This is a genomic window from Bradyrhizobium sp. USDA 4461 (assembly GCF_054055655.1).
The window spans coordinates 7423703-7481373 of record NZ_JBSRXM010000001.1 but is presented as its reverse complement, the minus strand read 5'-3'; the positions used below and the strand labels follow the sequence as shown (position 1 = coordinate 7481373).

Sequence of the window (57671 nt, the reverse complement as noted above, 5' to 3'; positions counted from 1 at the left end):
TGGGCGCCGAACCCGACATGGTGATCCCGGATCTCGGCAAGGGCATGACCCAGGCCGTCAACCTCGGTGTTCCCGCGCTCAAGCACGTGTCCAAGCTGCGGCGTCACCTCGCCCCGATCGTGCGGGAGATCACCGGCGTCGGCGGCACGAAAAGAGCCGGCTGGAAGAGGTGGCTCGGGCTATGAAAAAGTTCGGACGGCGCGCAGACGAAATGCCAATGCGGATGCCCGCGGCTGTGCCGGATGCGCCGGCCGCGGCGCCGACCGTGCGGCCGGCGCCGCCGCCCTTGCCGCCGGCGGAAACCAGCGTGGCATCATCGGCGCCGAGCCTGTTTGCACCGCCACCGAGGCGTGACGAGCCTGCGACCCACCATCCGGTGATGTCAGCCTCGCTGCGCGAGCGGGTCATCGAACAGATCGAGCCGTCGGTGGCGACGACCGTCCCGCGCGACGTGCTGCGGCGGCAGATCGAGGAGATCATCCACGGCATCGCTAATCAGGACCGGCTGGAGCTATCGGGCCGCGAGCAGCTCTTCCTGGCTGAAGAGATCGCCGACGATATGACCGGCTACGGGCCGCTTCGCCCGCTGCTGCTCGATGAGACGATCAACGACATCATGATCAACGGGCCGAGTAACGTCTATGTCGAGCGGGCCGGCAAGCTCGAGCGAATCGCGGTGCGGTTTCGTGACAACGACCATATCGCTTCCGTCGCCCAGAAGATCGCATCGCAGGTCGGACGGCGTGTCGACGAATCCAGCCCGATGGTGGACTGCCGCCTGCCTGACGGCAGCCGTGTCAACATCATCCTGCCGCCGCTGGCGATCCACAGCCCTTGTATCTCGATCCGAAAGTTTCCCAGCCGGCGCTACAACATTGCTGCGATGGTCGAAAACGGTACGATGAATGCTGCCATCGGGCAGCTGCTGGAAATCGCTTCCCGTTGCCGGCTTAACGTTCTGGTCTCGGGCGGAACCGGTTCGGGCAAGACGACGCTGCTCAATGCCCTCAGCCAGTTCATCGACCACAGCGAGCGCATCGTCACGATCGAGGACGCTGCGGAATTGCAGCTCCAGCAGCCGCATGTGATCAGCCTGGAGACGCGGCCTCCGAGCCTCGAAGGCACGGGGCAGGTGACGCAGCGTGATCTGCTGTGGAACGCGCTGCGTATGCGTCCGGACCGCATCGTCGTGGGCGAGGTGCGCGGCGCCGAGGCATTCGACATGCTGCAGGCCATGAACACCGGCCATGACGGGTCGATCTCGACGGTGCACGCCAACAGCGCGCGCGATGCGCTGACGCGCGTGGAAAACATGGTGCAGATGGGACAGGTCAATCTGCCGTCGCGCGCGATCCGCGCCCAGATCGTCGCGGCCCTCGACATCATCGTGCAGGTCGAGCGCATGCGCGACGGGCAACGCCGCATCGTGCAGGTCAGCGAGGTGATCGGCCTGGAGGGCGAGGTAATCACCACCAACGACATCGCGCTGTTCGAGTACAAGGAAGAGGATGTGCACGGACGGATAACGGGCACCTACCGGTCCACCAACGCAGTCCCCAAGTTCAAGAGCCGCCTCGTCTATTACGGGCTCGAGCGGGCTTGGGCCGATGCGATGAGGCATATCTAATGTCGACGCCGCTGATCATCGTTTTGCTGCTGCTGCTATGTGCGACGGCCAATACGCTATGGCTCGATGCGCGACAGCGGCGGATCGACCGCCATCTCGAGATCGCTTTGCCGGCGTCGGACGTTGCGAGCTTGCCCTCCATCCGTCGTGCCGCCAAAGTCTCGCGCTGGGATCTGCTCTATCGGATTGTGAATTACCGCGCAGAAATCGTCTACGCCTGGCATCCGGCCTACGTATTGCTCGCCGGCGTGGTTGCCGCTTGTCTCGTCATCTATGCCAATCGACTGCTGGGGCTTTCAGCGCCGACGCTATCGATCGCCGCAGCTGTCGCCGCTATCCTGGTGGTGCGTGGCATGTTCGGGTGGCAGCGCAGTCGCTTCATCAACCAGCTTTTCCGCCAGCTTCCTGACGCGATCCAGTTGGTAACCAGTACGGTCCGATCCGGCCTGCCGGTCAACGAGGCATTCCGGACGATTGCACGCGAGATGCCGCAACCAACATCCGGTCAGTTTGCGATGGTCTGCAGCGAGCTGAATCTAGGGAGGCCTCCAGAAGAAGCTGTCGAAGGTATCTATCGACGGACGCTCGTTCCTGAATACGCGATGTTTGCCGTAACGCTCGCGGTTCAACTGAGATCGGGAGGCAGCCTTGCGGAAACGCTGCAAACGCTGGCCGAGACAGTGAGCCAGCGGGTTGCACTGGCCGCGCGCGCGAAGGCTCTGGCCGGTGAGGTCATCTTCTCTTCGCGCGCATTGTCGCTTTCACCGCTCATCGTGGGGGGACTGCTCTACGCGATCAATCCCCAATCGATCGACCTGCTGTTCTACGATCCGACAGGAAACATGCTGCTGGGCTATGCGATCCTTTCGGTTATCACGGGGCATTTCGTTATACGCTGGATGATCAAAAGGGAGACGGCGCTGTGACTGCAGGTCTCGGTTTGGCGGCGCTTGCAACGGCAGCTGCGGCCGCAGTGTTGGTTCTGATCATTCGCGAGGTCCATCTTCGCGCGCTGGATGCACGTGTAACGAACGCTGTGTTGGGCATTCCGGATCGCTCAAGCTCGTCGCAGGACCTGATGGGCTGGCTCTCCTCGATAGGCGCGCGCTACAGGCGCTTCTACGCAGAAGAGAATCTCGAGCAACTCCGAACCATTATCCTAGCGGCGGGTTTCAACCCTTACCGGGCCTTGCCGATCTGGATCGGTGTCAAAGCCGTCAGCATGTTCTTGTTTCCGCTCGCGGCCTTTTCTGTAGCGCAGGCTCTGGGCAGGCCGCTCTCAGACGTGATGATCTTTACGCTGGTCGGAGTGGTGGTCGGAATCATGGGGCCGCGCCTCATTCTCATGTTTCTGAAGCGGCGCTTTGATGCAGCCATCCGGCTCGGAACCCCGGATACCATCGATCTGCTCGTCGTATGCAGCGAAGCGGGAATGGGCCTCGAGGGCGGTCTTGAGCGTGTGGCAGACGAGATGAAGGAAACCAATCCGCAAATGGCTGAGGTGTTGCGCGGACTGCTGGATGACCTACGCATATTGCCGAACCGCAGCGAAGCATTCGAGAAGCTGGGCGCCAAGTCTGACGGTTTGCGTCGCTTTGGAACGGTCATCAGCCAGAGCCTGCAATACGGAACGCCGCTAGGGCAGGCGTTGCGCGGGATCGCGGTCGACCTCCGCCGGGAGCGCATTACCAAACTGGAGGAGCGCGCGCACAAGCTAGGCGCCAAGCTGACTATTCCGATGGTGCTGTTCATGCTGCCCGCCATGTTCGTCATTCTGGGCGGTAGCCCGTTTTTGCATCTCGCTCGCGCTTTCAAGTAGGTTTCCGATGAGCACCGTCACTCTCACGAGCAAGTCGCCTTATGAACGGACCATGCAGTTGCTTGGCGGCATGTGGTTCATGCTGTTGGCTCTCCTTGTCGCGATCAGAGTCGGATCGTTTGCCGATCCATGGCCTTCGCTGTTGTCGAGCTTTTGCCTCGCGAGCTTCTACGTGCTGCTCGGGTTGCTGATCATCACCCGGCCGCCGGCGAAGGCCCAGGCGGATGGTTTGCTGCCGAGGATGGCAGCATTCGTTGGCACCTATATGCCGTGGACGATCGGTTTTTTTGGCGAAACTGACAAGGCGCTGCCAAACCTTGCGTCCACCGTTTGCGTTTTGACCGGGATGGCCATGATGCTCGTCACGATCAGACATCTCGGTCGCTCGTTCAGTCTGGTACCGCAAGCGCGGACAGTGGTGCAGACCGGCCCGTATCGATGGATCAAGCATCCGCTCTATTTGGCGGAAGAAATCGTCATATTCGGCGTGGTGCTCAAGAGCATCTCGCCGCTGACGTTGGGCCTCTTTGTGCTGCACATCGGCGTCCAGGTTTGTCGGATTCACTACGAGGAAGATCTGCTGCGCCGCAACTGTCCGGAGTACGCGAGTTACGAAGCGGCGCGCTGGAGGTTGATACCCTATGTGTGGTGAGGAGGAGCGTCCGCGAGATTATTCGCGGACAGTGCAAGACGACGAATTGCATCGGTTTGCTGTAGCTTGAAGGTGCCGACGTGCTGCGTTCTTTGCTCTGTCGAAACGGCCTCGTGAAAGGCAAACGCGGTCTGATCGCGGACCAGCGCGGTGCCGTCGCGTGGGAGATGCCGTTCGTCTACGCCTTTCTGATGTTAAGCTTGCTGCTGCCGCTGGTCGACATGGCGCTCGCGGGATTCAAATGGATCTCTGCGTGGGAGTCGTTGCGCGCCTTCGGACAATCGATCCAGTACGATCCGCCACCTGATGTGACGAATGCCTCGAGCTGGACATCTGCCGCGCTTGCCAAGGCTGACAGCAATTATCCCATTTCGAACTTTCAGCTCAATTGCGGAAGTGCGGTCTGTTCTTCGACCAACACGGCGATACCCAAGTATTATTCATATTCGACGAGTGTGACTTTGACGCCGATGGTATTGCGCTCGGTGCTGTGCAGCAGCTCCTGTACCTACACGATGTATTACTCGGAGCGGTTCCAATGAGGTATTCCGTCCGTAACATGCTTCGTTGCCGTCGAGGATCAGCCGCGTTCGCAACCGTGGTCGCCCTGGTGCCGTTGATCGGAGCGGTTGCGCTCGGGGCCGAGGCGGGTTCGTGGTACGTCACCCGGAATCACGCACAGAACGCCGCTGACGCCGGAGCCTATTCGGGGGCCCTGAAGTTGGCATGCGATATCGCCGCTACGTCAGGCGTGGCGTGCAACGACACGACAGGCACGGTAGATAGCCGCGGCAAGCAGTTCGCGGCACAGAACGCCTTCTGCAACACAAACGACACGTCCTATACGGGATCGCGATGTGCGACCACGATGCCGAGTGGAGTCTCCCAGACCGTCACGATCAGCCAGCTGACGTCGTGGAACGGAGTCAGTGGGAATTTCGTTCAGGCAGTCGTCACGCAGCAACAGCCGGCATACCTGGCGGCATTGCTCGGCCTGTCCACCGTCACGGTCGGTGCGGTGGGCACAGCTCAGGTGGTCGACCTTGGGACCCCGTGTGTATTGACATTGTCGGATCCTCTCGCCTTTCAAGGCAATCCGACCGTGAAATCCCCGAATTGTGGGTTGGCTTCGAACAATCCTAATGCCGACTCGATCAATTTTACGGGCAACAGCGCCGACGTAAGCAATGTCAAGTCGATGTCCGCGCAGGGAAGTTGCACTCAAACCAGTGGCAGCCGATGTTCGAACGTCGTGACCTATGCGCCGCCGGCGCCCAATCCGTTGAGCGGGCTGGACACGGCGATCGCTGCGCTGACGAAGGCCAGCTTCTCGGGCGGCTCATGCGGCTCGTCGCTGAAATCGTACAGTGCGACAAACAGCAGCACCACCGGACCTTGCTACAACACATCTTGGCCATCGGGGAGCGCGACGCTGAGTGGCGTCTATTTCCTGACGGGCAACATCAGGATCAACGGTAGCGTCACGATAAGTGGTACGACTACCTTGATATTGATGCCTCCGAAGTTCCTGAACAACGGCGATCAGGGCGCGTCGCTGACGATCTCGGGCAATCCGACGATCCAGCTCAATGCACTTTCGAGCGTTTCTACTTCGCAAGTGCCCCCCGCACTTTCGTCGGTCGTTGGATTGATGGCCGGCCTGCTCATCTACGACCCGGAGTCGAGCACCAACGTCAACATAACGGGCAGCAGCACCACCTACTTCAATGGCATTACTTATCTGCCCAATGCTGACGTTACCTATCAGGGAAACACCTCCCAGACCGCCAGTTGCGTCGAGGTGATAGCAAAGGGCATCACGCTTTCGGGTAGCGCCAACTTCGACAACTCGGGGTGTCCGGCAAGCGTAACGGCGCGAAGCAAGTACGTCCGAATGGTGCAATGATGAGAAAGCTCGATCAGCGCGGGGTCGCGGCGTTTGAGTTTTGTATCATCGCCACTTTCCTGTTTGCATCAATGTTCGTCATATTTGATTTCGCAAATTATGCGATCACCATGCAGTCGTTGCGGGCGCTGGCGAGTGCCAGTGCACGGGCAACGACGATCGCGGACTGCTATGTCAACGCCGAATTGGCGAAGACGACGCCGAGCTGTCCCAGTGATCCGCTGACCACTACGCAGAAGCAGACGATCGCTCCCTTCCTGTATAACAATGGCCTCGTGCCCACGGTGAGCTCGGCGACGGGGGCTTCGGTTATCACGGTGACGGCGTCTCAATCGTCGTTCAAGATGATCATGCCGATCTGGGGTACGTCCCTGAATGCCCCCAGCGTCTCCACGAAGATTCCGTTCTGAGAAGGCCCGAATCGAGGAGCGCCTTGTGTTGGGTTACTGGGAGCCGACAGCCTGCACGGTCTCCTCAGTCCGTCGGGCAGGCCGGGACTAGCCCAAGCGGGCTATGGAAGTGGTGCGCACTGGCAACATCGCTGAGTTTTCTCTGGGCTTGCCGCGGTGCCGAGGGGCTCTTTCCTTGCAATCGGGGCGGGTGGCGGGGGATGATCTCCGGGCCGCCATTTGCGGCCTGGCGTGTGGGGTAGCCGGGGCGAGCTCGTTTTGCTTTCGCTCGGCGCGCCGGGAAATGGGAATTCGTGAAGTAACTATTTGTAGTCGGACGAACTGTAAGCTCTACGGCGTGGTGCACGAACGGGAGTGATTGGGCCGAGGCCGTAGATTTACGGGGGGTCGTCGCGGAGACGCGGCGAAGGGGATTGGCATGATGGGAAGTCGCGTTTCGGTCGATGCGGGACTTGGGCTGGTCGCCTTCAGCGCGATGGCGTTCGGTGCTGCGCTCGCCCTGTTTCATTGCATCGATCCGGCCGCCGCCGCAGACCGGCGGGCGCCATCATCCTCATCCTCCTCGGGCGTCTTCGTCAGCGAGATGAGCGACGTCCAGCGCGTCAGGGTGACGGTGAACAAGTCGCGCACCTTCCGGGTCGACACGGCGTTTTCCTCGATCGTCGCCGGCTCGCCTGACATCGCCGACGTGAAGTCGCTGAGCGACCACCTGATATACGTCCAGGGCAAGAAGACCGGCACCACCAACGTCATCCTGTTCGACAGCGGGATGAAGCAGATCGGCATCCTGGACGTCGAGGTGACCGTGGATATCGGCAATCTGCAACAGAACATCCAGGCCGGCACCGGGACGCGCGGCATTCGCGTGTCGGCGTCCGAAGGCCAGGTTGTGCTGAGCGGCGTGGCCGCCGATGCGGTCTCCGCCGAGCGGGCAATGACGATTGCCCAGGGCAGCGTGCCGAAGGACGGCATCGTGGTCAATGCGATGAGCGTTGCGGCACCGCAGCAGGTGATGCTCGAGGTGCGCTTCCTCGAGGTCAACCGGCAGGCGGGACGTGACCTCGGTGTGAACCTCTATGCGGCGAACGCCAATGGCACCAACGTTGGCAACACGGGGCTTGGCGGCGTGACGAGCGCGGGGCGCGTGCCGATCGGAGGAAATACAATAAACAGTAATGGAAGTGTGACGGTTAATGGGAGCACGACGACCACGAGCACAACCAGCAGCAATAATGTCGGTGCCTACCCGACCGGCAGCCTTCCTGTGCTCGGAACACTCGGAACGCTCGCCACCACCGCCGGTGGCGTGGCTGCGCCTCCGTTCGGAAGCCTGCTGACCAGCATCCTGAGGACCAGCAACGGCAGTTCGGTGGACCTTTTAATTACCGCATTGGAAACCAAGGGACTGGCCCGCCGGCTGGCGGAGCCGAATTTGACCACGCTGTCGGGCGATGCAGCGCGCTTCCTGGCCGGCGGCGAATTCCCGGTGCCTGTCGCCTCGACGCAGACCGCCGGCTCGTTGCCGACCGTGACCATTGACTACAAGAAGTTCGGTGTCGAATTGGCCTTCGTGCCGACCGTGCTGTCGCGCGGGGTGATCAACCTCCGCGTCGAACCCTCGGTCAGCGAGCTCGATTTCTCCAACGCGGTGACCATCGCCGGCACCACGATCCCGGCGCTGACCCGCCGCGACGCGCGCACAACAGTGGAGCTGCGCGACGGCCAGAGCTTTGCCATCGCCGGCCTGTTGCAGACAAGGAATCAGCAGGACGTCTCGCAACTGCCGTGGATCGGCTCGGTGCCGGTGCTTGGAAGCCTGTTCAGCAGCAAGTCCTATCAGCAGCAGGAAACCGATCTCGTCATCATCGTGACGCCGCGCCTGGTCGCGCCGGCGGCGCCCGGCCAGCAGCTGGCATCACCGCTCGACTCGCGCCTGCCGGCCAACGACGTCGATTTCTTCCTCAACGGTCAGATGGAAGTGCGCAAGCGCTATGACGACTACGTCAATTCCGGCGGCGAGGTGAAGGGACCCTATGGCCATATCATCGCGCCCAATGCGGTCGTGCGCCCGCCGCCGGCGGTGGTCGTCGACCAGCCGGTCGTGAAGACGCTGAACTAGGGGAGGCGGGAGATGACCATCCGAAATCTGGCACTGCTCGCCCCGTTCCTGCTCGGCGGCTGCTACGGCGTGTACGGGCATGACGAGATGGATCGCTACATCCAGCGTTCCGACACCATCACGATGAGTGCCGGCAATGCCAAGGAGGTCAACGCGGTCACCCACACGATCCACCCGTGGCCGGCCTATGTCGGTGACCGCCGGATCGCGTATGACGCGCGGCGGACGGGTACTGCGATCACCCGCTATGGCAATCAGCAGCGCCCGCTGGATCAGCTTCCCGATATGGGCGATCCGACCAAGGCGATGGGCCAGCCGCCGCCCGTCACGACGATTCAGAACGTCAACACGACCGGACTGGGAGCAGGGACCGGAGGATCGGTGGCCGTCGGGGTGGGAGGACCTGCCCGGTAATCGGCTGAAGGCTCTCTGCCACCTGGGCATTGCCCGTTGGGATCTCGATTTTTCCGATCCTGGAGGGTGGGACGGATGCCGCAGCTGGAGCTTGGAAGGGAAGTGGCGAGGTGCTGGTACTGACTCCGGTGTTTCGGTCGTGCCGTCTGTTTTTCGTAGGTAGTTTCGCGATGATGTTTCGAATGGGGCAAGAGATGCGCTGGACTTGGGGAACGGGACGAGGATTGCGTCGTCTCGCGCCGGCGTTGATCTGTTGCGGCCTGGCGACCGGCCTTGGTGCCTGTGACTACACGACCCGCGAGGCCGCGATTGTCGCTCCGGTGGATCCGCCCGGTGGGGACCCCGTGCAGGAGCCGACCGACGTCAAATATTATCCCTCCGACGAGCCGGTGCGGCTGGGGCTCGAGCACTACAACCGCGGCAATTACGGTATCGCCCAGCGCTATTTCAAGGATGCGGTCGAGAAGGCGCCGAAGGACGTCACGGCCTGGGTCGGGCTCGCCGCGAGCTACGACAAGATCCGCCGCTTCGATCTTGCCGATCAGGCCTATGCGCAGGCGATCCGGATCGGCGGCGAGACCGTCCAGATCCTCAACGATCAGGGCTATTCCCTCATGCTGCGCGGCAATCTCAGCGGCGCGCGGCGCAAGTTCGAGAAGGCGTACTCGCTCGATCCGGGCAACCCGGTGATCGCCAACAACCTCGAACTCCTCAACGGCAGCCGCAAGTTCATCGAGCGGCCGCCGAACAATCAGCCGTAGCGGTGCAATATTACCTTTGGTGGGGCCGCCGACTCCTTTGCATGGGGTTGTTTTCGCTATTTTGGTAGCTCGCCCCTGCGACCCGACCTCGCCGCGATCTAGTTCGTCAGCACGGCATCGACGCGGCGGCTGTTTCTTGTGCTGATGATGATGGCGCCGTTGCGGATGGCAAATCTCGCACCGACGAGTCGCGGAATCTTTTCGGTCAGCGGCGACGGCAGCGGAATCATTCCGCCGCTCGCGGGATCGCCGACGTTGATCGGCGGCCCGCCCGCGCCGGCCGAAGGCGCTGCCTTGATGTACTCCCTGATCAATTGAGTCTCTTCCCGCGAGAGACTGAGTGCGGTCTGCTCGCTGATCGCCGCTCGCTTTTCTGTCTCGGCTTTCTGCTGCGCTTCTTCCTGTTGCGCGGCTTCGCGCCTGGCTGCGTCCTGCTCGAGCTTGGCGACGCGCTCCCGCAGCGGCACGAGCTCCCGCCGCAGCATGACGATCTCGGATTTCAGCGAAGAGTTCTGGCCGAGCGCGATCGCTGCGGCAACGCAGGCAACGACCGAAATCAGACTGAGACATGCAACGGCAAGTCCCGTCACCCCGATGCGATTGGCCGTTGTCCGATCCTCTACGCCGCCCGCCGAACGCCGGCGCCGTGCCCGAGCAAATCGCGGTATACTGCTGCCGAGCAATGTCAGGAGTTGCGAGAGCCGGGAATCGTTCGGGCCCGCAGCGTGGATCGAGCCGAAGGCCGGTTCGAGCACGATCGGGCCTTGCGCGGAGAGATCGAGCGATGCGGCCGAGCCGCCGGCGTTCGAGGTCGTGCGCTCGGCCTGGCCGTCATCTCTGGCGTGCACGAGCCGGCGATCGATGTCGTCGGGCTGGTCGACACCAGCATCGCTGATCGCATCGGGCGTGTCGGCAGCAACGGCCTCAAGGCGCTCGCTCTGCCATTCGCCGAGCTCCTGTTTACCGAGTTCTTGCGCGTTAAGCTCCTGCTCGGCGCGGGACGCTGCAAGCGAGCTCCATAGCGCAAGCCCGGCCTCCGTGATCTGCAGCCCCGCCTCATTGATCGAAGCCCATCCGGACTGGAACACGTCGGCGTCGCCGAGCTCGGACGATCGCTTCAACTTCGTGGCCGCATCGCCCGCCGCGATCATGCGCTTGACCTCGCGACTGACCTCCTCGAGCGGAATCCGCTGTTCCGGTCTTGCAGCCAGCACACTCAAGATCGCCAGATTGAATCTCATGTGGCGCCTCTCGATGCCCCATCAGCCGATCGCGCAGCCGGCGGTCTCCCATGCCGGTGTCGGTCAGTCAGAGAGTCAAGCGAAGTGTAACGGCTCCCCGAGGGGCAAACAATCCGGTCCCAGGCGCACGACCGATGGATAAGTCTGCCCGCCAACGCGACGCGTCGCGATCGCCGTAGCGCAAGCTGTTCAGAGAAACTCGCGAAGCCTGGAGAGCTCGATCACGTGCTCGGGTGACAGCACATCGGGGACGAGCGGAGGTTGCGCCTTGGTCCGGATCTCGTAGAGATGCCGCGTCTTGTCGGGCTTGCTCATGAAATCGCGAATGCATTGGTCGAGCGTTGCGTTGGCGACCATATAGGGTGCGCGATCCTCTCGCCTGGCGTTGTTGAGAGAGGGCCATTTGTAAAGGGTGGCCGCAGCCTGGAAGTCCACCTGATGAGAGTGGTCGGTCATTCCAGGATATCTACCTGAAAAAGCCTGCCCGTCAACGCACGCCGGCAAGTGAGCGAATTGCTGCGGCAGTCGGCGCATTGTGTGTCGTCGCGATTGGTCGAACGACTGCCGCCGCGGCTCGCGTGATTCGCTTCGATTGCCGCGCAGCGGTCTCGATCTCCAGCGAGCCGAGATCGGCGTCGACGGAGGGAAGCCTGCCGAAGGACAGGCCGGCCGATTGCTTCGCGCGGCGAGCGCACGCGAAGGGAGGACAAATTCCACGTTGACTGGATTTCGATTTGTTCTTAGTTTGTTCTTTTGGTCGGGCGAGCACAAGCAGGTCGAGATGGCAGCGGCAGCCACCATTCTGCACGCGGACCTCGATGCATTTTACGCGTCGGTGGAGCAGCTGCTTGATCCGTCGCTGCGCGGCAAGCCGATCGCCGTCGGGGGCGGGGTGGTGCTTGCGGCCTCCTATGAGGCCAAGGCCTTCGGCGTCCGCGGCGGCATGTCGGGACGGGACGCGCGCGAGCTGTGCCCGCAGCTGATTTTTGTCGGCGGTCATTTCAGGGATTACCAGCGGCTGGGCGACGCGGCCATCGAGGTGCTCGGCGATTTCACGCCGCTGGTCGAGCGCATTTCGATCGACGAAGCGTTCGCCGACGTTGCCGGCTGCACGCATCTGTTCGGAGCGCCGGCGGACATCGCAGCGGCGATCCGGCGGCGGGTGCGCGCCGAACTCGGTCTTCCGATCTCGGTGGGCGTCGCGCGCACCAAACATCTGGCGAAGATCGCTTCCCAGGTCGCAAAGCCCGACGGCCTTGTCGTCGTCGATCCCGACGCGGAGCTCAGCTTCCTTCACGAATTGCCGGTCGAGTTGATGTGGGGCGTCGGGCCGGTGACCCGGGCACGGCTGGAGGCGATCGGCGTTGCGACGATCGGTCAACTCGCGACATTGTCGGAACGCTCGCTGACGCGGTTGCTCGGTCCGGCGGCAGGCGAGAAGCTCGCCGCGCTGGCCTGCAATCGCGATCCGCGACAACTCAAGCCGCATCGGCGCGCGCGATCGGCGGGAGCACAATCGGCGCTCGGCCGCAAGCCCGCGACCATGCAGGTCATCAGGCCGACGCTGATGCATCTCGCCGACCGCGTCGCCACACGGCTGCGGGCGAAATCGCGGCCCGGACGAACCGTGACGGTGCGGGTGCGCTTCGCAGACATGAAATCGGTGACCCGCGCGATCACGCTCGACGCGCCGGTGTGCACGACGGTGATCCTGGCGCGGCTCGCCGAGAACCTGGTGCGTGCAACGCTTGCCGATCATCCCCGTGAGGGGATCATTTCGCTGTTGGCGATCTCGGTCTCGCATCTCGAGGAGCATTGGGACCTTGCGCTGGAGCTTCCGCTCGGATTGGCCGATGACGCGCTCCGCCCCGGAAGTCCAGCAGGCATCGCGCGCTGGGCGGCGGACTGCGCGATCGACAAGATCCGCGACCGCTTCGGCTGGGAGGCAATCGGATACGGCTCAGTCGCTCTGGAGGCGGTTCGGTCGGTGCCTGATGCGTTTCGCGCACTTGCCGAGAAGGAGCTATAACCTGCTACCGATTCACGATCGGGTCATCGCATTAAGAAAAGGCAATCCGGAATCGCGCCGTTGTGAGTGGTGGCCTCGCGCATGCGGTCTATTCTGACGCTGCGGAGGATAGCCATGAAGTACAGCTCCGAACTGATCCAGACGATGCGGGATGCGTTGGATACGGTCATGGCAAGCGTGCCGGCCGATCAATCCGTGTTCGGTCTGAAGGCCCACGTTGCCGAATCCATCTTGCGAGCCGCGGCCCACGGTCAGACGTCGTTCGACGGGCTCGTGACGGCCGCATCCGATCAGCTTCAATCCATCATATCGATGTTGACCTAAGCGTGATCCAGAAAAGTGCGAAGCGGTTTTCCGAGGAGATTCGACAACAGGCTAACGCGCGATGACGCCGCCTTAGGCAGCCGCAGGGCGTATGAATGACGGCCTGCCGAAGAAGACGGTGTCTTGCTCCTGGCGCAGCGCGTCGCAGATTCGGCCTGCCGGAATCTCGACGTCGTCATACGCGAGCACGTGGTCTCGCGCAATGTTCCGCCGAAGACGGCAACCTTCGGCTAGGCCGATCGGAAGAAGGTGCTCGGCGTGAGCGACCTGCGCATTCTCGCACAAGCCGTAGGTCATGTAGTGGCCAAGCCCGTCGAGGACTTCGCCAGCCCTGAGATCCCTCTTTGCGGCTGCGACCACATCGACACACGGCGCGCCGAGCGGAGTGATGGCTGCATCCTTGAAGATCGCCGCGCGTGCAACCGTGAACGGGACCTCAAAGTGACAAAGATGATAGGGCCAGTAGAAGCAGTAGAGGGGGCCTGCTCCCATCTTGTAGAGCGACAAATAGTGCTTCTCGACCGCATCGTTCGTCGTCCCAAGCACGAATATGCCCGGGTTTGGCATCGCTCCCACGCAATAATCCACGATGCCGGGACCGTCGAGAAGCTCATCGACCGGGTACCAGTTGACCGCTTCCTGGATCGGGGTGCCGGCCTCGACGACCGGACCGTGCATTCCGCGCCGCGCGACCCGCATGCCCGTTGCATTGGCAACGATCGCGTTCTCGAAGGATATCTTGGTGCCGTCAGCGAAAGACGTAACCATCGGGGCCTTCATCCCCCATTTTCTGGCAAACCCTTCCTGGGTCGTGGGATTGCGGTAGGGATCGTGCAGACCCTTGATGTTCCCGCACAGCACAGGCCTGATACCCAGTCCCTTCACCCACCGGTACAGATTCATGATGACGCCTGGCTGGTCACCTTCCGTGTTGGTGATGACGACCCCGGCGCGGTCGGCATACGTCTTCAGGATCGGGCCGAGAGTGCCGTCCAGTTCGGCATTCATCATGACGACATGCTTGGTTCGGGCGATCGCCTGCATCACCACGCCGGCCGCGAATTCGATCGTGCCGGTGACCTCCAGAATCACATCGATCCCGTCAGCGTTGCAAAGAAGCATTGGGTCGTCGGTGATCGCGCGCCGGCTCCGGGTGATGCAGTCGTCGAGTTCATCCACGCGGCGCACTTGCGTGACGTTGCTCTCACCGGATTCCGCGTAGGCCTTGCGGGCCTCATCGAGGTGACGGTTACAGATCGCAGCGAGTTCGATGCCCTTGGTGTACTGCAGCATCTGACGCGCGATACCCTTGGCCATGAACCCGGCGCCCACCATTCCCACCCTGATCGGGGTGCCGGTGCGTTGCAGCCGCTCGAGCTCGCGGTCGACGATGAACATGCTATCTACCCCTCATCGGCAGTCGCGACGAGCCGGTGCTCGTCCACGAAATCAGGCCAGCTGCAGTCCTTTTCCGAGATGACGGCGGGCTCGGCGGGCCACTTGATGCGAAACGCTGGATCGTTCCAGCGCACGCCGCGCTCGGCGGTCGGCGTGTAGAATTCGGATACGAGATACGTGACCTCGGTCTCGTCCGCGAGCGTCAGAAAGGCGTTCGCGCATCCCTTCGGGACGAGGAGCATGCGGTAGTTTTCGGCACTGAGCTCAACCGTGATGTGATGCATGAACGTCGGCGAGTCAGGCCTCAGATCGATCAGCACGTCATGGACGGCGCCGCGCACGCAGCGCAGGAGCTTGTCCTCCTGATAGGGCGCGACCTGGTAATGGAAGCCGCGCAACGTATGCTTTTGGCGGTTGAAGGAGATGTTCATCTGGGCGATCCGGTTGGGCAGGCCGTGATCGTCGAACTCCTGGCTGCACCAGCCGCGGGCAAAAAACCCGCGGCTGTCGGCTCGCTTTTCCAGCTCTACCGTGCAAGCGCCCTTAATTTCGGTGGTCTTGAAAATCATCGAATTCTCCAAGGCCAGGGTCACCCGGCCGGGCAAAGCACGCGCGAGCCGTGTACCTCGTAGCCAAGCGACACCAAAGGGAGCTCCGAGAGCGCCTGACGCACCCGCTCGCGTTTCTCCGGCTTCACGATGAACATGAGGAAGCCGCCGCCGCCGGCACCGCACAGCTTGCCACCTTCGGCGCCCGCCTCGAGGGCCCGCGTATAATAGTCATCGATCTCCGAGGTGGTGATCTTGGAGGCGAGACCCCGCTTCAGCGTCCAGCCGCGGTGAAGAGCTTCGCCCACCTGCTCGAGCGCGATCTGTTGACCGGAGCAGATGGAACGAAACTCGAAGGCGTCGTTGCGCATGCGCCGCAGAACGTCCAGGTTTCGTGACGTGTTGCTTCGCTGCTCGGTGAGTACCGAGGCGGCAGGGCGCTGATGGCCGGTCCAGAACATCATGATGTTGCTGAACAGGTAGGCGACAGAACCGCTTCGGGCCGGCTGCGGCTCGACCGTGACGCGGCCGCCGCGTCCGAACCGGAGCAGATTGAGGCCCCCGAACGCGGCGGCGTATTGGTCCTGCTTGCCGATCGGCTCCTTGAGCACTTCCATCTCGATGTGGCAGGCCTCCTCGGCCAGTTGGCCGGCGGTGACGCGCTCGCCGCGGAAGGCATGGAGCGCGTGGAGCAATCCAACTGCGAAGGCGCTCGATCCGCCCATGCCGGTGGACGCCGGCATGTCGGCGACGGTGCTGATGAAGATCGGAGGCTCGATGTTGAGAAACTTGAGGCACTCACGCGCAATGTTGTTGTCGATCTCCTCGATCGTATTGACCTGCTCGGTGCGTGAGTAGTTGAGCCGGATCGGCTCGTTGAAGAGGTCGCTGTGGCGCTTCACGGTCACGTAGACGTATTTGTCGACGGCCGCGCTCAGGACGGCGCCTTCCTCAACCTCGTAGAATTCCGGCAAATCTGTGCCGCCGCCTGCGAAGCTGATGCGCAGCGGGGTCCGTGTCATGACGATATCGGTCGGACGCCAGCTGGCGTAAGCCGGTCTGAGCCACTCCGTGTTCGGGACAACGGATGCACGCTCGAGTTCCCGCGTCGATAGAGTTTCCACTGCGCTCGGCCTCCTGACCTGTCGACACTTAGGCTCGAATTCGGCTCACATTGGCACGGATCTCCGTCCACCTGAGCGACTCGTCGATCGTTCCGCTGTCGAGCAGATGCCGCAACCAGCTCAGACGCGTAAAACGCTTGTCCTTGAATGCACCATGCTTCAGGCCGATGCTCTGGAATGCGGTATAGAGCTCCCTCGCTCCGTCCGTCGCCGTCCATCGGAAGCTGAATTCCGGAAAGGTTCGCTTGAACTTGGCAAAATCCGCCTTGTAGGTGCGTTGATCAGCTCCGGGCTGCGGCACGCTCGCGAGTTCGCAACCGGGAACGCTTTGTGCCGCAATCTGCCCGAGATCGCGGATCTGGTGGTTGAGTTGGTCAGCACCGACGTTGAAGGCCTGGTTATGCACGCTCTCCAACGGTGCCTCGAGCACCGCCTGAAACGCACGCGCAACGTCCTGGACATGGACGACCGGCCGCCAGGGCGTACCGTCGCTCTGGATCACAATGCGGCCTGTCGTGAAGGCATTGCCCATGAAATCGTTGAGGACGGTGTCGAACCGCATCCGCGGTGACAGGCCGTAGACGGTCCCGTTGCGGCAATAGGTCGGAGAGAAGCGATCGTCGGCGAGGGCGCGCAGCGCCATCTCCGCTTCGACCTTGGAGCGGGCGTATTCGGTGCGCGGCGCGAGCGGCGCAGTTTCGTCGACGACGGCCGCTTCGGAGGTCCCGTACATGATGCAGGAGGATGAAAAAATGAAACGCCGGACGCCCGCCTGCTTCGCCAGCTTCGCGAGCCGGATCGTTCCCTGCGAGTTGATCTCCCGCGTCCAGGCTTCGTTCAAATTTCCGATCGGATCGTTGCTGAGCGCCGCCAGGTGAATCACCGCGTCGAAACCGGCGAGTTCGTTGGCGGTAACCTCGCGCAGGTCCTGACGGATCGTCGGGACCTCGCCGAGGTCGGGGACGAGTGTGCAGGCAGAGAAATATCCGGTGTCGAGACCGACCACATCGTAGCCCTGGCGCTGGAGCCAGGGCGCCATGACCGATCCGATATAACCATCGTTGCCCGTGATCAGGATGCGCTTGTTGTCAGGCATATTCCGGGGTTCCATTCAGCATTTGCCGGGTGAGGTCGAGGAGCGAACAGGCATCGGTCACGCGCTGGAAGAGACAGTCGGCCGCTGCCGCTGCGTCGGCGTCGCGCTCGTCGTCGCCGACGAACAGCGTGCGCGTGAGATCGAGGTGGAAGTCGCGCTGGGCCTGGTAAAGCAGACCGGGTTTCGGCTTGCGACACTCGCAGCCGTCTTCCCAACCATGCGGACAGTAGTATATCGCGTCGATCCGGCCTCCCGCCTGCGCGACGTCTCGCTTCATGCGGTCGTGTACGGCTTCGAGATCGGCCTCACTCATGACGCCGCGGCCAATGCCGGGCTGGTTCGAGGCGATGATCGTGCGGTAGCCGCGGTCGTGCAGTAGCCGGAGTGCTTCGAGAGAGCCCGGGCACCATGCCCACTCATTCCAGTTCCGCACGTATTGCGCTTGCGGCGGCTTGCGGTTGAGCACCCCGTCACGATCGAGGATCACGGTCGGCTTGCGCCGCATAAAGGCTTCCGTCGTGGGCAGCCGGTCCAGCGAGCCGACGCTGTAATAGCGGTGATCGCTCGCATAGGCCGTGAGCCGCCCTTGTCGAGCGAGCGGTGTATAGATCGCCTCCTCGAGCAGCATATCCTGCTCCGGCAGCAACGCGAGGGCGAGGTCGGTCAGGATCGCGTAACTTATTTCGACCTGCTGGAGTCCGGGGGTCGTGCGCAAACGATCGAACACGCTGACATGACCGTCGCGATCGAGCAGGGCGCTGCCCCGGGAGTAACGATCCTTGTTGTTATAGACGGTGATCAAAGCGGGCTTCCCGGCCTCGCTGAACCGCGCCCACAGCCGCTCCATCTGCATCGGCCAGTAGTTGTCGCAGTACAGCAGCAGGAAGCAGGGATCGATCATGTGCCGAGCAGTCGCCACTCGGCTGCTGGTCAGTTGATCGGGCTCCGTGACCGAGTACTCGATGTGCACACCCCAGTCACGTCCATCGCCGAAATGGTTCTGTACGACCTCGGGCAAATATCCGAGGAGGATCAGGACACGTTCAAAACCCTGGTCGCGCAATTGCTCGATCTGGTACTCGAGGAAGGGGCGCCCAAGAACCGGCACCATCGGCTTGGGCCGATCGTTCGTGATCGGCTGCATTCGCGTGCCGCGGCCACCGGCCAGGATGACCGCCTGCGTCGGCCGGTCGTAGATCCGGCCTTCGATGCGAGCCTGGCGAGAAGTGCCGTCGAGGGCGGCCATTAGTTCAAACCTGGTCTGTCGGCAACGAGACACCTTGTGACCGCATGACAGATCGCCGAATGGACGTCCTCGACGAGTTCGTATTTGCCTTTCTCGGTCTCGACGCACATGGGCTCATCCACCAGACCCCGCAGCACGCCGCCGTCAAATCCGAGCAGCGCCACGGTAGTGAGCTTCTGCCTTCGCGCCAGTTCGACCGCGCGAACCAGGTTCGCGGAGTTGCCGCTCGCGGAAATGCAGGTCAGCACATCGCCCGGCGTCGCGAAGTTCTCGAGCTGGCCCGAGAAGGCCCGCTCGTAACCTTCATCGTTCGACAGAGCCGAGAACCACGACATGTTGTCGGACAGGCACATGACCTTCAGCGGTCGGCAACCCGAGCGTTTGGTGGCCTTGCCAAGGTCATTGACCCAGTGAGAGGCGGTTGACGCACTGCCGCCATTTCCGGCGATGTAAATGAACGCTCCCCGGTCGCGGGCCTCACGGAAAATATCGACCAGTCTCTGGACCGCGTGCACCTGAACTTCCGCCAGCACACGCCGCACATTCTCGAAATGCGTCGAGATGACGTCTGACGTCTCCGGTGGTGTCGTGATCACCGGCGGCACAAGTGGTGATTCAGACCGAATTGTGCGCATACGCCCGGTTCTCCAAGGTGAACAACGGCTCAAACCTCTGAGTGTATTAGACGCCAGTTCTTGCCGCGCGACATTCACTCTTTGGGGGTAGGCCGGATGGCGGCCGCAAATGTCACAGTCGCGAGCAGGATATTTCCGCGCTTTCATGACGACCGGCAGAACGGGCATCTCGGGCTGTGCGTCATGCCGGCAATGGCGACATGGCGGCGGCTGCGACTTCGCTGAGCCGGGACTTGCGATCGTGGAGCTGCGGCAACGGCTCCACTCCGATTGCAGACAGGATGTGCTCCCAGCGGTAGACCCAGTCGTGCCGCTGCAGGCTGCGTACGGCGTTCGTTCGGCGCACGCGCGCTATCCGCTCCGGCTGCGCATCCAGGTCCTCGATCACGGCGGCGATGTCGTCTATCTGCGGAGAGACCTCGATCACCGCATCCGGCCAATCGAAATACTCCTTAAACTCGGCGCACTGCGGCGCGTTTCCAAGGATGACGGCGCCCCCGGCGGCGCCCTCGAACAGGCGCGACGGCAGGACCTGTTCGCCGGCGACCTTGCGCGAGTTTGCGCCCGCGACTGCCGCGGGATTGAAGCCCATGAAGTAACGGGTGCGCTTGATGGTGTTGGCAAGAAGCAGTCGGTGCTCCCGCCAATCCTTGACCTGGGAATTGCCGCTCGAGAGCGAGTCATAGAGGTAGAAGAAGTTGCGGCGTTCTGCCAGCGCCACCAATTGCCGATGTGGTCCCACCGCGCGATTGCCCATCGAATAGACATCGATGACCCGTTCGGGGGGCGACGGATACGGCGTGGCAGTCAGGCAATCGACGGCGGGCGCCAGGAAGGAACAGGGAGCATCCGTATACGCGGAGAGGCGCGGTATGCTTGCGCTGTGCAGCAGAAACACGTGGTCGAACTGGTCCAATAGTCTCAGGTAATGGCGGTCCTCCTCGAGCGTGCTGGACCAGAGCTCGATCAGATACGCCACGGCGATCTTGCAGCGACCGCGCCAATTTCGGATGCGCGAGAGCTCAACGAAACTTTGCGGGCTCCAGGCCACGAAAAAGAAGACGTCGTAGTTCTGCTCCAGCTCGACCCGCTCGATCGTCGGCGCGTTCTTCAGTCCGAGCCCCTTGCGGACACCGTTGACCAGCCTGTTGAAGTCGCTCTGGACGCTCTGGCTGTCGTGAGAGGGCAGGATGCCGCCGAGATTTTTCGTCAGGTAGTTGTCGATGCCCGGCGCGACGAGGTCGGCATGATCGCACTCGGTGACGATACGGCAGAACTCGTAGGACGATGCGAAATGGGCTCGATCTTTCGCGTTGAAGTCGGAAGCAACGAGGATTCGTCTCTTCAAGGACCGGTCCTCCATTTACCTTTTACCAGCTTGGCCTCTGGATTCGGATCTACGCCGTCAAGGCGCGCTGAGGACGCTGGACTCGGTCGGAAGGATCAGAATGCATTGCAGGCAAGGGATGAAGTCCAAGTATCATGTCTGCGGCTTTCTCTGCGATCATGAAGACGGCCGCGGATGTGTTGGCCGAGGGCACGGCGGGCATAATCGAAGCATCGGCTATCCGCAGGCTCTCCAAACCGTGGACACGCAATTGATCATCGACGACAGACGCCGGATTGTCCTGCGGGCCCATTTGGCATGTCCCGCACGGATGGTATGATGTCAGTCCGGCTTCCCGCGCAAACTCCAGGCACTCGGAGTCGCTCAAGACCGAAGGACCGGGCAATTCCTCTCCGTAGTAGTAAGGCTGAAGCTCGGGGGCGGCGAGCAACCGCCGCATCATCCGGATGCCGTCGACGGCAACGCGCTGGTCCCTCTCGTCCACGAGAAAGTTGGGCTGAATGATCGGGGCCCGGAACGGATCTGGCGAGCTCGCGCGGACGAACCCGGTGCTGTACGGCCGCAGCTGATAGAAACCGGGCTTGAGGACGGGAAACCGCTCCCGGAGATTGGAGTAATTCCCGATGGCAACGTCGATTTGAACGTCCGGAGTAGAACAGAGATCGCGCGAATTGGCGAAGCCGTACACGAGAGACGGGCTGAGGGCGAGAATGCTCGGACGGCCGAGGACCCATTTGGTGCCTTCCCGAAGCAGACTCAAGCCGTGCCCGCTGACCGTCTTGCCCTTCACCCGGACGATGAAATGGATCATGTAGTGGTCTTGCAGGTTCTGGCCGACGCCAGACAGCTCATGCAGGAGCGGAACCCCGAGGTCGGCGAGCAATGCCGGTGAACCGACGCCTGAAACCTGCAGCAGCTTCGGTGTGTTCGCGGCGCCCGCGGTGAGGATCACCTCGCGGCGTGCTTTCACTTCACGGGTGGGACGGCCAGGTCCTTGCGCGTACCGGACGCCGACCGCTCGCTTTCCCTCGAACAGCACCGCGGTTGCCTGGGCTCGGGTCCGAATCTCCAGGTTCTTCTTCCTGGCAACGGGTCGCAGAAACGCCCGCGCTGCGCTGACGCGCCAGCCGTTCTCGATGTAGCGCTGGTAGTATCCGAAACCTGCCTGCCGTGCGCCGTTGTAGTCGGAATTGTGCGGGAGTCCGAGGTTGTGCGCAGCCTCAATGAATGAATCGCAGAGCGGGTGTTTCCAATCGCAGTCGGTGATGGGCAGCGCTCCCTCGATACCTCGGTATGTGGTGTCGCATGTCCCGATTCTTCGTTCAGTCTTCTTGAAGTACGGCAGCACGTCGGCGTAGCCCCATCCCCGGTTGCCGCGTCGGGCCCAACCATCGAAATCGTCGGAATGGCCCCGGTTGTAGTTCATTCCGTTGATGGCGGTCGAGCCACCGAGCGTTTTGCCCTGCGGGATCGGAATGGCGCGGTTTGCCGTTGCCGGGTTCGGCTCCGTTTCGTACTGCCATGCGTATTTCGGAATGGATGCGGCCTTGTAGACCCCGGCGGGGACACGCAGGAACACGCTGTAGTCCGGCGGGCCCGCCTCGAGCAGACAGACAGTGCAGGCTTCGGTGGCCGCGAGCCGATTGGCCACGACGCATCCCGCGGCCCCGGCACCGACGATGACATAGTCGAAAACCTCTGCGTCCGCCGACATTGCTTCTACCCCACGGGTGCCACTGCATGGCGGATGTTAGCGGACAGGTCTTTGCGCCACTTGGTTCATCGGTGTTACCCCTTCGGGGAGTTTTTGAGATCGTCATCCGCAGGCATGCTTCAGAGCAGACGCGGCTCACTATGATAGGGCCCCTCTCAGGCAGGCGGCGACGCTTCGCGTGCACTGGCCGGCAGGGGCGAGCCGGTTGCCGGTGCTTCGCGTTCATCCGAACCCTGAAGGTAGCGATAGATCATCGTCGTGCCGATGCCGAAGCCGATCAGGCACCAGAACCAGATCCCCTGCATCGGAGCCTCGAGTGCGACGTCGAACGAAGCGTTGATGATGCAGGATGAGGCGTAACAGGCGATGAACAGCATCAGCGCGGCCCATTCGGCGTGCCCGCGCCTGTAGGCCGGCGCCATGGCGCGAAGCAGCGTGCCATACCAAACGGCGAGAAAAGCTGCCCACAGCACAAGCCCCGGCACCCCCGCGCGCGCCAGGATCGTCATATGGGCGCTGTGCGGGCTGCGCAGGGGCCGCTCGCTGTTGGCCCTCGCGAGCCCGTCCTCGACAGCCAGGTTCACCCCAAATCCGCGGCCGGTCCAGAAATACGGTCCATGCACCGTTTTCTCAACGATGGTCCGCCACCAATTTGCGCGCCACTGCGTGGTGTCCTCGGTCTGGGCGCCTCCCTGGCCGACGATGCTGGCCATATTCTCGACGATCTGCGCAACGCTGACCCGCCGTTCGGTCGAGACGCGGGCTTCCTGGTAGCCGGAGACGCTGATCTCGATCGCGTAGGAAGTGGCGAGGAGCATTGTGCCGGCCGCGACGACGATCAGGACGGGACGCAGCTTGCCGAGCACCAGCGCCGCCAGAACGACAGGCACGGCAAATGCAAGAACGGCAGCACGGCTAACGGCGCTGACCATCACCACGGCCATGATGAGACAGGCCGTCCAGATCGGAGTTGGCTTGCGCAAGCCTGCGAGGACAAACACGGTGGCGCCTGCAAGGTGTGTCGCGACCTCGCCGGCGCCGAGCCAGATCAGGCCGACACTGGTGCCGGGTATGGTCGGTATCTCGTCTGCAAAATAGAAGCTGAGCGGAAACAGGATGGGGACGAGGGGAACGTAGATATCCAGGAATCTCTGGTAGTAACCAATGATCGTGTCGATGCGTCGATAGTCTTCGATCAGAAGAGCGGCAACGACGAAGGCGAAGCCCCCATACACGAGGATTACGCTGTCGCGCAACGCGTCGACACCATAGGTGTTGAGATAAGGAAAGGTGCGCACCAGGACCCAGCCCATGGCCACCGCGAGAGGGAGGCTCGGTCCGGATGCGAATACGGCCACCAGGCAACCCGATCGCAACAGCACAAGGAGCCCGACCAGGAAGGCGATCTCGCCGACGAAAAACGGCCGGTAGCCCCAATAGGCGAAACCCTTTCCCATCAGCGCATATCCTGCCAGGGCGCAGCAGAGCGCGAGGGTGTAGCGGTCACCCAGGCCTGCAGAACGTGAAACTGGGAGCGGGGTGGTCATGATCAGTCAGGCATTCATCCCTCGCTTACGGCCGGTAGGCGACCATACGCAGACCTCCGTCGATAGCCAGCTTTTGCATGCCGACGTGAAGAAGCGCACGTAACGGGGAAGCCTCGGGATACCGGACATGCCAGCGCTGGCGCTGGACGCGGTTGAACCCATTCTTCTTCAGGAGCCTGGCGAGCGCTGCGGGAGTGAAGAAGACGATATGACCCGGCCTTGCAGCTTCGCGCCAACGCTGACCCATCAGCCGTGCCGGGAAACCAGCTGCATTCGGAGTGGTGATCAGGAGCCAGCCGCCCGGTGACAAGCGCTCGTACAAGCCCGCCAGCACGCGGCCTGGGTCACGAAGGTGCTCAATGACCTCGAGGGACACAATCCCGTCGAAGCTGGATCCTTCCGGGAGGTCTGCAAGATCCCGATAGACTGCAATGCCACGTTCGGCAAGGAACTGATACCCGAACGGTTCGACAGCGGCGAGCCTGGCGCCGCGCTTCATCAATTCGAAAGTCATTGCGCCGCGGCCAGCACCGAAATCCAGGATGCGCATGCCGGAAAGGCCACGTACGCCCAGCGTATCTGTCAGTGAATCCACGAGACATCGGGCGACCGCTTCATCCGTAGCGCCGGTTTCGACCGTGTTCTGCTCAGGTTGTTTCCATCCTTCGCGGTAATAGTCCGCAAGCTCCGACTCGTCTGGGTAGGGATCACGGAAGATCGTGCCGCATTCGCGGCAGCGCAGGAAGCGGGGCGCCTGCCAGTGCAAGCAAGCGTCTCCCTGATGCTTGCATTGAGGACAGATCGGAGTATTCATCTTGGTGGTTTACCCTTCGTATGCCCGTGGCGGCGCCGCTCTCTCCTACGCAACAATTCCCCCGATACCACCGCTGATGGCGTCAGCAGGCATCAGCGGGCAATTGGACTTCGTTCCAGCCAGAGCCGGTTTTCGCGCCTTGCAGATTGTCCCCACCCGGCGGCGCGGTATCGGTTTGCGGAAATTGTCGATATCCGATCGTCGCTGGTGAAGGTTCGATACATCGTGGCACAGGCTCGCGTTGGTGCTCGCGTGGTCATGTTGTCGACCCGACGGCCCGAGACTAGTGGTTGCGTACGCCCCTGTTGCCGAGAAACACGGGCTATCGGAATGCCTTTTGGAAGTACTTCACTGGGGGTACGGGCTTCGCCGCTGCGGATTCGGTACTGCATCGTCACCAGAGTTGTCCCCCCGCGCCGACGCGACGTGCTTTCCCGGGGAGCGGCGGGCGCCCCGCATGTATGGGGTATATCTGTATCGAGACTTCTGTGATCCACAATCACAGTCGGAGAGGTCGCGCGGTGGATGTCGGGCAACGCTAAGTGTCCGGAATCGGATGCGCCGAACATGCCGTCAGAACAGAAATCCAAGGCGGCGGCGTCTTGCGTGGCGTCCCGCCGCACGCCGAAGCGGCCGTCATCGTCCGCGCCACCAGCCGATGCTCAGATCCCACAGCACAGACCGCAGCGGGGAAGCGCCAAGCGACCAAAGCGGCGCCGATCCGAGGATCATCCGTCCGGTCGTGGTACTCGTGTCGATCGGCGTGCCGAGGATGCGAAGGCCGACGCCCTTGCGGCCCAGCCGCTCGATGAGCGCCAGCACGCCGCGGGTCGAATGTGCCACGCGATAGGGTTTCGTGATCGCTATCACGTCCCCTTTGCGGGTGACCTCGATCGCACGCTCCAGCTCCGGCATCTTTCCGAAGACGCTGGCCTTCTCGCAAAAGTGCTCTTGCGCCCCGAGCGCGGCCAGGTCGCGCTTCTGGGCGTCAAGTCGCTCGATGGGTTCGAGTGGACCAACGCGACAATAGCTCACGATCACCGGCCTTCCTCCTAGCTGTCACCTGGCTCAAGCAGGTTGAAACACGTGCCGCTTTGGACGGTGGTCCATGGCGGTCCCGCGGCAACCATCGTGAGCAGGCCTTCCGTCCGCCGCGCTGAACGCGCGCCTCGGCTTCGAAGCCGGTTCAAGGGCACGGCTTGACGGTTAACGGGCTCCCTTTGCCCCCAGCACGGCGGGCAGCGTTTGCAGCATGATGTACACGTCCAGCCAGAATGACGAATTGCGGATGTAGGAAAGGTCCTGTTCTCTCAGAACCTGCAGATCGCCGTCGCTGCGGGACGAGACCTGCCACAGTCCGGTGAGGCCCGGCAGAACGCTCGTGCGCAGTGACTGGAATTCCTCATCGAGCTGTTCGATATGGTAAGCGGGGAGAGGGCGCGGGCCGACCAGACTCATGTCGCCACGGATGACGTTCCAGAGCTGCGGCAGTTCATCGATGCTGGAACGGCGCAGGAAATTGCCGATAACAGGCAGAATGCGTGGGTCGTTCCGCAACTTGAAGAATTGTTGCCACTCGGCACGCGCATGCGGGTTACGATTGAGATGCTCCTCCAGCAGACGGCCGCTGTCGGCATACATGGTCCGCAACTTGTACATCTTCACCAGCTTTCCGCGGAATCCAATGCGCTGCTGGGCAAAGAAAGCCGAACCCGGGTCGATCAGCTTGATCAATATCGCGGCCAGCGCCACGACGGGCAGCGCGAGCAGCGCCAGCGGAACAGCGAGTACGATATCCAGCATACGTTTGAGGAACTGGTTCTGCCGGGAGTATCGTGCGAGGTCGCGGTATTGACTGACCGGACCGATCAGGGCGGTTGAGCCATCCCACAAGTCGAAATTAATCAGCAGAGTTCGCAGCGCGGCCTCTACATAATGGCCGATCAAGAGGAGACAAGCCGCATAAGCGGTCTCGACGAAGATCAGATGGACGATGTTTCCGCCGCCGCCCCGCGCCATCGTGACGATGCTCCACATCGCCACGACAATGCCAACGCCACGGATGCGCTGCCGGAAACGCTGGTAGGGCTCCGGACCCGGACCGCTGTAGAGTCCGGTTGCGAAGAACGCGAAAACCGCAAGGAGCACCGCGACCCCAAGATGCTCCGGTGCCGGCAGTCCGACCGCTTGGGCCAGTAAGCTGGTACAGCAGCCGGCGTACAATGCAGCGGCCAGATCGCCACTGAACAGCAGGGGCGCCACGATCGACTTGCGATGCCGACGGACCAATCCAAAGCCGGCTGGGCTGCCAGAGGGCAGGTTCGCGCGGCTCGCCTGGCGCAGGTGCAGCCCCTGGTCGGTCATGATACTGGCTTCCGTTCGATCCAATGGAAGATGTCCTCCGGCTGCGATGCCGGAGGACGTCTAGTGCTATGCGGCTGCGATGTTGGAGAGATCGGGCTTGCCAAGAACCCGCCCTTCGATCCAGCGGTAGGTGGGAACGAGGCCCTGCCGCAACGTCGTTCCGGGTTCCCAGCCGAGGACCGTCCTTAACCGCGAGTTGTCGCTGTTGCGGCCGCGCACGCCCTGCGGCTTCGATATGTCGTGACGCTTGATCACGGATTTGCCGGCGATCGCGGCAATGATGTCGACCAGTTCGTCGACCGTCACCAGTTCGTCCGTGCCGAGGTTCAGCGGCAGGGAATAGTCCGACTGCATGATGCGATGAATGCCTTCGACGCAATCGTCGATGTACATGAACGAGCGTGTCTGCTTGCCGTCGCCCCAGATCGGCATTTCGTCTCCGCTGCGCAGGCCGGCGATCTTGCGCGAAAGAGCTGCGGGCGCCTTTTCGCGGCCGCCGTCATAGGTGCCGAGCGGGCCGTAGACGTTGTGGAAGCGGACAACGCGCGTAGGCAGGTGCCAGTCCTCGGTGAAGTACTGGCAGAGTTTTTCGGTATAGAGCTTTTCGAGCCCGTACCCTTCTTCCGGATCGGCCGGAAACGCATCGTCCTCGCGCAGCGGGACGACGTCGGGACTTCGCTGCAGATGTTGCGGATAGACGCAGGCGGACGAGGAAAACAGGAAGCGCTTGACCTTGTTGTGCTGTGCAGCTTGCAGCATGTGCGCATCGATCAAGGTGTTGTTGAGCGTGATCTCGGCGTGTTGCGTGCTGATATAGCCGATGCCGCCCATGTCGGCGGCAAGATGATAGACCTCGTCGATTTTCTCGGTGACGCGCAGGCACTCTGCGCGCTCACGCAAGTCGGCAATCATGAACTCGTCGGCGGCGGTCTCTTCGTATTCGGGAGACTTGATGTCGGCGCCGCGGACGAAGTATCCGTGTCCGACAAGGTACTTGACTAAATGGTGGCCGATGAACCCACCGGCACCCGTGACGAGCGCCGTTTTCCTGCCTCGCATTTTCGCGCCTCCATGTTGTCTCGGTAGCTGTCTGAACTGCACCAATCGTGGAAGGATTGAGCAACGTCGAACGCGAGCTTAACCGGAGCGTTTCAAAGTCCCGATTGAAACGAGGTGGTAGTCCGAAATCGCACTGATCATGGAATGACATTCGATGTGCGCGGCTTGCGAGCATCGTGACCCCGGGTCATGTCAATGGACGAGGAGACTGCCGTGCTGTTCGAGCCCGGCGTGTTGCAGTCGGTCCCAATCGAGGACGGCACGCCCCCACGCGAATCTGACCGGTGCGCCTCCACGAGAGATGCGATAGACGTTGTGATCGAACCGGTTGTTGCCGGTCTCGATGACATCGGCGTTTGCGCTGTCAGCTCCGACGTCGGAGGCGGCGCCGGCACAAACTGCACCCTCGAACGTCATGTCGTTGTCATGGATGTGGTTGTCGCGGGTCTTGTAGAGCTCACCCGATTTGGTGCGGCGGCCCTGGTCGACAAGGATGACGCCGCACTTCCCAGCGCTTACGATCAGCTCGTTGCCATACACGTCGACGTTCTGGGACGCGGCAATCAGGAGGTTGTTACCCCAGAACCCGCCCTTGCCGAGGCCGTTGTGTCGAAGCTTGTTGTTGCGGATCACAGCCGCGAACGAGATTTCGTGAAATATTCCGGCCTCGCTGTTTCCTTCGGCGATATTGCCCTCGTAGAGAACATCGCGGCATTCGATGTCGCACCACAGGCCCGGGCCACGATTGTTGTAGACGAGATTATCCCGCATCACGACGTTCGAGCTGACCGCAAGCTTGACGCCGCCGGCTTCCCAGTTGGGATTGAACGCGCGGGTGTTGTTCTCGAACACGTGATTGCGTTCGATCACGACGTCGTGGCCGACGCCCGTGATCCCGATCTGGCCGTTGTGGTGGACGTCACAGTCGCGGATCCGGGTGCCGGAGCCCACCGCGATCCCCGCCGCGCTGTTCAGCCGAAGTTCGCAATTCTCGACCACCCAGCCGTTGGCATCCTGAGCCTGGACGGCCCCCTTCTGGCCGACACTGGCATATTTCTCGATAATGAGATTCTTGATCAGGACGCCGGGTGCAGTACTGCCGAACGCGAATGCCGCGACAGTGACTTCGACCTTATGGCCGGCAGGGTCATTGGCGAGGAATATCTTTCCAGCTGAATGATCGAAGTAAAAGCGATCGGCCGTCACCTCGCTTTTCGTCAACACCTGAGTGAGCGGAACGTCGTCGACGAAGACGGCCTCCGGCAAATTGCAGGCCGGCGCCGACTTGACACATGATCCGACCCGGCGTCCTTGCTGGTTCTGGCCCTCGGCAACCCAGTAAGCGCCTTCTCGGCTGAAGTCGGTGAGAACGCGGCTGCCGTTCAGGATTGTCCGGCCTTCTCCATAAAAGCGCTGGTCTTTGCGTGGCCGGACAGCTTGGCTGCGATGAATGCCGTTCTTCAGACAAAAGGCCGCGCCCTCCTGGGCACGATCGACTGCGGCCTGGATCGGCTCGTCCGGCTGAATCGGAATGGTATCGGCCGGGCAGGGCTCCTCGACGGGGCCACACAGCGCCGGCTGGGCCGAGACGACCCAGATCAACGCCGTGAGCCAGGCCGAGTGCCTCAGCCTGCGCCGGCCGACGGGACCTCGCGACGGGTGGCCGCGGAGAAGGCCCGGGGCAGACGCGAGCGGGACGATCAGGCAGCCTGCCTGAAGCAGGGCAAGCAACGCCGCGATCAAGGTGAATTCGCCGACGAGGATCTGTCGATAACCAAAAAAGGCAAAGCCCGTTCCGAGCAGCGCATAACCCATGAGAACGCAACTTGGCAGGAGGACGTAGCGGTCCGGGGATAGGGTGTGCGCGGTCGCGGCGGGTGCTGTCATGGCTCCTGAAAAGCCCAGGCTGGATTCATGGGCGGCAGTTCGTATGGCGGCGCCACCTGGCTATCTGGCAATCGGGTTGGTGAAGTCCTGGCCGCTGGCTTGTTCAGTTCCGGACGATCGCGATCCAAGCGATTGCGCGGCGGCCTGGTCGCTCGACGTGATGCCGCCTGGCATCTCGTTCTTGACCTCGATGACGTCGCCGGGCTCAACGGACGTCGTCTCGTCGGCATCCGAGACGACGGCCTTGCCATTCCGCATGCGCGTGATGCTGATCAAATGCTTGGCGCCAACCCCGCCGCCGACGTTCCGCCATCGGGCGTCGCGAACCGCAGTGGCCGCCGGCAGCGTGATCTCGAGGTCGTTGAGCTGATCGCGCGTCTGCTGCAGATCTATCGCGACCTGGCGCTTGAATGCCGCGTCAACCTCCTTGATCCTGAAATCCACGTTTCCCGCATCGACCTGCAGGCGGGACACGTCCGAGAGCGATCGCCAGACCGCCGCTTCCTGGTTTGCCTCGAGGACACGGTAATTGAAGTCGTTGTTCTGTGTCCCCAATCCTTGTCGGAGAAGGTTGGCATATCGATCGATCTGCTGCCGGATCAGGTCGAGCTGCTTCTTCCCGGCGTTGCCCTGCTCGCTGTTGGCCTCGATCTGCTCCTTCAGCAGCGGCTTTTGCGACCGAAGCAGGTCGATCTGGCCTTGCAGAATCGCAGCCTGGACCCGGAGCATGTCCTGCTCGCTTGCGATGATCCGGAGCGTTTCCTTGTCGTTGGCTGCGTTGCCGAGATCAGGCGGGGAGAAGCTGTCCTTGCCGTCGCGCTGCGCCTCGAGACGAGCCTGGCGGATGAGCATGGTGCGCTTCTGATTGGTGAGCTGGCGGACACGTTCCTCTGCCAGCAGATAGTCGGAGAGCGCGGTCTGGCGCAGTGCGTCGACGGGGCCATATCCTCCGGCAAGCGCCACGGCACTCTGCGTCGTGCTGCCATAGCGGAACGGATAGGCGCCCGGCAGCCGCACGTCGCCCAGCACGTAGAGCGGCCGCAGCTCGGCGATGCGCACGCCGACGGATCGGGTCCGGAGAAGTCCCTCGGCAAGCAATTGGTCGTTGATCCGCTCCTGGCATTCGAACACGGTCAGGTCCTTGACCTCGATGGCGGCGGCAAGCGGAAGGCTGATGGTGCCGGCATCATCGATCAGGTGATCGCCCGAGAGTTCTGGCTGCCCGAACACGGTCACCGTGATGCGGTCGCCGGGCGCAAGATGGTAGGTGGTCTGGCCTGCCGACGCTATGCCGGAGCACAACAGCACGGAAAGGCACGCCGCCGACAACGATATCAGCAAGCGTCGGATCGGCGTCGACGCGCCGGTGCCGGAAGCAATCGGTCGGTGATCACTGTCCACGAAGAACTCCACGCGTGGCCGGCTGGATCGGCGCAGACGCGCCATGGCCGGCGGCCTCAAGACTAGTGGTTGTGTGGGCCAAGTGCGGAAAAACACGGGCTAATAAGGCGCGCGTCGGCGGTACTTCGCTGGTGGTACCCCTCGATTCGCGCCGGATAGCTCCTATTCGTTGCGGCTTATCCATGAGCGCGACTGTCGGCTGCCCGTTGGCTCACGCAAGATCAGGACCGCCGGAGACTGTTCGGCGAACATGCAAAACGGCGGAGAGCCAGCGTGAAAAGACGTGTTCTGGTCACCGGGGGAGCAGGATTCCTCGGCTCACATCTGTGTGCACGGCTGCTGAAGCAGGAATGCGAGGTGCTTTGCGTCGACAATTTCTTCACCGGGATGCGCCGGAACATTGAACCGCTCCTCGGCGAGCCTGCATTCGAGGTCATGCGGCACGACGTCACGTTCCCGCTCTATGTCGAGGTCGACGAGATCTACAACCTCGCATGCCCGGCATCGCCAATTCACTACCAGCGCGATCCGATCCAGACCACGAAGACGAGCGTGCTCGGCGCCATCAATATGCTGGGCCTCGCCAAGCGGCTGCATGCCCGTATCCTTCAGGCGTCGACCAGCGAGGTCTATGGTGATCCGGACGTCCATCCCCAGACCGAGGATTACTGCGGCATCGTCAACATCGCCGGACCGCGCGCTTGTTACGACGAGGCAAAGCGCTGCACCGAGACACTGTTCTACGATTACCGGCGGCAGCATCGGCTGGATATCCGCATCGCCCGCATCTTCAACACCTACGGCCCGAACATGCATCCGCAGGACGGCCGCGTCGTGTCCAGCTTCATCGTGCAGGCGCTCAGGGGTGAACCGATCACGGTCTTCGGCACGGGAATGCAGACACGATCGTTCTGCTACGTCGACGATCTGATCGATGGCTTGACGCGGTTGATGAACGCGACCGTGGACATCGAGGGATCGGTCAATCTCGGCAATCCCACCGAGATGACCATGTGCCAACTCGCCGAGCTCATCATCTCGCTGACGGGGTCGCGCTCCAGGCTCGAGTTCCGGCCCTTGCCGCAGGACGATCCGCGCCAGCGCCGGCCGGACATTTCCCGCGCGCGCGAGCTGCTGCACTGGGCGCCGGTCGTGAGCGTGGTCGAAGGACTGAGCAAGACCATCGAATATTTCGACAAACTGCTGTCCGATCCGCGCGAGGCCGACAAGCTCGTGTGGAAGGTGCCCCAGTGATTGCCAGGGCCAACCCAGCGCTTGATCGTGGCGACGTGCTCGGTGTCGGCGTGAGCGCCATTACCATGGACGACGCGGTTGCGACGCTCGAGCGCTGGATCGAGGAACGACGCCGCGAATATGTCTGCGTCACGGGCGTGCACGGCGTGATGGAATGTCGAGGCGATCCGTCGCTGCGCAAGATCCACGATGAGGCCGGCATGGTGACCCCGGACGGGATGCCGCTTGTGTATTTCCTGCGCCTGGTCGGCAAGAGGCGCACGCAACGGGTCTACGGACCGGACCTGATGCGGGCGATGACGGCGCTTTCCGCAAGGCGGGGTTATCGGCAATTCTACTATGGCGGAGATGTCGGCCTCGCCGAGAAGCTGAAGGAAACGCTGGTTCGCGCCGCTCCGGGACTGCAAGTGGTGGGCACCTTCTCGCCGCCGTTTCGCGCACTGACGCCGGACGAAGACCGCGCGATTGTCGACATGATCAACGCCGCGCGGCCGGACGTCGTCTGGGTCGGCCTGAGCACGCCGAAGCAAGAGCGGTGGATGGCGGCGCATCGCGAACAGATCGAGGCGCCGGTGATGGTCGGCGTCGGCGCAGCATTCGATTTCCTCGCGGGAACCAAGCGTCAGGCGCCGCTGTGGATGCAGCGTCATAGCCTCGAATGGCTGTTCCGGCTGTGCTCGGAGCCGCGGCGTCTGTGGCGACGCTATGCCTACATCGTCCCCGGATTCTCCTGCCTTGCGGCGGGTGAGCTGTTGCGGCGCGCCGTGCGAAGTCGAAGGTCGACCGGCGCGATGCCGTCGCGTGAGGCCGGGTGAGTCGAAGGTTGGGATGCCGAAAATTGGAATGAAAGACCGTTCCGTGGCGCTTGGTGTGGACCGCAACGCGCTGCCGCATCCGGACCGCCACGCCGTCCGAGAACCCACCAGCCGCAGCGCCGCAGCGTGGGCAGCGATCGCGCGCATCATCTTTGGAACGCATGTCTTGGCGTTGGCGGACCAGGCGATCGTGAGCGGCACCAGCCTGTTGTCGACGGTGCTGGTTGGTCGTTTCACCCAGCCCAGCCAACTCGGCATCTACGCCATCGGACTGTCGGTATTGGGATTTGTGCTCGCGGTCCAGGACGCCCTTGTCCTGATGCCTTATACGATTCAGCGGCACCGCTCGTCGCGTACCCCCGCGCAGCATGCCGGACTCGCACTGCTGCACAGCACGTGGTTGGCAGTGGCCGCTATCGTCGTGCTGGCGATCGTGACCATCGTGATGATCGTGCTATGGGGCGGGAGGGATTTGACCTGGTTGGTCTGCACGCTGGTGCTGACCGTTCCGTTCGTATTGCAGCGGGAGTTCAATCGGACTTACGCATTCGCACATTTGAATGTGGCGAACGCCTTCATCCTGGACGCCGGCGTGGCGGCGGTGCAACTGCCTGCGCTGGCCTGGCTCGGATGGACCGGCAGAATGTCCGCAGTCAGTGCCTCCGTCGCACTGGGCGGCGCCTGCGCGTTGACAAGCCTCGTCTGGCTCTATCTGGCGCGACGGAATTTCTCGGTTCAGACGGGCCAGGTGCGGCAGGCGACCGCGGACAGCTGGCGACTTGGCAAATGGCTGTGCGCCGGACAGATCACGGTCACGATCCAGAGCTATGTCACCTACTGGGTGCTGCCGCTCTTGATCAGCCTGGTGGAAACCGGCGTTTTCGCGGCTTGCAACAGTATTGCGTCTCTGGCCAACCCATTGCTGAGCGCGTTCCGCAACACGCTGACGCCGCGCTCGGTCCTTGCTTTCAAGGAGGGAGGCGTCGAGAGACTGCGCCGTCAGGCGTCGCGCGATGCGCTTCTGCTCGTCGGCGTCATGTCGCTTTTCTGGTTCGTGATTTTCTTCAGCGGCGACGCCTTGATGAGCGTGGTCTACCACGATCACGGATACGACGGGCGAGGGGACGTGGTGACGATCCTCGCGCTGGCCGTGCTTGCGACTGCCGCCGGCGCGTCGGCCTCCAACGCAATGGCAAGCATGGAACGGCCGCGGGCGGTCGTGATGGCGACGTCGGTCGGAGCGTTCGTCACGGCGGTAGCGGTCTGGGCATTTACCGTCGAATGGGGATTGCTCGGAGCAGCTTACGGGATATTGGCCGGCAGCGTAGCGGGCTCGGCGGCCCGCTGGATCGCATTCCTGACGATCGCGGCCAGGCCCGCTCCTGAAGATCACGTCCGCGCTCCCATCGTGCGGGTTTTGCAACAGTTCGCGCAACCGAATCCGGCCGTCGAACTGGACATCAGGCAAATCGGAGAAGGATTCCAGGGCCGGATCTACGGCATCCGCGCCGGCAGGGACGATGCGGTCTGGAAAGGATATCGCGATCTGGCCGTCAAGCTCTATCCCGATGAGCCGGCCGCGATCGAAACGGCAAAGCGGCAGTTCGATGCCCAGGTGCGGCTGCACGGCTCGGTTGACGGCAGGACGGTTCATGACTGGACCTTACGCGCGCCATTGCCGCTTCACGTCTCCGAAGCGCCGCCGGCTCTGGTGATGACGATGGCCGCCGGCACCGACCTCAACAAGTCCCTTGCCGCCGATAGCGATCAGCCTCCCGAAGTGCTGGCGGCCATGGCCCGGGTTCTTGTCACCGTGTTGCAGCCGCATTGGGCGTCGGGCAGTCCACACGGTGATCTCTGCCTTCAGAACATTCTTTACGATCCTACGCATCGCATTCTCACGCTCGTCGACGCCGACAAGCCGGCATGTGCCGGCGCCGTATTCAACCAAAGCTACCCGGCGGCCTACGACCTGGCCGGCCTGCTTTGCGACGTGGCGACTGATATTCGCACCATCGATCGGCGCGTGGCCCTCAGCAAGCGGACGTTTGTGGAAAGCGCCTTGTCGGCCTTCCTGACAATGATGGAGGCACCGGAGCAGGAGCCGGCGCTGATAGCGGAAATCCGCGCCTTCGCACGGGCCGAGCTCAAATTGCTCGACCTGCGATGGTCGCCGCGCGGGCTTTTCCGCCTGATACAGCGAAGCATCGCGATGCCCCGCATCGATCGGATGCTCGCCGCCGCTCAGGCGAACGTCCGGACGCGGCATCGCCTGAGTGTGGTGGGAGGTGGGGCATGACGTTGCCGGCCTACATCACGACCAGCTGGGATGATGGCCACCCCCTGGATCATCGTGTGGCGGCATTGCTCGCGAAATACGGACTGGAGGGCACCTTCTACGTGCCGGCGACGACGCGCGAACGACCGACCATGTCCGCCACGCAGTTGCGCGCGCTGAGCAAGAGCTTCGAGATTGGCGCACACACGCTCCATCATGTCGATCTGACGTCCGTGACGACAGAAACGGCCTCGCGGGAGATCATTGATTCCAAGTCCTGGATCGAGGACGGCACGGGCGTTCGTTGCGAGTGCTTCTGCCCGCCGATCGGCCGCTACCGCAGCGAGCATGTGCGCATGGTCCAGAGCGCGGGATATATCGGCCTGCGCACCGTCGAGCTCCTCGCGCTCGGTTTTCCGCAACCGTTGGCCGGCCTGTTGCACATACCGACGACGGTCCAGGCGTTTCCGCACCGCGGTTCCGCGCTGGCGAGGAATGCGATCAAGCGGAGGGCCTTCGTCAATCTCTGGCGCTACATCCGCCAAGGCCGCACCGCAGATTGGCCCGCGCTCGCGGAAACGCTGCTGTCTCAGGTCATTGCACGCGGCGGCGTCTTCCATCTCTGGGGACATTCCTGGGAGCTGGAGGAGTTGGACCAGTGGCAGCGGCTGGAAACCGTGCTGCGCCTGATGGGGCAGTGCACGCGGCAGGCGCCGGCGGTCAGCAACGGCGAGCTTTGCCGCCTGCCGATTCCGCCCGTCGCGGCGTCCGGTCAGACCGTGCCCGCCATGGAAGCCGCGGCTGCAGGAGGACCTCGATGAACATTCTCGTGGCGCACAATTTCTACAAGCTCGCCGGCGGCGAGGACCAATGCGTCGCGGCCGAGGTTGCGCTGCTCAGGGCGCACGGCCACGAAGTGACGCAGTATTGTCTCTCCAACGACGCGATCGACGACATGGGCCGTCTGGCGCTCGCGGGCCGCACGATCTGGAGCCGGCCGACCGTTGTCGAGATGCGGCGATTGATCCGTTCGCACCGTCCGCAGGTCGTTCACTTCCACAACACGTTTCCCCTGATGTCTCCGGCCGCCTATTACGCCGCGCATGCCGAGGGCGTTCCCGTGGTGCAGACGCTGCATAATTTCCGTCTGGTTTGCGTCAATGCGCTGCTGTTCCGCGATGGCAAGCCTTGTGAGGATTGCCTCGGCAAGGCGACGCTCTGGCGTGGCGTTGCGCACAACTGCTACCGGCATAGCACGGCGGCGAGCGCGACCGTCGCGACGATGCTTGCGACGCATCGCTTGCTCGGGACCTGGCAGCACGCGGTCGATGCGTATGTCGCCCTGAGCGCATTCAGTCGCCGGAAGTTCATCGAAGGAGGGCTTCCCGCGGAGAAGATCGTGGTAAAGCCCAACTTCCTGTTTCCCGAGCCGCGCGTCGGCGCCGGCGATGGCGGCTACGCCGTCTATGTCGGCCGGCTTTCCGAGGAAAAAGGCATTAAAGCGCTTCTTGAGGCCTGGCGGGGACTCGACGTGCCGCTGAAGATCGTCGGCGACGGCCCGCTTGATGGGCTGGTCCGCGAGGCGGCCGCCCGCAATGCGGCGATCGACTGGTTGCACGGCGTGTCCCACGACGACGTCTACCAACTGGTCGGTGCCGCGGCAGCGTTGATCCTGCCGTCGCAGTGTTACGAGGGGGCACTTCCTCGTGTCGTGATCGAGGCGTTCGCCAAGGGCACGCCCGTTATCGTTCCCCGACATGGCGCGATGGCCGACATCGTCGATGGGCGCAACGGCGTGTGCTTTGCAGCAGGCGACGCGGACGACCTCGCGGCGTCTGTGCGCTCCCTCTGGTCCGAACCATCAGCACTGACCGGAATGCGCCACGCCGCGCGAGAGACGTTTGACCGGTATTTCACCGCCGACGCCAATTATCACGCGCTGATGGCGGTCTATGCACGCGCCATCGATCAATACGCCCGGCGCGATGTGTCCGAAATCGAAGCGGGGTCGGCAGCGTAACGTCTGGGGAATCGGAGCCGAGATAGCGATGTTGATGCTGGAGAGGCAGGCGATAATCGAGCGATCGACGGTGGTGCTGGACCCCCTGCCGGCCGAGACCAGGTTCTATTCCGCCTACGATTGGTGCCTCGATCCTCATTTGACGGTCGGCGAAGCGAGCGAGCGACTTGCCGCCGAGCTCGACCGGCTCGGCGATGTTGAACCGGGCTGGCAGGCGAGGGACGTTGCCACAAACATATATCTGCTTTCGTGCTCGATTCTGAATGGCGTCGACGAATATCTGCGCGGACACACGCTGCGCATACCTTCGCAGCTGGCAAAAACCCGGCTCGGGCGTCTCGCATCATGGACCACCGATAACGTCGCGCAGACGTGGCCGTTGCGGCACAGGTCTGAGCTTCGTCGCTGGAGACAGGAGTGGCAGAACGGGCTCGACATGCTCCTTGCCGGCCTGATGCAATCGGAAGGCGATGCGGGGCCGTTTGCGGAGGTGATCGGGAAGCTGTCGGCGTTGTTGCGCTGGCGGTTCCCGTCCGGTCTGCGCGACATTCGCCTGGGCATCCCGTCCGCATTCAATCGGCTCGATCTGACGCCTGTCGATGTGTTCGAGCTGGGGCGACAATTTATGCGGGAGGTTCCCGACAGGTCGCATCCGGTTCTCGTCCTGGGTTTGCGAACGGCCGGCACCTACTTTTCCGCGCTGTTGTGCTCCTTCTTCAAGGCTGAAGGTTACGGCCGGATCGCCGAGCTCACGGTGCAGCCGAAGAAGGGCCCGAGCAAGTCGGAGCGCAGGCAGTTGTCGGAATACGCCCGGCAGGGCTTCACGCTCGTCATTGTCGACGACCCGCCGAATTCGGGAGGCACGATCGTTCTTGCCGTCGATATCGCGCGTCAGGCGGGCTTCGACCTTTCCAGGATAAGGGCGCTGGTACCGACGCATCCGGCAACGCCCGATTGGGCGGCGGCGTTGCCGGACGGCCTGGTGATCACGCTCGAGCCGGAGCGCTGGCGAAAGCAGCAGCTGCTTGATCCCGGGATCGTCGAGGCACGATTGGCCGAATACCTTGCACCGCGCGGGTTCGCCGCTGTCGAGGTGCTGGATAGCTGGCGGGCGGAGGAACTCGACGGCGGTCCACAGCACGGCGCGGGCGCCAAGCGAGGCGCGACGCTGAAGCGAATATTCAAGGTGCAGCTGCAGACTGCGCAAGGCGATCGCGAGATCCGTCACTTCGTGGCGAAGAGCGTTGGACTGGGATACCTCGGTTACCCGGCGTTCCTTGTCGCGCAGCGGCTGTCCGAATTCGTTGCGCCGATCCTTGGGCTGCGCGACGGCATCCTCTACAGCGAGTGGCTGCCGCAAAAGCAGGCTGCCATGGACGTCGGACTGAATCGCGATTCCTGGATCGACCGGGTGGCCTGCTACGTTGCTGCGCGCACCCGTCTGCTGGCGCTGCCGAAGTCGCGTGTAGCGGGCAAGGCCGTGTACGAGAACGGCTGGACGCTGCTGGCGGAGGCGTTCGGCCGCGCGTATGGCAGTTTCGTGCTCGACGTACCGATGCGGTCGCTGATCCAGCAGCGGCTTTATCGGTTGCATTGCCCATATCCCACGCTGATCGATGGCAACATGGGACCTGCCGGGTGGATCGGGGGCGGGACGGGCCTGTTGAAGACGGGCTATTTTGGGCATGGCCTCGGCAAGACCCTGCTGAACAGCGTCGATCCGGCTTACGACCTCGCCGAGGCCATCTTGAGCTTCGAGCTGTCGCCCGACGAGGAGGATCGATTGGTCCGCCGTTACGTCGAGCATTCCGGCGACGCGTCGGTTGCAGACCGGCTCTTCATCAGCAAGCTGCTGGCCGGCCTGTGGGCGATGGAGACCGCGCAGGAGAATCTTTTCAGTGTCGTGCAGTGCGGCAAGCAGCAGCAGGAGCAGCACCGCCGCTTCCTCGGTGCATGGGATTTCCTGACCGTACAGACCGCTCGATTCTGCGGTGCGCGATGTCGGCCCTCGCGAGCGGTGTCCTGGCGCTCGCCGCTCGTGTTCCTCGACATCGACGGCGTCGTGGATCGGCGCATCTTCGGTTATCCGTCCACGACGGCGGCCGGCATTGAGGCTCTTTCCCTGCTGTCAAAGCACGGCTGCTCGGTCGCGCTCAACACGGCGCGGTCGGTCTACGAGGTCAAGGATTATTGTGAAGCCTACGGACTGGCCGGGGGCGTGGCGGAAAGCGGCGCTTATTTGTGGGATGCCGTTGCCGGGCACGGACTGCCGCTGCTCGATCAGGACTCGCTGGTTCAGCTCGACGAATTCAGGAGAGCGCTGCGACAACTTCCCGGCGTTTTTCTCGACGAGCGCCACAGATATTCCATCCGAGCCTACATGATCGAGAAGAAGCCCCAGAGCCTGCTATCGCGGATGCGCCGCTTTACCGTCGGCCAGGGCGTCCCGGTCCCGCTGCCAACGCTGACCGTGCGTGATCTGATCACGACGCTGCGGCTCGACCGGCTTTGCTTCCGTCAGACCACGAGCGATACCACCGTGGTAGCAAAGGGCGTCAACAAGGGGACAGGCCTTGCGGCCCTGCGCGACCGGGTGTTGGGACCGGACGCCGAGACGATTGCGATCGGCGACACCGAAGCCGACCTGCCGATGTTTCGGGCGGCTACGCTCAGCTTTGCTCCGGCGCAGATCCGCTGCAGCAGGGAGGCGCGGCTGCTCGGCTGCACGGTCTCGCGCTATTCCTATCAGCGGGGTCTGCTCGATATCGTCGGCGCTCTCGTCGACCGAAAAGCTGACGGGTGCGATGGCCGGACGGAACTGGCCGGCCGATCCGACGGCGAGCACCTGTTTCTGGATCTGCTCAGGGTAGCCGACCGCCTTCAGGCCCGTGCGCTGGTCGGCGCGCTTTTCAACCGGGCCACTTTCAGGATTTTCATACGATGACGTCACTGAGCCATCGGCTACTGGCCAACCGCCTTGGCCACTCGCAAAGATCGGGGACCAGCCCCCGTTCGGGAGATCAGGACATGTTTGTCGAGACAGGCGCGATCAACGCCCCCCGCATGCATTATGAGCAGGTCGTACATAATGCGCTGGGTGTCGTATGGAGGCACCGGCGGCTCGTCACGGGAACCGTCGTGGTTGCCCTGGCCGCCTTTCTGGTCGCATTCATGTTCATGGCATCGCGATACACCGGCGAAGCCATCATTCAGCTCGACTTCGTCCGCAACGAAAACATCGCCGGCGAAAGGCTGCAATCGACAGCAGCCGTCGATGCGGCCGCCGTCGTGGACAGCTCGGCGCGCATCATCCGGTCGCGCGGCACCGCCAGCGCGGTGGTGTCGGCACTGCGGCTCGATCAGGACCCGGAATACACGCGCCCGAGCCGCCTGGAGCGGGTGTTGTCCCATGTCGGGCAGTACTTCGGGCCTCATCCCGCGACAACGCCGCGCGAGCTCGCGATCACACATCTCATGAAGCAAATCACCGTCACCAACGATCCGCGGTCTTATCTGATCTCGATCGCGGTGACCACGTCGGACCCGGAGCGCGCGGCCAGCCTGGCGAATTGGGTTGCGTCCGAATATCTGCGCGGGCGGCTGCGCGCACAGGCGACGGAGGGGTACGCCGCGGCCGAGCGGGAATTGGCCGGGCTTTCGGCCGTGTTGGGCCCGCGTCATCCGACCTATCTCAGCGCCCAAGCCAAACTCGAACGTCTGAAGCAGGTCATGGAGGGCGCGGAGAAGGATGCCGCGCTCGACAACCAAGACGGCGCGCCGGCGCATGACGTGGTCAGGTTCGCTGCGGGTCAAACGCTACTGCCCGCGGAAGCCGTGATGATACCCTCCGGTCCCAACGGTCCGCTGCTGTTCGCGCTGACGTTCCTCGCCGCACTGGTGCTCGGTGGTCTGCTGTCGTTGCTCGCCGAAAGACGCCGCTAACAACAACGGTCCGCCCGTCCGGGGGCCCTTGCAGAGGTTGGCTCCCAACGACTCCCGTTTGGTCCGGAGCTCCCGTCGTTCAGCCGCACGCGGATGCAAATGGAGGATAGATCGGTCAAGCCCGGTCGCAGTTCGCGCGACGTCCCGCTGGGGTAACCCGGCGGGACGTCAAGCGGGAAGGCGTCAGCTATTTGCGAAGCCGGATCGCCCCGTCGATCTTCGAGTTCATGCCGCCGTGGGCGTGGCCGTTCGTGAGTGGCACTTCAAAATACTTCACGGCGTGGTCGAGCGTGCCGAGTGGCGCCGGCTGGCTCGCTCGTGCGATCCTGGGAGCTTCCCGCTTCAGCGGGAGCGGCCGCTCGGCATCATTGGCTTGATGCGCAGAGCCGTTGCTTTTCGGCCAGGCCGCAGGCCGATGGTTCAGGCCCCAGATCGCGGCCTGGGTCCTGTTCTGCACCCGGATCTTGCGAAGGATCGCCTTGATGTGAACCTTCACCGTGGCTTCGGCGATATTGATCTTGCGTGCAATGCACTTGTTGGAGTCGCCTTCGATCAGGCACTGCAGAATGGAGACTTCCCGCGGCGACAATTGCCGAGCAAGCCGGTCATCGGCCTCCGCGACGGCACGATCGTCGTCGATCGGGGCCGGCGCATCGTCTGCGTCGTGTTCTTCGGCATCGAGCGCGGACGTCAGGAAGGCCGGCGGGAACACGGTCCCGCCCATCATGACGAGTTCGATCGACTTGATGAACGCGTCGCAATTCATCACGTCGATGAAGTATCCGGTGGCGCCGGCGCGAAGCGCGGCAGCGAGGTCGCTCACACGATATTGATCGGCGACGACTGCCACGCGCCCGTCGACGTGACGACGTTTGAAGGATTCGATCTGCTCGATTGTCGGGCGGAAATCATCGCCGGTATGAACAATGAGGAGCAGCAGCGGCTGGCTGGTCGGAGCTTTCTGATGCGCGTCGCCGCCAAGCAAGCCGTCGGCATCGGATATTGAAGCCAGGACTTGAAAACTTTCCGAATTCAGAATTCTGGCAAGACCTTCTTTGCGAAGACTATTTTCACCAACAAGCACAATGGAAAAAGGATATCGTCGTCTCATGGAAACTCTCCTGGACGCTACAATGAAACAATGGGCTGATCGGTTGAATCCGGTTCATGTTCGGTGATTGGTTCCGCCCAGTTAAAAACAACGTCGTATGAAAAATCCGCCTTGGTCGTTTGAAGCAGCAAATCTGAGGACGAAAAGTCCCGAGCCCACTCTGAAAATATTTAAGAATGTTAGATGCTAATCCCCAATATCCCTATATACCTTTGGTTATAGGCATTGTTTGCATGCCGACCATAATATGAAAGCCGCTGGTGTAGCCCGGATGGGCCATGGCTGCCTGTCGAGGGTACTCGCCCGGGGTGAGTTGGGCCACCGTTGCGATTATGCGTTGTCGGAATAATGCTTCTCCGCGTGCGTTGGCCGTAGATTCCCGGATGCCCGCGACAACAAAACCTTACTGAAAAGCCTCATATTGGAGTAGCCTGATTAAGGAACGCGGGGCGCCGAGCCGAACTGGAGGGACGTGAGGGTTGGTCGTAAATGCATTTCAGTCGTGTGGTTATTGCGAGTAGATTTCCAGTTGTCTTATTGGGTTTGAACTGCCTGCTCGAAGCAGAACATGATTTCAAGGTTGTCGCTCGTTGCAACGATGGTGCGAGCTGTTTCGAGACAATACGAAGCTTGGCGCCCGATATAGCCATTTTGGATATGTCGATGCCCGACGTTCTGGGGCAGGCGATGCTCGACGTCGCAAAGGCAGGGACGGCTGCTGCGCGGCTCGTATTCCTCGCCACCTCGGTCGAGGATCGCGACCTCGCCGTGTTGGCGGCAGCGGGGGCCTATGCCGTTATCCTGAACGACGAGGAGCCGGAGACGCTCGTACAGACGTTGCGGCAGGTCGCGGACGGCCAGAAGATGTTGCCGCCGCCCGCGTGCGAGGAAGCGCTCTCTTGTGCGCAAACCGCAATGCCGGAGAAATATCTGGCGGTGCTGACCGACCGCGAGCGTCAGATCATGAGCCTGGTGTCGGAGGGCTTGTCGAACAAGGAGATTGGCCGCCGCCTGAAGGTGGCCGACGGGACAATCAAGGTTCACTTGCACCACATCTTCCGCAAGCTCGAGATCAGCAACAGGACAATTCTCGCCACGCTCGTCGTCTCGCAGGCCGGGCCGGGCGGTCTGCCATCCAGCTGATAGGTGGTGCGGCACGCGTGACGAACGGCGCGGCTCGGCGAATGCGCTCCAGGGTCGGGTGCATGACCAGACGAGTTGACGCTTCTTATCGCCCTTGTCGCAGTGATCCTCGTCAGCGAATGTCCGCAGGTGCAGGTCGGAGATTCTCCAGCAGGAAGCCGGTCACGCACTCTCGCGACGGGTGCCAAGCCCCTTGGGCGGATCCTGAACGCCATAGCTGCCGAACGCGGCCGCGGTCTCGGCAATCTCGGCTTGGCTCAGGATGACCGGTCCGCCGATTGCCAGCGTGAGATAGTACTGCCGGGCGATCGTCTCGAGCTCGACTGCCAGCCACATCGCCTTCTCCAGCGATGCGCCGGTTGCGATCATTCCGTGGTTGGCAAGCAGGCAGGCGGTCCGGTTCTCCAGGGCGTTCAGCGCATTCTCGGACAATTCCTTGGTGCCGAATCTGGCATAGCCGGCGACGCGTACGTTCATGCCGCCGAACGCCGCCATCATGTAGTGGCACGCCGGAATCTCCTTGCGCGCGATCGCCAGCACGGTGGAATAGGTGGAATGGGTGTGAACGATGCCTCCGACTTCGGGACGCGCCTTCATGATGTCGAGGTGAAAGCGCCATTCGGTGGAGGGCTTGAGCGGTCCCTCCCATGATCCGTATTCGCCGTCGATCGGCATCGCCGCGATCATGTCTGGAGTCAGCGAGTCATAGGGCGTCGCGGATGGCGAGATCAGCATGGTGTTGCCGTGGCGCGCCGAGATGTTTCCGGACGTCCCCTGGTTCAGTCCTGTGGCGTTCATCCAGCGGCATTTCGCAATGATCATCTCGCGCAGCTGAAGTTCGGTGTCGGTCATCGTTGGTCCCTGGCGGTTGGTGCGGCCGGCGTTTAGAATTTCTGCCGGGTCGGCGTGATGCAGATTTCCTGCACCAGCGCGTTCTGTGGAAGGTTGTAGGCGTCGAGAATGAGGTCTGCGACATGTTCGGCCCCGATGCCGCCACCGATCGCGGCCTTGTTGGCTCTGTAATTGGCAAGGGTCACCGGGTCCTTCACGCCGTCAAGCACTTCGGTCTCGATAATCCCCGGCGATATCACGATGACGCGGACGTCATACGCCGACAGATACTCGCGGAGGCTCTCGGACACGCCATGAACGAAGAACTTCGTTCCGCAATAGACCGTATGATCGGGATAGACCTTGCGCCCGGCGATCGAGCTCATCATCACGAGCGTGCCGTGCCGGCGCGCCATCATGCCCGACATCACGGCGTGGACGCTGTTCATCACGCCATTGACGTTGATGGCGATCATCTCGTCCCAGTCGGCCGGGTCCTGCTTGCCGATGTCGCCAAGCCTTGCGATGCCGGCGTTGGCGAACATCATGTCGACGGGGCCGAACTTGGCTTCGGCTTCGCGCACCGCCGCGGCCAGCGCCGCGCGGTCGCGCACATCCACCTGTCGGCAGATCGAGTTGGACAGGCGCATGGCCTCCAACCGGTCGATCCGCCGGGCCATCATGAGCACAGGGTGGCCGGCGGCAGAGAAGGCGCGGGCGGTTGCCTCACCAATCCCGGAGCTCGCGCCCGTCACGGCGATGAGCGGCTTTGCAGTCATGTCACGGCCCTCCCGCTAGATTTCGCCTTGCGCAAACGCGGCCAGCGTGCCGGCATCCGCGGCGATGTCGAGGAATGAAAAGCGGTTGCGCATTTCGCGGCAATGGATGATGGCCTCGTGATAGAGGTCGATCGGCACGCCGAGCTCGGCGGCGGTCGTGGCGCCGCCGGCAGCCGAGAGCAGCCGCTTCATCTCGTCGACCGGAATGGTGAAGCCTGCCAGCTCGCGGCGCAGCGCGGGCCAGGTCTCCTCGAGCTTGCGGTTGAATGCGATGGCGCCGTCAGCGTCGAAGGCCTTTCGTTTGAGCTCCGCAAGGCACTGGGCTGCGACCTCGTCGCCGAAGCGGCGCGCCATGTCGGTTGCATCGATCAGTGTCGCCTGAACGGAGGGCGGCTGATCGCTCGACAGCATGTGCTGCTGCAACCGCGCCATGCTCAGGGATGCGATGCCCACCTGCTGGCCGTGCAGGCTGCCGGGATGCCGGTTGCCGGCGAAGCAATCGATATAGTGCGAAATCTGGTGCTCGCCCATCGAGCCATGGTGCGACATGCCGGTGAAGGAAATGCCGAGCCCGCACAATGTCAGCACGCGATAGAGATAACCCATGGCTTCGATGTCGCCCTTGGGCAGATTGCCGGCGCGCTTGTTGAGCTCGATCTCGTCGGCGGCCTGGATCGTGTAGGGTTCCTGGAAATAGGCCGTGCCCAACAGCCGGTGCGACATCCACCAGTCGTTCTGCGCGACCGAGCGCGCCAGGCAGTCGGCAAAGCCGGATGCGGCGAGGAAAGCCGGCGCCGCAGCGGATACCGCGAGGTCGACGAAGAACCCGGACGGCGTGTGCGATGGCAGCGACACCTTCAAGCCGCTGTCGAGCGTCAGCGACGCCGTCGACGAGGTATATCCGTTCATCGACGCCGCGGTCGCGAACACGCAATAACGCCGCCCGTCGAGACCGGTGACGTATTTGCAGAGGTCGTTGACGGTGCCGGAGCCGACCGCGACGACGGCATCGAAGCCGCGCAACTCCTCGGTCAGGCCGCGAACTTCGACCATGTCGGCGTGGGGCTGCTCCATCACGATGGTCCTGATCGGGCCGAGCTTGCGCAGGGCTTTTTCGACGCGCGCGCCCATCGCCTCGTAAGTCGCTTCATCGGCGACCAGCGCCAGGCGCTCGCCGAGCGCTAGGGATGCGACCAGGTCGGCCTCGCGACCGTCGAGGCTGTCCTCGATCACGATGGAATCGTAGGGCACCTTGATCTGTGCGCCGGTCAGCGGATTGGTCCAGCGGCCAGCCACCATATCGTCAATCAGAGCGGTCCAGTTCTGCTTCGGCATCGACAACATCCCGCGCCACATCTTCGGTGTCGCGCCCTGATCGTGACATTTGACAAAAGCGATTGGCAATTAAGCGAGACAATTGACAAATGTCAACTCGGTGTGCATTTTGTACAGAACGTCGAAACTGGATCGTCGATGACCCGGACGCTGCAACGCCAAGTGACCCCGCCGCGGATCAAGCGCAGGGCGCTGTCGATTCCCGCCGAGTTCGACAGCGATCCCGTCGTATGGGCGGCGTGGCTCTATTACGAAGAGGGCATGACGCAGGAGGAGGTCGCCGATCAGCTTGGCGTCTCGCGCGCGTCGGTGGTGAACTTCCTGCAGGAGGCCCGCGACCGCAACATCGTCACCATCGCGGTGTCGTCGCGGCATCTGCAGACCATCGGTCTCGCGCGCGAGGTCGCGGACGCCTACGGGCTGACCAATTGCCTTGTCGTGCCTGATGATGGCGGCCGGCTGCCGGTGCATGAGCGGATCGGCATGGCCGGCGCGCGGCTTTTGATCGAGCGGTTGCAGCCCGACGATGTGCTCGGGGTGTCCTGGGGGCGCACGGTGCAGGCGCTGTCGGCGGCGCTGCCCGAAATGAAGCTTCCCGGCGTCACCGTCGCGCAGATCACCGGCTGTTCGATCGGGACGACGGAGTTTTCGCCGGAGCTGTGCACGTCCAACATCGCCACCAGGCTCGGCGCGCGCTGCGTCAACCTGCACGCGCCCGGCATCGTCTCGACCGCCCAGATCAAGCGCTTGTTCGTGCAGGAGCCGGCGCTGGTCGAGACCTTCAGGATCATCCGCACCAGCAACAAGGTGCTGTTCGGTGTCGGCAGCGTCGACGATGCCGGCACCGCGATGCGCAGCGGCTACATGTCGCCGGAGAACATCGGGCCATATGTCGCGCGCGGAGCGGTCGGCGTGGTCAGCGGGCGCTTCATCGATCGCGATGGCAAGCCGCTGCTCGGCGCGCTCGACAACCGGATGATCGGCCTGACACTCGACGAAATCGCCGAGGTGCCCGAACGGATCTGCATTGCCGGCGGCGCCGACAAGATCGACGCGGTGTTCGCCGCGCTCAACAACAATTACGCAACCATCCTGGTCACCGACGTGGCAACGGCGAGAGCGCTGGTGCCGCGCGCGGCTCGATCGTCCCGAACCGGAGTGCCGCGCCGGCCCTGAAGACCCCGAGAACGAGGCGAACCGGCCGCAGAGCCCGGCGCCATGAGAAAAAAGATGCGCGAGGAAACGTCTATGGTTTCGAACCAGGTACCTAGTCTGGCTGTCGACGTGCCGGTATCGGAGACGCCGCGCCGCCGTGCCTGGCCGCGATTTCTGACCTCGGAGCACCCGTTTCCGTGGCTCGCGCCGATCACCGCGCTGATCCTGGCGTTCGGTGTCTATCCGTTGCTCTATGCACTCTGGCTGTCGTTCTTCAAGCGCAACCCGATCACGCGCCTGAATGTCTTCAATCCCACCTGGAATTGGGGAAAGCTGTTCGCCGACGACCGGGTGTGGGGTGCGATCGGCCACACCTATCTGTACACCGTCACGGCGCTTCTGATCGAGCTTTGCCTTGGGCTTGCCATCGCGCTGCTGCTCGACAGTGATCGCAAGGGCTATGGGCTGCTGCGTGCGCTGATGACGTTGCCGCTCGTGGTGCCGCCTGCGGTCACGGGCATGATGTTCCTGCTGATGCTGGATGGATCCTTTGGCGTGATCAGCACCGGCCTGGTGTCGCTCGGCCTGTGGCCGCCGCAGCATCCGATCCTGGCTTCGGGGAGCACGGCGCTGCTGGGCGTCCTGCTGGCTGATATCTGGCAATGGACGCCGTTCATGGTCCTGATCATGCTGGCGGGGCTGCGTGCCTTGCCGAAGGAGCCGTTCGAGGCCGCCGCGATCGATGGCGCGACCACGAGCCAGGCCTTCTTCCGGCTGACCTTGCCGATGCTTTCCAAGATCATCGCGCTCGCAGTCCTGATCCGCGGCGTCGATCTGTTCCGCATCTACGACTACGTGAAGGTGATGACGGATAGCGGGCCGGGCACCGCGACCGAGACGCTGACGTCCTACGCCGGCACCATCTACTTCAAGAACGCCGACTTCCCCTATGCCTCGACGATCTCACTGTTCACGCTGCTGCTGGTGATCGTCACCTCGAGCCTGTTCATCAAGCTGTTCAAGGTGCGGTTCTGATGCAGGAAACATTCTGGCAGAAGCGATTGCGTGACGTGGCCGCGGTGCTCGTGGTCGGCATCTTCATGTTCCCGCTGTTCTGGTGGGCGTTGACGTCGTTCAAGCCGACATCGGCGATCTTCGACAAGGACGGGATCGTCTGGTTCGACTTCAAGCCGACGCTGGTGAACTATCAGGTCACCATGCTCGGAAAGTCGCGGGCTGAGCTTGCGATCGAATCCGGCAATACCTTTGGAGTGGGCGGTGCGAGCTCCTACGACAGCCGGCAGACCATCATCGATTCCCTGATCGTCGCGATCGGTGCGACCGCGCTGACGGTGCTGCTGGCGGTGCTGGCGTCCTACGCGCTGTCACGGATGCGCTTTTACGGGCGGCAGGCCTATCTGAACTGGATCCTGTCGCAGCGCTTCATGCCGCCGATCGCGATCATCGTGCCCGTGGTCTTCATGTTCCACTACATGTCGCTGCTCGACACCCGGCTTGGCCTGATCATCGTCGATACGCTGATCAACCTGCCGATTGCCGTGCTGCTGATGAAGTCCTTCTATGACGACGTGCCGGTCGACGTCGACGAAGCCGCCATGATCGACGGGGCTTCGCGCTTGCAGATATTCTGGCGCGTCGTGCTGCCGATGGTGAAGGGCGGTGTCGCGGCGACCGCCGTGCTCTGCTTCATTTTCTCGTGGACCGAATTCCTGCTGTCGCTGTTCCTGACCAACTCGATACGGACGCTGCCGGTCAAGATCACGACCTTCGTCACCTCGACCGGCTCGGAATGGGGATTTATCGCGGCTCTCGGCACCACCGCCGTGATCCCAAGCTTCATCTTCATCCTGCTGGTTCAGAAGCAACTTGTCCGTGGCCTGACCCTCGGATCTCTCAAGGAGTAGGCGCGCGGATCGGGACTACAAAGTCAAACAAAACGTTGGGAGGAGTATCTATGAGTTTCAAGAAGTTCGACCAGCAGACATTCATCGTCGATAGCGCCAACGCCTACACCAACAAGCAGATCTCCAAGCGCGAATTCCTGCGCCGGATGGGATTGGCGGGCGTCGGCTTCTCCGCCTTCGGAGCCGGCATGCTCGGCAACCCCAGGGGCTTGCGCACCGGCAACATGATCGGCACCGCGGCCTATGCCGAGGGGCTGCCGGACAATCAGGCCAAATGGCTGAAGGACGTCGGCAGCAAGTTCAAGGGCGCCAAGATCCGCTACTCGACCGAGTCGACGCCGCCGTCGGTGATCCTCAACCAGATCAAGAAGGAGTTCACCGATCCGACCGGCATCGAGGTCGAGGTCGAGATCGTGCCGCTCGAGCAGGTGCTCGCCAAGGCGACGCAGGACGTGCAGGGCCAGCTCGGGTCCTATGACCTCTATTATCTCGATCAGTCCTGGATCTCGATGTTCCAGCCCGACTGCGTCGATCCGGTGGCCTACTACAAGGACAAGCCGGAACTGGCGATGCCGGATTTCGATTGGGACGACTTCTCCAAGCCGCTGGTCAAGAACGTCGCCCAGGTCGAAGGACAGTGGATGGGCATTCCGTTCGACATTCCGATCTTCACGCTGATGTACCGCAAGGACATCCTCGAAAAGCACAAGATCGCGGTGCCGACCACCTACGAGGATTTCCTCGCTGCCGCAAAGCAGATCACCGAAGCCGAGAAAGGCAACGGCGTGTTCGGCACCGGCCTGCAAGCCAAGTCCGGCCACTACTCGCTGGAATGCGACTGGAGCCAGGCGGTATGGGGCCATGGCGGCTCGATCTTCAACAAGAACAAGAGATTCTCGGGCAATGACGAGCAGGGCGTTGCCGGCTTGAAATGGTACCAGGAGCTGCTGAAGGTCTCGCCGCCGAACTCGACGGCATCGACCTGGGACGGCCAGTTCGAGATGATGCATTCGGGCCAGGTGGCGCTGGTGCAGAGCTGGGATGAATTCTTCCCGGGTCTCGACGCCGACGATTCCAAGGTCAAGGGCCTGTGGGAGCCGGCGAAGCCGCTGACCGCCAAGAAGCTGCGCTCGCCGTCGGATGCCGGATTCAACGAGCAGCCCAATCTCGGCCATCAGGGCGGCTCGTGCATCTCGCTGTCGAAATACTCCAAGAACAAGGAAGCGGCGTGGATCTTCATGCAGTGGGGCTGCTGCAAGGAGATCATGACGCGCTGCACGCTGCTCGGCGGCTTCGCACCGATGCGCAACTCCTCGTTCGCCGATCCACGGGTCAAGGCGAAGGCCAAGGTCGGCGCCGGCACCACGCGGCACCTCGAAACGGTGAAGTGGGTGATCGACAATGCGATGGCGACCGAGCCGCACATGGCGCTGTGGGCGGGCCTGTCGACCAACGAGATCCCGACCGAGCTCGGCAAGCTGCTCACCGGCCAGGCCTATGGCGGCGACCCGCAGAAGTGCATGGATGCCCTGGCCAAGGACATCGATGCCAAGGTGAAGGATGCCGGCCTGCTCTAAGGGCCCGCACGACAAGAACTTGCGAAGGCGACCTCGGCCGCCTTCGCGTCTTGTGGAATGAGGCGGCATGACCAAGGATCTGGTGATCGGTATCGACAGCTCGACCTCGGCGACCAAGGCGATCGCCTGGGACCGCAGCGGTCGTGCCGTCGCGGAAGGACGCAAGGCGATCGGCCTTGCCAATCCGCAGCCGGGTTATTTCGAGCAGAACCCGGACGAATGGTGGGATTCGACGGCGGCGGCCTTGCGCGGCATCACCGACCAGGTCGGTGCCGGCCGCATCGCGGCGTTGGCGATCTCCAATCAACGCGAGACGTTCAGTGCGTTCAGCGAGGACGGCACCGCGATCAGGCCCGGCATGACCTGGCTCGACGAGCGAGCGCGGCCGCAGGTCGTGCGCTTCGGCAAGTCGTTCGGCGCCGAACGCGTCCATGCGATTTCCGGCAAGCCGCTGGACGTGTTGCCGTGCCTGTACCGCATCATCTGGATGGCGGAGCAGGAGCCCGACATCTTCGCGCGCACCGCACGGTTCGCCGAGGTTCACGGCTATCTGACGCATTGCCTGACCGGTCAGTGGCGGACATCGACGGCGTCAGCCGATCCGACCGGGCTGCTCGATATGACGCGCAACACCTGGTCGGTCGAGATCCTCGATGCCGCAGGCATTGCCGCGGAAAAGCTGCCGTCGCTGGAGCGGCCCGGCATGCGGATGGGTGAGGTCACGCCGACGGCAGCCGCGTTCACCGGTCTGTCCGCCGGGACGCCGGTCATCTCCGGCGGTGGCGACGGCCAATGCGCCAGCACCGGCGCCGGCGTCACCTCGCCGGGCGGCGCTTACATCAATCTGGGCACGGCCGTTGTCTCCGGCAGCTACGGCCTCAACTATGCCTATGACCGCGCATTCCGCACCGAGAAAGCGGTGTGCGACGACGGCTACATCTACGAGCAGTGCGTCCGGACCGGAACGTTCCTGGTCGACTGGATGGCGCGCGAGATGTTCGGGATCGATCCGGCGGCGCAGCGCAGCACGTTCAAGGCGCTCGAAGCTGAAGCCGCAACATGTCCGATCGGGGCGGGGGGCGTCGTGGTGCTGCCGTACTGGCTCGGCTGCATGACCCCCTATTGGGACCCCTATGCGCGCGGCGTCATCGCCGGGCTGTCGGGCTCGACCCGGCGCGGCGCGATCTATCGCGCGTTGCTGGAAGGCATCGCGCTCGAGGTTGCCGCGCAAGCCGAGAAGATCGCGGCGGTGACCGGCGGCGAGATCGGGCAGTTCTCGGCGATCGGCGGCGGGTCGGACAGCGATCTCTGGCTGCAGATCCTGGCCGATGCCTCGGGGCGTCCGGTGTCCCGCTCGACGGCACGCGAAGCCTCGTCGCTCGGTGCTGCGATTGCCGCCGCCAAGGGCTGTGGCTGGTATGGGACCATCGCCGAGGCAACCGCGGCGATGACACGGCCGCCGGCCAGGATCTTCCAGCCTGTCGCGGCCAATGTCGCGCGCTATGCCGAGCTGCGCGCTATCCACGCCGACCTCTGGCCGAAGATGCTCGATTGGAACGCGCGCCTCGCGGCGTTCGCCGAGGGCGCGTCCTCATGAAGCCGATCTCGTGCTTTCCCGCAGAGACCGCGCGCCGGATCGTCTGCGTCCTAACCGATATCGACGACACGCTGACCACGGACGGCCAGCTCTCCGCGGCCTCCTACGCCGCGCTGGAACGGCTGCGCGCGGCCGGCCTCGCCGTGGTCCCGGTCACCGGCCGGCCGGCGGGCTGGTGCGATATGATTGCGCGGTTCTGGCCGGTCGACGGCGTGATCGGGGAGAACGGCGCGTTCTACTTCCGGCACGATCCGGTCGCGCGCAAGATGGAGCGCAAGTTCATTGCGAGCGAAGCCGAGCGCGCCGCCAACCGGCATAAGCTGCGGGCGCTCAGTGAGCGGATCCTGTCCGAGGTGCCGGGAGCTGCGATCTCCGCCGACCAGCTCTACCGCGAGGCGGATCTTGCAATCGACTTTTGCGAGGACGTGCCGCCGCTGCCGCGCGATGCCGTCGACAAGATCGTGTGGCTGTTCGAGAGCGCAGGCGGCATCGCCAAGGTGTCGTCGATCCACGTCAACGGATGGTTCGGGCGCTACGACAAGCTCGCCATGACCCGGATCTTCCTGCGCGACAGGCTGGGCCTCGATCTCGATGCCGCCAGGGACCGCATTGTGTTCTGTGGCGACAGTCCGAACGACGCGCCCATGTTCGGGTTCTTTCCATATGCCTGCGGTGTCGCGAATGTCCGGGACTTCGAAGGCGCGATGGCTGCAACGCCGGCCTTCGTGGCCAACAAGCGGGGCGGCGAGGGCTTCGTCGAGATTGCGGAGCACATTTTGTCGGCGCGGGCGGCTGCGTAGCGGAAGGGTTCAGTCATGGCATCGGTCACCATCAATAGCGTACGCAAATCCTATGGCGGGTTCGAGGTGCTGCACGGCATCGATCTCTCGATCGCCAACGGCGAATTCGTCGTGCTGCTGGGGCCGTCCGGTTGCGGAAAATCGACGCTGCTGCGGATGATCGCGGGTCTCGAGCCGATCACGTCGGGCCAGATCAGCATCGGAAATGTCGTGGTCAACGAGTTGCATCCGAAGGACCGCAACATCGCGATGGTGTTCCAGAACTATGCGCTCTACGCGCATTTGAGCGTGTTCGACAACATGGCGTTCTCGATGCAGCTCAAGAAGGTCCCGAAGGAGGAGATCCGGCGCAAGGTGGAGTGGGCCGCGTCGATCCTCAATCTCACGCCTTATCTCGACCGCCAGCCCCGGCAGTTGTCGGGCGGTCAACGCCAGCGCGTGGCGATGGGCCGTGCCATCGTGCGGGATCCCTCCGTGTTCCTGTTCGACGAACCGTTGTCGAACCTCGATGCCAAGCTGCGCGTGCAGATGCGAACCGAGATCAAGGAGCTGCACCACAAGCTGTCGACCACGACGGTCTATGTCACCCACGACCAGATCGAGGCGATGACGATGGCCGATACCATCGTGGTGCTGCGCGACGGCCACATCGAGCAGATCGGCAAGCCACTCGACATCTACGACCGTCCGGCGAACCTGTTCGTCGCCGAGTTCATCGGCTCGCCGTCGATGAATTTCCTGTCCGGCGAGGTCGCCGCCGAAGCGGGCCGGCTGGTTGTGCGCGCCAACGGCGTCTCACTGCCCTTGCCGCCGGGCGCCAATGTGACCGCGGGGCAGGTCGTGAAGTACGGCATCCGGCCGGAGCATCTGCGGCCGGATACCAGCGGCGCGGGCATCCCGGCCAAGGTGTCCGTCGTCGAGCCGACCGGTCCCGAAATTCATATCTACGCGGATATCGGAGGACAGGAGATCTGCGCCATCACACAAGATCGCCTCGAATTGGCGCCTGACGATCCGATCAGCCTGGTTCCCGCACTCGACCGCATCCGCCTGTTCGACCCGACCACAGGCAAGGTCATCAATGGGCCCAACGAGACCCCGTCGCGTACCCTGATGCGGGCCTAGCTCGAGCGCCGCGGCCGCGCGGGCGTCACCAAACATAAGAAGCCGGAGGAAAACATGGTGGACTACGTCATCGTCGGCGCAGGCTCGGCCGGATGCGTCTTGGCGAACCGTCTGTCAGCATCCCCGGACAGCAAGGTCGTGCTGCTCGAGGCCGGCGGCAGGGACACCAATCCGTTCATCCATATGCCGGCGGGATACCTCGCGCTGATGAAGTCGGGCAGCGTCGACTGGCACTACCACACCGATCCGCAGCCGCATCTGAACGACCGCATCCTGTTCTGGCCGCGCGGCAAGGTGCTGGGCGGATCAAGCGCGATCAATGGCATGGTCTATATCCGCGGCCATGTCTCCGACTACGACATGTGGGCGCAGCTCGGCAATCGAGGCTGGTCTGCCGCGGACTGCCTGCCTTATTTCATCCGCTCGGAAGGACGCGAGGCGGGAGCCGATGCTTATCACGGCGGCGATGGCCCATTGCTGACGAGCAGGATGAAGGAGATCACCCATCCGCTGACCAGGGCATGGTTCGAAGCCGGCAAGCAGGCCGGATTTCCCGCGACCGACGACTTCAACGCCGCGGACCAGGAAGGCTTCGGTCCGGTCGACAGCACCATCGGTGACAACCGGCGCGCCAGCGCGGCGCGGTGCTACCTGCATCCGGTCATGAGCCGTCCGAACCTCCAGGTGATCACCAAGGCGCTGGCGTCGCGCGTCCTGGTCGAAGGCGGCCGCGCCGTCGGCGTCGAGTATATCCGGAACGGCCAGCTCCACACGCTGCGGGCCGAGCGCGAGGTGATCCTGTCGGGCGGCGCGATCAACTCGCCGCAACTGTTGCAGCTGTCGGGGATCGGCGATGGCGATCATCTGCAATCGCTCGGGATCAAGGTCGTTCACGAGCTGAAAGGCGTCGGCCAGAATCTGCAGGATCACCTTGCCTGCGGCGTCAAGCAGCGCTGCACCCAGCCGATCTCGTTCCTCAAGCACACCAAGCCGCTCGGCGCCACCAAGGCCTTCATCCAGTATGTGCTGACCAGGACGGGGCCTGCAACGTCCCATGGTCTGGAGGCGATGGCGTTCCTGAAGTCGCAACCCGATCTGGTCGCACCGGATCTGCAATATTTCTTCGTTCTGTTGATGTACAGCGATCACGGTCGCCAGATCACCAACGAGCACGGCTTCATGGCCTACTTCAACATCGCGCGTCCCGAAAGTCGCGGCACGATCAAGATCAGATCGGCGGATCCGCGGCAGCATCCCTCGATCCAGCCGAACTATCTGGAGGCACAAAAGGACAGGGCCAACATGCGTGACGGCATCAGGATCGGCCGTGACATCATCGCCCAAAAGGCGTTCGACCCGTATCGAGGCGAAGAATATGCCCCCGGTCCTCGCGCGAATTCAGATGCAGACGTCGATGCCTATGTGCGTCAAACCGCCGAAACCATCTATCATCCGGTCGGCACGTGCAAGATGGGTTCCGACCCGCTTGCCGTCGTCGATGATCGCCTTCGCGTCCACGGCATCGATGGATTGCGGGTTATCGATGCGTCCATCATGCCGCGATTGGTTTCGGGAAACACCAACGCACCGACGATCATGATTGCGGAAAAGGCAGCGGACTTCATCCTCGGCCGGCAGCCTCTCGCGGCGAAGGCGAGGCTGATGGAGGTGCAATAGCTGTCTTCTGAGCCGGCAGACCTAGACCGAAGGTCAGCTTCGCTTCAGATAGGCCGCCAGCATCTTGCGTGCGTCGTCGCGTCGGCTGGCGCGCCACGCCGGGTCTGCAAGGTCGCTGGCGAACATCGAAGACAGCGTGTGGACGTTGGTCAGATGAAACTGGCTCAACGCAGCGATCATGACGTAAAGTCGCAGCGGATCGATATCGGGGGCAAGCGCGCCCTCGGCGACACCGCGCGCCAGCAGGCGCTTGGTCATCGAGAGCACCGGCGAGGACATCTCGTGGATGCGCGGCGACTTCTTCATGAAGCGCGCCTTCAGCAGGTTCTCGGTCCGCAGCAGGCTCACGAGGTGGCCGTTGCGTTCGAAATGCCCGTTCATGAAATCGAACAGTTTCAGCAGTCCCTCCAGCGGATCGAGATGCATCACGTCGAGGGTGAGCTCTTCGGTTCGCAGCGCGCTGAGCGCGCTTTCCAGGGTTGCGACATAAAGCTCGGACTTGCTGCCGAACAACTCGTAGATGATCCGCGGGTTGGCGCCGGCTTTCTTGACGATCCGGGTGATGCGGCCACCGGCATAGCCATGTGCGGCGAACTCGGCCGTCGCCGCACGCAGGATCTCCGCACGGTTCTGCTCGGCGGAGCGGCGCGGTCGCCGCCGCGGCTTTGGATTGTGATCTGCGCTGGAGGAGAGACGTTCGGTCATGTCATTCTGCTGGCCGTGAATGGAAGCGCCAAGGCGCGGGCGCCATCGAGCAGCGCACGGTCGTGACCGGCCGGGGCGACGATCGACAGGCCGACGGGGCAGCCATCGACCAGGCCAAC

General features: G+C 62.9%; 53 protein-coding genes (2 of these 53 running past the window's edge). 29 read left to right on the top strand and 24 right to left on the bottom strand.

From position 1 onward, the window contains the following. Positions 1-185 carry the final stretch of an AAA family ATPase gene (locus ACVINW_RS35300; RefSeq protein ID WP_456755547.1) on the top strand. The gene continues 1012 nt to the left of window position 1, outside the view, so 185 of the gene's 1197 nt are visible here — the last part of the coding sequence; the start codon falls outside the window, past its left edge; the stop codon is at positions 183-185. Here ACVINW_RS35300 and ACVINW_RS35295 read toward each other — a convergent pair. After that, positions 130-480 carry a hypothetical protein gene (locus ACVINW_RS35295; RefSeq protein ID WP_456756611.1) on the bottom strand — a complete coding sequence of 117 codons (351 nt, stop codon included), beginning with the start codon at positions 478-480 and terminating at the stop codon, positions 130-132. The genes ACVINW_RS35300 and ACVINW_RS35295 overlap by 56 nt on opposite strands. On the opposite strand from ACVINW_RS35295, the gene ACVINW_RS35290 reads away from it, so the two are divergent. The 10 genes from ACVINW_RS35290 (at position 377) to ACVINW_RS35245 (ending at position 9708) form a co-directional block, all read left to right on the top strand. Continuing rightward, positions 377-1627 carry a CpaF family protein gene (locus tag ACVINW_RS35290; RefSeq protein WP_456756573.1) on the top strand — a complete coding sequence of 417 codons (1251 nt, stop codon included), beginning with the start codon at positions 377-379 and terminating at the stop codon, positions 1625-1627. The two genes, ACVINW_RS35295 and ACVINW_RS35290, sit on opposite strands and share 104 nt — an antisense overlap. Continuing rightward, complete coding sequence (locus tag ACVINW_RS35285; protein ID WP_456755546.1) at positions 1627-2553, top strand: type II secretion system F family protein; 927 nt, start codon at positions 1627-1629, stop codon at positions 2551-2553. The genes ACVINW_RS35290 and ACVINW_RS35285 overlap by 1 nt, the downstream gene beginning before the upstream one ends. Beyond that, the gene (locus ACVINW_RS35280) at positions 2550-3446 is read left to right on the top strand and encodes a type II secretion system F family protein (RefSeq protein WP_456755545.1); all 897 of its coding nucleotides are present in this window, start codon (positions 2550-2552) and stop codon (positions 3444-3446) included. The genes ACVINW_RS35285 and ACVINW_RS35280 overlap by 4 nt, the downstream gene beginning before the upstream one ends. 7 nt (positions 3447-3453) lie before the next feature. Beyond that, a complete protein-coding gene (locus ACVINW_RS35275) occupies positions 3454-4098 on the top strand; it encodes a methyltransferase family protein (RefSeq protein WP_456755544.1) in 645 nt (214 codons plus the stop codon). Positions 4099-4211: 113 nt separating this feature from the next. After that, positions 4212-4640: a hypothetical protein gene (locus ACVINW_RS35270; protein ID WP_456755543.1), complete on the top strand. Its 429-nt coding sequence runs from the start codon at positions 4212-4214 to the stop codon at positions 4638-4640. Beyond that, positions 4637-6004 (top strand): pilus assembly protein TadG-related protein, encoded by a 1368-nt coding sequence (locus ACVINW_RS35265; RefSeq protein WP_456755542.1) that lies wholly within the window; start codon positions 4637-4639, stop codon positions 6002-6004. The genes ACVINW_RS35270 and ACVINW_RS35265 overlap by 4 nt, the downstream gene beginning before the upstream one ends. Beyond that, on the top strand, positions 6001-6414 hold the full coding sequence (locus ACVINW_RS35260) for a pilus assembly protein (protein ID WP_456755541.1): 414 nt from the start codon (positions 6001-6003) through the stop codon (positions 6412-6414). The genes ACVINW_RS35265 and ACVINW_RS35260 overlap by 4 nt, the downstream gene beginning before the upstream one ends. A gap of 418 nt (positions 6415-6832) precedes the next feature. After that, a complete protein-coding gene (locus ACVINW_RS35255) occupies positions 6833-8533 on the top strand; it encodes a type II and III secretion system protein family protein (protein WP_456755540.1) in 1701 nt (566 codons plus the stop codon). A 12-nt stretch (positions 8534-8545) separates the two neighbouring features. Further along, positions 8546-8947, top strand: coding sequence for a hypothetical protein (locus ACVINW_RS35250; RefSeq protein ID WP_456755539.1), 402 nt, complete (start codon positions 8546-8548; stop codon positions 8945-8947). Between the two features lie 224 nt (positions 8948-9171). Beyond that, positions 9172-9708, top strand: coding sequence for a tetratricopeptide repeat protein (locus tag ACVINW_RS35245; protein ID WP_456755538.1), 537 nt, complete (start codon positions 9172-9174; stop codon positions 9706-9708). A gap of 98 nt (positions 9709-9806) precedes the next feature. Here ACVINW_RS35245 and ACVINW_RS35240 read toward each other — a convergent pair whose 3' ends face one another. Both ACVINW_RS35240 and ACVINW_RS35235 read right to left on the bottom strand, forming a co-directional pair. After that, positions 9807-10949 (bottom strand): hypothetical protein, encoded by a 1143-nt coding sequence (locus ACVINW_RS35240; RefSeq protein WP_456755537.1) that lies wholly within the window; start codon positions 10947-10949, stop codon positions 9807-9809. Between the two features lie 189 nt (positions 10950-11138). Further along, complete coding sequence (locus ACVINW_RS35235) at positions 11139-11405, bottom strand: hypothetical protein (RefSeq protein ID WP_456755536.1); 267 nt, start codon at positions 11403-11405, stop codon at positions 11139-11141. 325 nt (positions 11406-11730) lie between these two features. On the opposite strand from ACVINW_RS35235, the gene dinB reads away from it, so the two are divergent. Together dinB and ACVINW_RS35225 are read left to right on the top strand one after the other, a co-directional pair. Further along, on the top strand, positions 11731-12978 hold the full coding sequence (dinB, locus tag ACVINW_RS35230) for a DNA polymerase IV (protein WP_456755535.1): 1248 nt from the start codon (positions 11731-11733) through the stop codon (positions 12976-12978). 114 nt (positions 12979-13092) lie between these two features. Beyond that, complete coding sequence (locus tag ACVINW_RS35225) at positions 13093-13302, top strand: hypothetical protein (RefSeq protein ID WP_456755534.1); 210 nt, start codon at positions 13093-13095, stop codon at positions 13300-13302. A 72-nt stretch (positions 13303-13374) separates the two neighbouring features. Here the strand turns inward: ACVINW_RS35225 and ACVINW_RS35220 are convergent, their stop codons facing one another. The 15 genes from ACVINW_RS35220 to ACVINW_RS35150 form a co-directional block, all read right to left on the bottom strand. Then, a complete protein-coding gene (locus ACVINW_RS35220) occupies positions 13375-14700 on the bottom strand; it encodes an NAD(P)H-dependent oxidoreductase (protein WP_456755533.1) in 1326 nt (441 codons plus the stop codon). 5 nt (positions 14701-14705) lie between these two features. Continuing rightward, the gene (gene rfbC / locus ACVINW_RS35215; RefSeq protein ID WP_456755532.1) at positions 14706-15269 is read right to left on the bottom strand and encodes a dTDP-4-dehydrorhamnose 3,5-epimerase; all 564 of its coding nucleotides are present in this window, start codon (positions 15267-15269) and stop codon (positions 14706-14708) included. A 20-nt stretch (positions 15270-15289) separates the two neighbouring features. After that, entirely contained in the window at positions 15290-16156 is an 867-nt protein-coding gene (locus tag ACVINW_RS35210) for a GHMP family kinase ATP-binding protein (RefSeq protein ID WP_456755531.1), read from the bottom strand. A 244-nt stretch (positions 16157-16400) separates the two neighbouring features. Further along, positions 16401-17468 carry an NAD-dependent epimerase/dehydratase family protein gene (locus ACVINW_RS35205; RefSeq protein WP_456755530.1) on the bottom strand — a complete coding sequence of 356 codons (1068 nt, stop codon included), beginning with the start codon at positions 17466-17468 and terminating at the stop codon, positions 16401-16403. After that, positions 17461-18714: an HAD-IIIA family hydrolase gene (locus ACVINW_RS35200; protein WP_456755529.1), complete on the bottom strand. Its 1254-nt coding sequence runs from the start codon at positions 18712-18714 to the stop codon at positions 17461-17463. The genes ACVINW_RS35205 and ACVINW_RS35200 overlap by 8 nt, the downstream gene beginning before the upstream one ends. Beyond that, positions 18714-19349, bottom strand: coding sequence for a D-sedoheptulose-7-phosphate isomerase (locus ACVINW_RS35195; protein WP_456755528.1), 636 nt, complete (start codon positions 19347-19349; stop codon positions 18714-18716). The genes ACVINW_RS35200 and ACVINW_RS35195 overlap by 1 nt, the downstream gene beginning before the upstream one ends. 181 nt (positions 19350-19530) lie before the next feature. Beyond that, positions 19531-20697 (bottom strand): glycosyltransferase family protein, encoded by a 1167-nt coding sequence (locus ACVINW_RS35190; protein WP_456755527.1) that lies wholly within the window; start codon positions 20695-20697, stop codon positions 19531-19533. 49 nt (positions 20698-20746) lie between these two features. Further along, a complete protein-coding gene (locus ACVINW_RS35185) occupies positions 20747-22411 on the bottom strand; it encodes a GMC family oxidoreductase (RefSeq protein WP_456755526.1) in 1665 nt (554 codons plus the stop codon). Between the two features lie 155 nt (positions 22412-22566). Then, complete coding sequence (locus tag ACVINW_RS35180; protein WP_456755525.1) at positions 22567-23958, bottom strand: O-antigen ligase family protein; 1392 nt, start codon at positions 23956-23958, stop codon at positions 22567-22569. A 25-nt stretch (positions 23959-23983) separates the two neighbouring features. Next, positions 23984-24724 (bottom strand): class I SAM-dependent methyltransferase, encoded by a 741-nt coding sequence (locus ACVINW_RS35175; RefSeq protein ID WP_456755524.1) that lies wholly within the window; start codon positions 24722-24724, stop codon positions 23984-23986. A gap of 684 nt (positions 24725-25408) precedes the next feature. Next, entirely contained in the window at positions 25409-25813 is a 405-nt protein-coding gene (locus ACVINW_RS35170) for a recombinase family protein (RefSeq protein ID WP_456755523.1), read from the bottom strand. A 165-nt stretch (positions 25814-25978) separates the two neighbouring features. Continuing rightward, on the bottom strand, positions 25979-27136 hold the full coding sequence (locus ACVINW_RS35165; RefSeq protein ID WP_456755522.1) for a sugar transferase: 1158 nt from the start codon (positions 27134-27136) through the stop codon (positions 25979-25981). 66 nt (positions 27137-27202) lie between these two features. Further along, positions 27203-28195, bottom strand: coding sequence for an NAD-dependent epimerase/dehydratase family protein (locus ACVINW_RS35160; protein ID WP_456756572.1), 993 nt, complete (start codon positions 28193-28195; stop codon positions 27203-27205). A gap of 192 nt (positions 28196-28387) precedes the next feature. After that, positions 28388-30082, bottom strand: a complete 1695-nt coding sequence (locus ACVINW_RS35155; protein WP_456755521.1) for a right-handed parallel beta-helix repeat-containing protein — start codon at positions 30080-30082, stop codon at positions 28388-28390. 60 nt (positions 30083-30142) lie between these two features. Beyond that, positions 30143-31483, bottom strand: a complete 1341-nt coding sequence (locus ACVINW_RS35150; RefSeq protein ID WP_456755520.1) for a polysaccharide biosynthesis/export family protein — start codon at positions 31481-31483, stop codon at positions 30143-30145. Positions 31484-31756: 273 nt separating this feature from the next. Between ACVINW_RS35150 and ACVINW_RS35145 the strand changes: the two genes are divergently transcribed. The 7 genes from ACVINW_RS35145 to ACVINW_RS35115 all read left to right on the top strand — a co-directional run bounded on the left by ACVINW_RS35145 (position 31757) and on the right by ACVINW_RS35115 (position 41792). Then, positions 31757-32737, top strand: a complete 981-nt coding sequence (locus tag ACVINW_RS35145) for a UDP-glucuronic acid decarboxylase family protein (protein ID WP_456755519.1) — start codon at positions 31757-31759, stop codon at positions 32735-32737. A 65-nt stretch (positions 32738-32802) separates the two neighbouring features. Next, on the top strand, positions 32803-33552 hold the full coding sequence (locus ACVINW_RS35140) for a WecB/TagA/CpsF family glycosyltransferase (protein ID WP_456756571.1): 750 nt from the start codon (positions 32803-32805) through the stop codon (positions 33550-33552). A gap of 28 nt (positions 33553-33580) precedes the next feature. Then, entirely contained in the window at positions 33581-35851 is a 2271-nt protein-coding gene (locus ACVINW_RS35135) for a hypothetical protein (RefSeq protein ID WP_456755518.1), read from the top strand. Then, the gene (locus ACVINW_RS35130) at positions 35848-36651 is read left to right on the top strand and encodes a polysaccharide deacetylase family protein (RefSeq protein ID WP_456755517.1); all 804 of its coding nucleotides are present in this window, start codon (positions 35848-35850) and stop codon (positions 36649-36651) included. Before ACVINW_RS35135 ends, ACVINW_RS35130 begins: the two co-directional genes overlap by 4 nt. After that, positions 36648-37850: a glycosyltransferase family 4 protein gene (locus tag ACVINW_RS35125; protein ID WP_456755516.1), complete on the top strand. Its 1203-nt coding sequence runs from the start codon at positions 36648-36650 to the stop codon at positions 37848-37850. Before ACVINW_RS35130 ends, ACVINW_RS35125 begins: the two co-directional genes overlap by 4 nt. A gap of 28 nt (positions 37851-37878) precedes the next feature. Beyond that, positions 37879-40794 carry an HAD hydrolase family protein gene (locus ACVINW_RS35120; RefSeq protein WP_456755515.1) on the top strand — a complete coding sequence of 972 codons (2916 nt, stop codon included), beginning with the start codon at positions 37879-37881 and terminating at the stop codon, positions 40792-40794. An 83-nt stretch (positions 40795-40877) separates the two neighbouring features. After that, positions 40878-41792 carry a hypothetical protein gene (locus ACVINW_RS35115; protein WP_456755514.1) on the top strand — a complete coding sequence of 305 codons (915 nt, stop codon included), beginning with the start codon at positions 40878-40880 and terminating at the stop codon, positions 41790-41792. A 187-nt stretch (positions 41793-41979) separates the two neighbouring features. On the opposite strand, the gene ACVINW_RS35110 is transcribed toward ACVINW_RS35115, so the two are convergent. Beyond that, on the bottom strand, positions 41980-42903 hold the full coding sequence (locus tag ACVINW_RS35110; RefSeq protein WP_456755513.1) for a LuxR C-terminal-related transcriptional regulator: 924 nt from the start codon (positions 42901-42903) through the stop codon (positions 41980-41982). 489 nt (positions 42904-43392) lie between these two features. On the opposite strand from ACVINW_RS35110, the gene ACVINW_RS35105 reads away from it, so the two are divergent. Next, complete coding sequence (locus ACVINW_RS35105) at positions 43393-44046, top strand: LuxR C-terminal-related transcriptional regulator (RefSeq protein WP_456755512.1); 654 nt, start codon at positions 43393-43395, stop codon at positions 44044-44046. A gap of 162 nt (positions 44047-44208) precedes the next feature. On the opposite strand, the gene ACVINW_RS35100 is transcribed toward ACVINW_RS35105, so the two are convergent. From ACVINW_RS35100 to ACVINW_RS35090, 3 genes are read right to left on the bottom strand one after another with little or no spacing between them, the layout of a single operon-like run. Next, positions 44209-44898 carry a class II aldolase/adducin family protein gene (locus ACVINW_RS35100; RefSeq protein ID WP_456755511.1) on the bottom strand — a complete coding sequence of 230 codons (690 nt, stop codon included), beginning with the start codon at positions 44896-44898 and terminating at the stop codon, positions 44209-44211. Between the two features lie 32 nt (positions 44899-44930). Next, positions 44931-45656, bottom strand: coding sequence for an SDR family oxidoreductase (locus ACVINW_RS35095; RefSeq protein WP_456755510.1), 726 nt, complete (start codon positions 45654-45656; stop codon positions 44931-44933). Positions 45657-45671: 15 nt separating this feature from the next. Beyond that, positions 45672-46991: an iron-containing alcohol dehydrogenase gene (locus tag ACVINW_RS35090; protein ID WP_456755509.1), complete on the bottom strand. Its 1320-nt coding sequence runs from the start codon at positions 46989-46991 to the stop codon at positions 45672-45674. Between the two features lie 138 nt (positions 46992-47129). On the opposite strand from ACVINW_RS35090, the gene ACVINW_RS35085 reads away from it, so the two are divergent. From ACVINW_RS35085 to ACVINW_RS35050, 8 genes are all read left to right on the top strand, one after another. Further along, positions 47130-48167 carry a sugar-binding transcriptional regulator gene (locus ACVINW_RS35085; RefSeq protein ID WP_456755508.1) on the top strand — a complete coding sequence of 346 codons (1038 nt, stop codon included), beginning with the start codon at positions 47130-47132 and terminating at the stop codon, positions 48165-48167. Positions 48168-48239: 72 nt separating this feature from the next. Beyond that, positions 48240-49181, top strand: coding sequence for a carbohydrate ABC transporter permease (locus ACVINW_RS35080; RefSeq protein ID WP_456755507.1), 942 nt, complete (start codon positions 48240-48242; stop codon positions 49179-49181). Then, positions 49181-50071, top strand: a complete 891-nt coding sequence (locus ACVINW_RS35075) for a carbohydrate ABC transporter permease (protein ID WP_456755506.1) — start codon at positions 49181-49183, stop codon at positions 50069-50071. The genes ACVINW_RS35080 and ACVINW_RS35075 overlap by 1 nt, the downstream gene beginning before the upstream one ends. A 50-nt stretch (positions 50072-50121) precedes the next feature. Further along, positions 50122-51648: an ABC transporter substrate-binding protein gene (locus ACVINW_RS35070; RefSeq protein ID WP_456755505.1), complete on the top strand. Its 1527-nt coding sequence runs from the start codon at positions 50122-50124 to the stop codon at positions 51646-51648. A gap of 67 nt (positions 51649-51715) precedes the next feature. Then, positions 51716-53245 carry an FGGY-family carbohydrate kinase gene (locus tag ACVINW_RS35065; protein WP_456755504.1) on the top strand — a complete coding sequence of 510 codons (1530 nt, stop codon included), beginning with the start codon at positions 51716-51718 and terminating at the stop codon, positions 53243-53245. Beyond that, on the top strand, positions 53242-54045 hold the full coding sequence (locus ACVINW_RS35060) for an HAD-IIB family hydrolase (RefSeq protein WP_456755503.1): 804 nt from the start codon (positions 53242-53244) through the stop codon (positions 54043-54045). Before ACVINW_RS35065 ends, ACVINW_RS35060 begins: the two co-directional genes overlap by 4 nt. A gap of 15 nt (positions 54046-54060) precedes the next feature. Then, positions 54061-55170, top strand: coding sequence for an ABC transporter ATP-binding protein (locus tag ACVINW_RS35055; RefSeq protein WP_456755502.1), 1110 nt, complete (start codon positions 54061-54063; stop codon positions 55168-55170). 54 nt (positions 55171-55224) lie between these two features. Beyond that, positions 55225-56847 (top strand): choline dehydrogenase, encoded by a 1623-nt coding sequence (locus ACVINW_RS35050; RefSeq protein WP_456755501.1) that lies wholly within the window; start codon positions 55225-55227, stop codon positions 56845-56847. 33 nt (positions 56848-56880) lie between these two features. Here ACVINW_RS35050 and ACVINW_RS35045 read toward each other — a convergent pair whose 3' ends face one another. Beyond that, positions 56881-57552 carry a TetR/AcrR family transcriptional regulator gene (locus tag ACVINW_RS35045; RefSeq protein WP_456755500.1) on the bottom strand — a complete coding sequence of 224 codons (672 nt, stop codon included), beginning with the start codon at positions 57550-57552 and terminating at the stop codon, positions 56881-56883. Then, positions 57549-57671, bottom strand: the 3' portion of a protein-coding gene (locus tag ACVINW_RS35040) for an amidase (RefSeq protein WP_456755499.1). Its footprint extends 1086 nt past the window's final position; the window shows 123 of its 1209 coding nt (coding positions 1087-1209); the start codon falls outside the window, past its right edge — the gene reads right to left on this strand; the stop codon is at positions 57549-57551. Before ACVINW_RS35040 ends, ACVINW_RS35045 begins: the two co-directional genes overlap by 4 nt.

What these genes read in the sequence shown, in the direction of transcription:
- ACVINW_RS35295 (WP_456756611.1), bottom strand. Translation starts at nt 480, where the DNA reads ATGATCTCCTCGATCTGCCGCCGCAGCACGTCGCGCGGGACGGTCGTC.
- ACVINW_RS35285 (WP_456755546.1), top strand. Translation starts at nt 1,627, where the DNA reads ATGTCGACGCCGCTGATCATCGTTTTGCTGCTGCTGCTATGTGCGACG.
- ACVINW_RS35275 (WP_456755544.1), top strand. Translation starts at nt 3,454, where the DNA reads ATGAGCACCGTCACTCTCACGAGCAAGTCGCCTTATGAACGGACCATG.
- ACVINW_RS35265 (WP_456755542.1), top strand. Translation starts at nt 4,637, where the DNA reads ATGAGGTATTCCGTCCGTAACATGCTTCGTTGCCGTCGAGGATCAGCC.
- ACVINW_RS35260 (WP_456755541.1), top strand. Translation starts at nt 6,001, where the DNA reads ATGATGAGAAAGCTCGATCAGCGCGGGGTCGCGGCGTTTGAGTTTTGT.
- ACVINW_RS35255 (WP_456755540.1), top strand. Translation starts at nt 6,833, where the DNA reads ATGATGGGAAGTCGCGTTTCGGTCGATGCGGGACTTGGGCTGGTCGCC.
- ACVINW_RS35250 (WP_456755539.1), top strand. Translation starts at nt 8,546, where the DNA reads ATGACCATCCGAAATCTGGCACTGCTCGCCCCGTTCCTGCTCGGCGGC.
- ACVINW_RS35240 (WP_456755537.1), bottom strand. Translation starts at nt 10,949, where the DNA reads ATGAGATTCAATCTGGCGATCTTGAGTGTGCTGGCTGCAAGACCGGAA.
- ACVINW_RS35235 (WP_456755536.1), bottom strand. Translation starts at nt 11,405, where the DNA reads ATGACCGACCACTCTCATCAGGTGGACTTCCAGGCTGCGGCCACCCTT.
- dinB (WP_456755535.1), top strand. Translation starts at nt 11,731, where the DNA reads ATGGCAGCGGCAGCCACCATTCTGCACGCGGACCTCGATGCATTTTAC.
- ACVINW_RS35225 (WP_456755534.1), top strand. Translation starts at nt 13,093, where the DNA reads ATGAAGTACAGCTCCGAACTGATCCAGACGATGCGGGATGCGTTGGAT.
- ACVINW_RS35220 (WP_456755533.1), bottom strand. Translation starts at nt 14,700, where the DNA reads ATGTTCATCGTCGACCGCGAGCTCGAGCGGCTGCAACGCACCGGCACC.
- rfbC (WP_456755532.1), bottom strand. Translation starts at nt 15,269, where the DNA reads ATGATTTTCAAGACCACCGAAATTAAGGGCGCTTGCACGGTAGAGCTG.
- ACVINW_RS35205 (WP_456755530.1), bottom strand. Translation starts at nt 17,468, where the DNA reads ATGCCTGACAACAAGCGCATCCTGATCACGGGCAACGATGGTTATATC.
- ACVINW_RS35200 (WP_456755529.1), bottom strand. Translation starts at nt 18,714, where the DNA reads ATGGCCGCCCTCGACGGCACTTCTCGCCAGGCTCGCATCGAAGGCCGG.
- ACVINW_RS35195 (WP_456755528.1), bottom strand. Translation starts at nt 19,349, where the DNA reads ATGCGCACAATTCGGTCTGAATCACCACTTGTGCCGCCGGTGATCACG.
- ACVINW_RS35185 (WP_456755526.1), bottom strand. Translation starts at nt 22,411, where the DNA reads ATGTCGGCGGACGCAGAGGTTTTCGACTATGTCATCGTCGGTGCCGGG.
- ACVINW_RS35180 (WP_456755525.1), bottom strand. Translation starts at nt 23,958, where the DNA reads ATGACCACCCCGCTCCCAGTTTCACGTTCTGCAGGCCTGGGTGACCGC.
- ACVINW_RS35165 (WP_456755522.1), bottom strand. Translation starts at nt 27,136, where the DNA reads ATGACCGACCAGGGGCTGCACCTGCGCCAGGCGAGCCGCGCGAACCTG.
- ACVINW_RS35160 (WP_456756572.1), bottom strand. Translation starts at nt 28,195, where the DNA reads ATGCGAGGCAGGAAAACGGCGCTCGTCACGGGTGCCGGTGGGTTCATC.
- ACVINW_RS35155 (WP_456755521.1), bottom strand. Translation starts at nt 30,082, where the DNA reads ATGACAGCACCCGCCGCGACCGCGCACACCCTATCCCCGGACCGCTAC.
- ACVINW_RS35140 (WP_456756571.1), top strand. Translation starts at nt 32,803, where the DNA reads ATGGACGACGCGGTTGCGACGCTCGAGCGCTGGATCGAGGAACGACGC.
- ACVINW_RS35135 (WP_456755518.1), top strand. Translation starts at nt 33,581, where the DNA reads ATGAAAGACCGTTCCGTGGCGCTTGGTGTGGACCGCAACGCGCTGCCG.
- ACVINW_RS35130 (WP_456755517.1), top strand. Translation starts at nt 35,848, where the DNA reads ATGACGTTGCCGGCCTACATCACGACCAGCTGGGATGATGGCCACCCC.
- ACVINW_RS35125 (WP_456755516.1), top strand. Translation starts at nt 36,648, where the DNA reads ATGAACATTCTCGTGGCGCACAATTTCTACAAGCTCGCCGGCGGCGAG.
- ACVINW_RS35120 (WP_456755515.1), top strand. Translation starts at nt 37,879, where the DNA reads ATGTTGATGCTGGAGAGGCAGGCGATAATCGAGCGATCGACGGTGGTG.
- ACVINW_RS35115 (WP_456755514.1), top strand. Translation starts at nt 40,878, where the DNA reads ATGTTTGTCGAGACAGGCGCGATCAACGCCCCCCGCATGCATTATGAG.
- ACVINW_RS35110 (WP_456755513.1), bottom strand. Translation starts at nt 42,903, where the DNA reads ATGAGACGACGATATCCTTTTTCCATTGTGCTTGTTGGTGAAAATAGT.
- ACVINW_RS35105 (WP_456755512.1), top strand. Translation starts at nt 43,393, where the DNA reads ATGCATTTCAGTCGTGTGGTTATTGCGAGTAGATTTCCAGTTGTCTTA.
- ACVINW_RS35100 (WP_456755511.1), bottom strand. Translation starts at nt 44,898, where the DNA reads ATGACCGACACCGAACTTCAGCTGCGCGAGATGATCATTGCGAAATGC.
- ACVINW_RS35095 (WP_456755510.1), bottom strand. Translation starts at nt 45,656, where the DNA reads ATGACTGCAAAGCCGCTCATCGCCGTGACGGGCGCGAGCTCCGGGATT.
- ACVINW_RS35090 (WP_456755509.1), bottom strand. Translation starts at nt 46,991, where the DNA reads ATGCCGAAGCAGAACTGGACCGCTCTGATTGACGATATGGTGGCTGGC.
- ACVINW_RS35085 (WP_456755508.1), top strand. Translation starts at nt 47,130, where the DNA reads ATGACCCGGACGCTGCAACGCCAAGTGACCCCGCCGCGGATCAAGCGC.
- ACVINW_RS35080 (WP_456755507.1), top strand. Translation starts at nt 48,240, where the DNA reads ATGGTTTCGAACCAGGTACCTAGTCTGGCTGTCGACGTGCCGGTATCG.
- ACVINW_RS35075 (WP_456755506.1), top strand. Translation starts at nt 49,181, where the DNA reads ATGCAGGAAACATTCTGGCAGAAGCGATTGCGTGACGTGGCCGCGGTG.
- ACVINW_RS35070 (WP_456755505.1), top strand. Translation starts at nt 50,122, where the DNA reads ATGAGTTTCAAGAAGTTCGACCAGCAGACATTCATCGTCGATAGCGCC.
- ACVINW_RS35065 (WP_456755504.1), top strand. Translation starts at nt 51,716, where the DNA reads ATGACCAAGGATCTGGTGATCGGTATCGACAGCTCGACCTCGGCGACC.
- ACVINW_RS35060 (WP_456755503.1), top strand. Translation starts at nt 53,242, where the DNA reads ATGAAGCCGATCTCGTGCTTTCCCGCAGAGACCGCGCGCCGGATCGTC.
- ACVINW_RS35055 (WP_456755502.1), top strand. Translation starts at nt 54,061, where the DNA reads ATGGCATCGGTCACCATCAATAGCGTACGCAAATCCTATGGCGGGTTC.
- ACVINW_RS35050 (WP_456755501.1), top strand. Translation starts at nt 55,225, where the DNA reads ATGGTGGACTACGTCATCGTCGGCGCAGGCTCGGCCGGATGCGTCTTG.
- ACVINW_RS35045 (WP_456755500.1), bottom strand. Translation starts at nt 57,552, where the DNA reads ATGACCGAACGTCTCTCCTCCAGCGCAGATCACAATCCAAAGCCGCGG.